The organism is Aeromonas aquatilis, from assembly GCF_054052405.1.
Genome location: NZ_JBSTYP010000033.1, coordinates 1 through 52,594 on the forward strand (window position 1 = coordinate 1; position 52,594 = coordinate 52,594).

Genomic DNA, 52,594 nt, shown 5'->3' on the forward strand with positions numbered 1-52,594 from the left:
TGCCGCTGATGATCTCGCGGCCAGTGATGCGACCACCGCCGTCATCGGTATCAACCAGGCGCTGGCTGGCCAACAGCACGATATCGCCAGATAGAATGGTCATGGGGTTACCTCGATAAGGCGAAGGGTGATTTCATAAGGGGTGTACTCGTCAGGATCAGCAATCCGATACAGCTGCTTAGCCTCAAAGCCACCGCCACTTTCACGGCGCCACAACACCGTGAAGTGGCGCCCATTTAGCTCAAGTGGCATCCGTGCCGATGGGGCTGACGCTAAGGCATAAAGCGCGACCACTGCCGAGCGCTGCACCCAAGCCTCGCCATCGGATCGCAGCGTGATCGGCCGCCCCTCAGACTGGGCCGCCTCTTCAACAATGATTGCGCCCGATAACGTTGGCGTGATCACCTGTCCGATAGGCTCCCACTCAAACTCATCACCCCAATCCAGATCATCAGGCAATTCAATACCGGCCAATTTAATCATCAGCTTCTCAATCCTTGCTGTTGCAACAGGCGCAGCAGCGCATCCAGATTCTCTTCATCGGACTGGACTTGTGCATCACCGCTGGGGGTTTTAAGGTGAATAGTGACCGTCTTGCCGCTCACAGGGCGACGTTGGTCATGTTGTATTTGGGCTTTAAGGGGAGAAGCGTTGGTCTGTTGGGAGGTGGTCTGAGATTTATCCACTTCCTTCTGCTGCGCTTTACTCAGCTCTTTCTGGAGCTGTATCCGCAAAGCTTTCATCTCCTTTTGGAACTTCTCGCCGTAATACTTGCTCCACTCGCTGTAGGCCGGAATATCTTTGACCTTCTGGCTGTAACGGGCGAGTTCATCCTCGACACCAGCCAAGGTATTAGCCAGAGCATCGGCATTGCCGCGCAGCTGGTTGATATCTACTGTCTTGTAGAAGAAGGAGCCGGCATTGACGGTGCGGGTTACCTCCCCACGGCCAGATGAAGAGTTCATGGCGTTGACACTCGCCATGGTATCTTCAACGTCACTCTTGGTCTTCTGTGCCTCCTGCTGCACCCCCTTTAGGCTTTCCTTCATGGTGTCAGCAGCTACTTTGGACTTGTCGGCGGCGGTGTTGAAACCATCGCCTATCTCGGCTGCTTTGCGCTTGGTATCCTTGATCTTGTCATCAAGGAAACCCAACCCCCGCGCCTGCTCCTGTGCCGATAGTTTCCCTGCCTGGCCCAACTGCACCCAGATTTTCCGCAGCTCCTCGAGCTCCTGCGCAGTATCAGCCTTGTTCACTGCAGCCTTCATCGCGGCCGCAATCTCTAACGACGTAGCGGAAACATCGGTGGCGATGGCGCGGAAGGTGTCGATAGTGGCACGGCCAACTGCATCGATGCCGGTTTGCAACGCCTGATAATCAAGACCCAGGCGCCGCAGCTTCTCCGCCAATACTGACTCGGTCACTTGAGCGGTACTGACAGCCCCATTTTTCATGGTGTCGAAAGCCGCCATAGCCTGCACCTTCAGCACCTCAAGATCCTGCAGGCTCATATCCTGCAAGCTTTTGCGCAGGCCGGCATCAAGCTCGGTCTGGGTAAGCTTGCCCTGCTCCTTCAGTGAGTCGAATGCCAGTCCGAGATTTTGCAGTGAGGTCGGGTCGCCGATCTTCAACGTACTGAACAGCGTGGTGATACTAGTGGCCGTCTCCGAGCCCTTGGCTTTGAGCTGGTCAAAACTGCTGATCAGGTTAAGTACGGCAGGGCGGCTCTTGGCATCCATCACCTGCGCGGTCAGATCCGCCGCTGCCGCCAGATTGGTAAAGCCCTGCCGCATACTGGCCAACGCTGCATCGGCCTGATATTGCATCGCTTCAGCTTTGAGGCCAGATGCTTCCAGCGCCTTTTGCACCTGCAGTTGCCCTGTCAGGTATTCGCGGTGCCCCTGCAGGCGCTGTTCATAGGCTGTCCGCTCGATGGCTGAGAGATTGACCACCTCCTGGGCACTGAGGATCTGGATGTTCTTGAACTCCTCAAACTGCGCCATGGTAGTCATCCCCTGGCGCTGCAGCTGGTTGAAGAAAGCTCGAGACTGCTCGGCCACCCGCTGCTCTACCTCGCCCGCCTCACCCATCTTGGCGGCCCAGATCCCGGCATCTTGAGCCAGTTGGGCCAGCCCCTTGCCACCTTCATAGGCCAATAGGGCCAGTGCGGCATAGGCAGCACTGCTACCGAGGCTAATATCCCCCAGCACCCCGCCCACTTTGTTGCCCTTTTTCGCCATATCTTCCATGGCGTCGCCGGCTTGGCGAGCATCGGGGGCCACCCGGGTTTTGAGCACATCAGCAAACTTGAGCAGGTCAGTGCTCCACTGCACCACCTTCATGGTGGCCCACGCCTTGACGGCTAGTGCAATGGCCCCGCGCCACTCCACCAGTCCCTCAACGAACTCCCGCAGTCCAACCACTGCAACCTTGAGGCTATCTGACATCTCCCGCGCCCACGCAGCCAGTGAGCCATCGGCGGCGGCAGCCTTGATCTGCGCCGTGACACTTCTCAACTCATCCTTGATGTAGTTGAAGATCCCCGCATCAGCAACGGCCAGCTCAACCCGGTTCAACTCTTCAACAAAGTTGGACCAGATCCCGCTGAAGGTGTTGGACATGGCCTCAGAAGCCCCTGCCGCATCCTCCCCCATCGCCTTGATCAGCAGCTCGATTTCGGCGCGGCCCAGCTTGCCTGCCGTGGCCATCGCAATAATTTCGTCGGTGGTCTTGCCCATGGCCTTTGCCAGTAACTGGGCAGCAGGAACAGAGCGCTCGTTGAGCTGGTTCATCTCTTCGGCTTGCAGCTTACCCTTGGTATACGCCTGGCCGAGTGCGGTGATGACCCCTTCCAAATCCTGATAAGTGCCTGCCGTTTTAGCGGTGTAGTCAGCGGTGGCTTGCAACACTCCGTTATAGGGGTCCAGACCGAAATTCTTGGCCTTGATAAAGGCGGTGGTGATTTCATTAAGCTGGAACGGTGTCTTTTCATTGAACTCACGCAGCCAGGCCAACGCCTTTTCGCCACCGGCAGCGCTGCCCTCGACACTCTTGAGTGATACGCCAAGGCGTTCGATCTCATCCGCGGTGCGCACCATGCCAGTGGTGCGGGCAATCAGCTGATCAAAACTGAGGTAGGCCGCAGCCGCGCCGGTGATCCGCCCGATGAAATCACGCCAGCTTCCACCGCCATTTTGTACGCTCTGGCGCAGGCTTTCGGTGCTCTGTTCAGCCTGTTTGGCCTTCTGGCTGTATTCGCTCAAGCCGCTGGCATTGGCTCGCAAGGCGCCAGCCTGTCCGCTCAGCTGGTTTTTCAGATAGGCGATCTGGCTGGCCGCCTGCTGGCTGGCGGCCTCAACCCGTTTCTGCTCACTGGCCAGCTTGCGAGTGTCGATCCCGGCATCGGTCAGCGAACGGCGCAGCCCGTTGAGGGTCACGTTCTGACGCTGATACTGAGTATCCAGGGATTGCACTTCACGGCGGGCCGAACTGAACTCACGAGTCTGCTGGCGCAGCGCCTTCTCACTGGATTCCAACCCACGCTTGAGCTCATTGGTTTGACCTGAGCTCTCTTTGTACTGATCGCCAAGCAAGCGCACCTGCTCACGGGCATCCTTAAGTGCCTGGCGCTGCTCCTTGGTGACAGTGGTGGCTTCGCTGTTTGCTTGGCGCAGCAGATCAACCTTTGCCTTGGCTTCAGCATGTGCAGCGGCCAGCCGTTCGGTCTCCTGCCGGCTGGCGCTATAAGCCGTATTGGATGATGTCAGCTCTTGCTTGGCATCAGCCAACGCCTTACCCATGCCAGTGGCGCGGGTACGGGCTTGTTCCAGCCCATCACCCAAATCAGCGGTACTGCGCTTGAGGTTGGCAAACTGGGTAAGGGTTGCACCCTGTTCACCAAGTCGCTGCAGCTCATCGCCAAGGCCACTTACCTGCTCGCTGCTGGATTCGGTCTCACCGCCAAGGGTATCGACCTCTGCAATGAGTTTGCTGATCTCGGCCAGCCCTTCCACGGCGGCGCGGATCCGCAGCTGGATATCGGTATCGTTGCTGGCCATGGGGATCCCTCAGAAATGAAAAAACCCGCCGAAGCGGGTTTTCATGTAGAACTCAAAAATAAGTTAAATATGTCATTTTGATCTTGAGAATGAAATCACATCACCTGTTTTAAATGAATCAGGACTGTGTTCCTGCGGCTCTTGCTGCTCTCTCATATCTTTAAGTCGAGACATTTGGACCACATCGGCAGATTGTCCAGATAAATACCCAGTAGGCAAACCAGATAACATTTCAATATCTACAGTAGACAAACCTATAAACCCCGAAACACCATCCATAGTCATCACACCATGTGATATAAGCAACTCTAAAGTTCTTTTCAACAATCTCGGTTGCTCTGGTTTTCTGGTGTCATCACCAGGCTCTGCTTTAACTCCCCATCTAGCTGAGCGGCGTTTATACAAAAGTTGCTTCTCATCATCACCAATAATGCCTAATGCATAAAGCCGCATGATTATGGCAGCAACCGAAACACCGTACCTTTGTTTCACTAGTAACAGGCTATCAAGAGTGACGGGAGTTCTAATCTCTTCAGCAAAAAACTCTGCCGGCATTAAAAATGCTCCAGCAAACAAGTGTGCCTGATCTTCTTTTTGCTTATATTTAACAGCATCCAGAGACGGTTCCATACCTTTATGCAAAATGAGATGTCCAATCTCATGTGCAAGATCAAATCGACTCCTAAAGCCATTTCCTTTATCAGCAGACAAAAGAATAAATGGTCTATCTGGTAAGACAGAGCTCCATCCGGACAACCCTTCGATTTCAGCGGTTCCGGTTTCTTCTCTCACCAGAACGATACCATTCCCTTCTGCAGCAAGGGCTAAATCGGGTATTGCTCTATTACCTAACCCCCAAAGTTTTCTACACTCATTTGCCGCGCTTTCAATATCCTCACGGCTAATCTCATCTAGAGATTTAAAGTTACGCACTGGTAACTTTAGTTCAGGAAAATCGACAAACTCTGACAGCCTAGTAACAATTTCATCAACCCATTCCATACGCGCAGCAAGCATAGCTCTTGCTGCAACATGAGCAGAAGCATTACTACGAAATAATGGCTTAGACATCTTTGGTAATAATGGTCTTGTAAACCACTCAGCAGAAACATTAACCACTGATGCTAATCTATCTAATGCTTCAGCACTTGGAGCTTGTAGACCAGAATTCCATTTACTAATCGTGGGAGGAGAAACTCCAACCATCATAGCCAGTTGAGCTTGTGATAATCTACGAGCTGCTAAAATTTGAGCTAATCGCCCAGTTTGGAAATTATTTATACCGCGGCTCATGAGCCATCCCTATCGTTTTCTTCAATTTTTTTGATAACACCGGCTTTCAGTGTAACAACTGCTTTATCCTCTTGCTGAGGAGCCACTTCATATCTTGATAAAAATAAACCTATAGGTTCGTGAAACAGGAATGATTTTCCATCAGCACTAGGTACTGTCACATATATTGCTACAGGACTTTCAGGTTGCTGCTGTAAAGAACCTGAATAGCAGCACAGTATAAATACTGTTGCATTTGTAACACTGCCATCTTCATCAAAAAGATCTGGTTGAACTAACTGCTGGATTCGTTTGTTTTCAGAAATTCTAATTTTCTTTTGTTGGCTTTTAAAAAATTTATTCCATTTGTTAGAGCAATAATTTTCTCGAAGAATGGTGAAAATTCCACTACGTCCTTCGACAATTTTATTGCCTCTTAACTTTTGAGGATTACATCCATTGGCTTCAAAAACCTCGTGAAAAAGCTCATTGGAATGCCAATGCCGTTGCGTTCCCAACACTGTCGCTCGATGACCAGGATCACTTGCCATTGCCGCTTTAGATGCTCTTTCTGCAGCAATATAGACTGCATCTTGAAGACCAAGCACAAGATCTCTAGGTAAGCTCTTCAGCAACAGATCCGCAATTTCTGACTTTTGCATTGATGGCACATCCCTTTGAGCAGGTTTCGTTAAGCGAGATTTTACATCAAAAAAGTTTCGCGTGTCTATGTTTCTTGATGCAGTTTACGGATGAGGGCTCTACGATCTTGATGTTTGACTGAGCCTACGGCATGCCAAACACCTAAACGATTCAGTTGAGGATTTCCATGCGATACGGCTCGGTTTTACCAGGTTGCGTCACGAGAGAGCCTTCCAGTTCCCCTTCCATAAACTCGCCACTCATCAGCGCCAGTGTGCCCTGGGCAGCCAGCATAGCCTGGTCGATGGTAACGCGCACCCGTTGGCCGGGACTTGCCAGGTTCTCACCGTCGATCAGGAAGTAACGAGGCTTCAGTGTCTCAGTGGTACCGGTGTAGGTAGTGCCAGACACCGCGGCCTTGGTATAGCTCACCTTGCAAGCAACTGCAGCCTGGTCGCTGATGGCCATCACCATGTTGCCGTTGACCTTGTAATCGGTATCCAGCACTAGCACTGTATTGCCGGCACTAAGTTTGACCGTGATGCTGCCTGGCTTGATGAATGAGGTAACCAGCTCAACCCACCCGTCCTTGCTGAGCGTCGCCAACTCATCCACAACTGGCGCTTCCGCCTGGTTGAAGGCGACCTGTTTGCCTGCAATAGCATCAGCCAGCAATTGCTTGCTCATTGAGTCCCACTTGATGGAGAGCTTGGCCGGGTCTTTTGGCAACTGAACAGAATCCAGTGCCTGGCCGAAGGTGCTGCGCTTCTTGGAGATGCGCGACTTCTCTTCCGTGGTAGGCGGGGTGACGGTGATTTCGTTGACGTTGATGGGACCAATCAGCGGCCCTTTCACTCCGTTATTAATCTCGGCGATGTAGACATCACCAGCCAACAGCAGGCCTTTGTCGATAAATGACATGCTTGGATGCTCCTATGGTATCCAGATGGTGGTGCCAACCTAGAGGCTGGCGGTATAGGTGAGGCTGAATTGGATCGAGGTCAACAATGTGTCACTACCGACCTCTTCGGGTTCGAGGTTAATGTTGCCCACGGAAATGGTAAGCAACGAGGTACCGGGTAACGGGATCCCTGCCGTCGATGGCACCAATGCCGCCAGCACCTCCGATAACAGTTGGTCACGACCCGCACGGCCTGCGCTCGCGGGTTGATAGAGGTCCACCTGAATATTTCGGGTGCGCTTCCACTCCCGTCCACGCCGTTCCGGCTTTCCTTCGCTCAACTCGCGAAAATGTGCCAGCGGTAACGGGGTATGCTGGTCAATCTGCGGATCGCTGTCGCATATCTGCGCTTCCCCAGATAACGAGGTCACGCTGGCCAGCTTTTCCAACAATGCATCACTGATGAGGGTCGCTTCTTTCATGTCATCGCCCTGGTAAAGGTACTGGCCAGCTTGGCTTGTAGCGCGGCCAGGTATTGCTCGGTGATGATGTCATTCCACCAGCCCCGCAGCCCCACCCCGCCAGCCATCACCAACCGCTGTTTGCCCGCCTTCTGATAGCGGATCATCGGGCGGCGCTTCTTGCCATAGGGGTTGATAAAGCCGTAGACCTGCACGCGCTTGCCACCGCGTAGCACCCAGACGCTGGCTCGCGTTCCTGTGCCATCTGTGCGCTGACTGGCGAATTTAACCCGACTGAACGGCACCTTTTTCAAGTCCAGGCTGAGGGTGGCCACGTCATGGGTCACCGTGGCCTTGTCGAACTTGATCCGGGCCCTGACCGATGCAGTATTGAAACCGTCGGCCGCGATCCGGCTCACCATGTCATTGCGAGTATCGCGGGCTACCTCATTGACCACCGCCACCAACTGCTTGCGGATCTTGGCAGGTAGCTCCTCAAAAGCCTCTTTGCTCTCGCTCAGGCCAGTGACGTTGATCGCCTTGGCCCTGCGCTTACGGCTCAGTCCCCCCGGCATCAGACCACCATCACTCGCAGCGTGGTGCCGTTGTCACTGCCCTCAACTACCCCGTCGATGCGGTATTGCCTGCCACGCTGGGCAATCTGGTCCCCTTGCCGGGCAAAGGGATAGACCAGCTCCGGCAGGATAAGGTCAATCTGACGACGAGGCTCACTGCGCGCCCCCACCATCAGGTTCTCTGCCGCCATAAAGGCGGTGACCGGATAGGCCCCCCCATGTTTCGGGATGTAGGTGGCCGGTTCGCCGGAGAGTTTTCGGACTGAGATCTGCACTGCCCCTGGCTCACGGGCCATATCTTCAATCAGATACCAACAGTGACTTCCTTTGAGCAGCTGTCCCGGCAACAGGTCAGGGCACGATCGCACCGTGATCAAGGTGGTACCGGTGGCATAGATACTGGCTTGCGCCTCGCGCCCTGCCGCTTTGGGGTCAATGACCTTTGCCCATAGTTTCCCCAGTGATGGCCATACGGGGGGCGATCCAGTAGCTGCTCCAAAGCGCATCAGCCGGGTATTTAGTTCGCCACTTTTAACCATGCTTCCCCCTAGCCAATCACGATTTCACGATAGGGATGGATCAATGACTCATACGCCAGCGGTAAGGTCGTGGCGATGGTGCCAGTGACGACCGCCTCCCGATTGGTGTACCAGTGACCGATAAGCAGCAAGGCGGCTAAACGCAGCGCTGGTGTGAGGACTTGCCCCTCCTCCCCAGCTGCTACCAACGGTTTGTTGATATCGGACTGAATGTGACTGATCGCCGCTTCAATCAAACCGGTCAGCAACGCATCTTCCTCGACCAACTCCGGCTCGATACGGCATTGCGCCTTGGCCTCTGCCACGGTGATCAGCAACATGGTTACTCCTCACCCAACTCGGCCAACCCTTTATCAATGACCCGCAATACCTCATCTACCGCAAGGCGGGTCACATCACCCCGGCTGTAGTTTTTCCACGGGCCAGTGAAACGCACCAATACCTTGTCGTCGGCAACTGACGCGGCAGGCTCTTCACTGGCGTCAGGACCGATACCATCAGTCATCTCGGCAGCTGGATTGATCTCCGTCAGCGGCGGTGGTTCATCACCGGCTGCTGCGGTATCACCCGACTTATCGGCAGGATCTTGGTTTGCGTCTGGGTCGGGTTCAGAGGTTGCCCTTGTATCGGGAGCTGCAGTGGATGGGGGGGCGTCAGTTGCATGAGTGGTGTTCTCGCTCGGTTGTTCGTTGGTTTGTGGCAGCATGGTATCCGCATCGGCAGCCGGTCCGCCGTGGCCTGCCTGACTGGCAGCCCCCTCTTTGTTCAGTTTGGCCATGATGGCTCCTCGTCACTCTGGGTGGATGAAACAGGGCGACCCATGGGTCGCCCTGTACTACTCGGCTCTTGTTACCAGGTCACCTTGGTCCCCAGTGCCAAGCCCTCGGGGTGGCGGAAGCCCACATCATGGTTGCCGACCAGGCGGATCAGGGACTGGTTGCGAGAAAACGCGCTGACCATGTCACCGTTGCTATCCACGTAAGCCGCCTCGGTGGAGAAGTCCACGGTCATGTTGTCCTGCTCACCGATCACCACGTCATTGAAATCGGCAAAGTAGATCTCCGACTCGTTGGTGGCGGTACCGAGATTGACCGGAATGGTGTTGGTATGAGCAATCGGGTAACCCTTGAGCAGCCCGCTGGCCATCTCCGGATACACCTTGTTGCCGTTACCGTCGCGCAAACCGAACAGCTTCATCCAGGTGCGAGGGCTAAGCGCCCAACCCGGCTTGATCATCAAGGAATCAGACCCCATCAACATCAGGATCAGCGCATCGAGGTAGCCATCAATGGTGGTGAGGTTCTCCTCACCAGACCACTCTTTGAAACGAGCCGCTGCCGTAGCGACAGACTTGAAGCCGGTCGGGGTATTGTTGGTGCCATCGTCACGCAAGAAGGCTTTATCCTCCCGCACAGACATGGCCGCGATGCAATCACTCAGCACCAGTTGCTCGACGTTGAAGCCAGCGCGACCGATCAACTGGTTGCTGATGGGCACCAGGGTGATCATGGTCTTGGCAGAGAGTTTCACATCGCCGAATTGGCTGGCTGTGGCGCGGGCATCGATCCCCTCCCCCACATAGCTGGACTGAGCGCCGCCAGACATGCGCGGCATGCTGAGGTTACCGTTAGGCAATGGCACAACCCGGGCACCGAGCTTGCGCACCACAGTGCGGGGGCGCAGCAACTCGATCACTTCGGAGTGGAGGTTCTCGGGGATCAGGGCACCACCGGATCCGCTGGCAGTACTGATGGCCATGGCCACTTGGCTATCACCAATCTCTTTGGCTGCAAACTGTTCGGCCAGTTGCAGGTCTCCTTTGCCAGCCGCGACTGCCATTGCCAAACGGGCGAAACCCGCACCAGGGTACTGCTGGAGCTCCGCTTTGACGTGAATGGCCGGGGGGGCTTGGGAACCATGGGCATTGATCGGTACCGCTTGCGCGGCCATCAGGCGCTCGGTGCTCTCCTGGCGGGCGATGGCGGCACTGATCTGATTGGCCTGTAGCTCTAGGTCGGTGAACTGCTTGAGCTGTTCATCACTTAGCGGGGTGCCACTGGCTTCCAGATCAGCCAATGCTTTGATCTGGGCGATGATGTCGCCACGCTCGCGGCGGAGGGTTTCGATAGTTTTCATCGAGTGGTTTCCTTTGGACATAAAAAAAGCCCCTTATGGGGCTTATTGGGATGGGCTCCGCCGCAGGGCTAGAGCTGGTTCTGTAATTCGATGGTGCGGGCCCGTAGGCCGATGCTTGGCGCCGGTTTGTTCGTCTTGGCCACACTGGCTGCCAAGCCATTGAGATAATCTTGTGGCGTGGCCAACTCGTCAGCCAGCCCATTAGCAATTGCCTCTGCCCCGCTATAAAGGGCCGCTTGCGTAGCGGTTACCTGCTCAACGCTCAGACCGCGATAGCGGGCCACCGAGCTGACAAACAGGTCATAGGCTTGATCCATTCGGTGGTCGATGGCGGCCATCGCCCCCTCCGAAAGCGCTTCGTGCGGGGTACCGTCTTTTTTGCGATCGCCGCGGTAGAAGGTGGTGAAGTGGAGGCCGACCTGCTCCTCCCACTTGCTGACCTCCATGTGCTCCATGATGACCCCGACCGAACCACAGCCGCCGCTTTCGCTCACCACCACCTTGCTGCAGGCCGCGGCGATGAAGTAGGCCGCCGAGTAGGCGGAGAAGTTGACCAGCGCAGTAATGGGCTTGACGCTGCGCTTGGCATAAATGAACTCAGCCAGCTCTTTGCAGCCCACTGCCATGCCGCCACCGGAGTTGATATCGAGCACTACCTCCTTGACCCGTTCGTCAGCCAAGGCGGTAGCAATCTGCGCCCGCGCCCACTCGTAGCTGGTGAGCTCGGTGCAGGTGTTGTCAATTTGGCCTCGCCGGGCCACCAGGATGCCATGCAGCGGGATCACCGCCAGCCCCTCGATGCGGTAGCGCGATTCCCCCCGCACCTCCAGCGGCTTGGGCTCAAACCCATCTGGCAGGTCATCGCCCGCCATAACCTCTTGTTGGCTGCCCAGCATGCGGGGCATTAGCAGGCTCTTAACGCCAGCCAGCACCTCCTGGGTGACATAGAGCGGCACCCCGAAGGCCTGGCTTGCCAGGTGCGGGTAGTTGATCAGCTTTGGCATAGAATGGCCTCGATGTCGTTGAGTTGTTCGACGCTTGCTTTGGTGAGGCCATCCGACAATTTGCCAGCACCTATCATGTTGAGCGGGGTCAGGTAGATATCGCCGTTGGGGATCGGCGGAAGGTTCTCTAACCGGCGAATGTCATTGACGCTGAGCCAACCCCATTGCCGGCCAAGGGCGTATGACCCGTAGCGGCTCTTCTGGTCAGCCCGCATCAGGCCACTTAGATTGAACTCGATGTAGAGATCTTTGCGCTCCGCCGGCAGCAACAAATCGCGCATCATGGCGGACTCGATACGCTTGACCCACGGCAGCAGGGTATAGATGACAAACTGCAGCCCCTGGTGCTCGATGTTGTTATTGGTCGCCCGATCCAGCTCGCCGATCATGTGTGGCGGGATCTTATAAAGGCGGCAGATCTCGATAGCCCCTTGCTTGCGAGACTCCAGCAGCTGAGCCTGTTCGTTGTTCATCCCCATCTGCTTGTACTGCATGCCTTCCTGCAGCAGCGCAACCGAGAAGGCATTACGGATCCCGGAATGACGCTCAACAAACTTGTTCAAAAACGCATCGAGTTTGACCTGCGTATCAAACTTGGCGCCCTCTTTCGGGCTTTCAATCACCCCAGATAAGGTGGTGCCATTGGCAAACACGCGTCCTGCATGTTCATCAACGGCAATTGCCAATCCGACCGTATCCGGATTGGTCTGGATAGGTGAGAGGCCCAGATAACCATCCAAGCTAAACGCCTTGACGTGATGGACCATCCGCATCGGTAAGATCCGCTGACTACCATCCAGCAGTTGATAGTAGGGCAGTCCGTCGGGCCCTTTCAGTACCGCTATTTTGTCCGGATTGACTGGGATAAGTTCAGTGATATACCCCTTGCCATCCCGATCAATCAGGCTGTAGCTGTTGCCCCGCAGACCCAGGTGCCCCATGCGCAACTCGTTGTACTCGAACGCCGTGTCTTTTTGGTTTGGACTGGCATGGACAATATCGTAAAGCGGGTGTTCGGTAGCCCGCTTGCGTGACTCATCTTCGCGACGGTAGAGCTCGCAGGGGAGCTGTGCCACCGACTCGGCCAGCAAGGTGACACAGGCTCTGACCACCCCTTGCGCCAGGGCGGTGTCCGGTGTGACCAATACCCCTGACTTGGTGGCCTTGCCTGTCATGCTGCTGATCCACTGACTGAAGTTGCCCCCCTTGCGCGCACTGCCGAACATGATTGGCAGGAACATTAGCTATCCCCTTTGTTGCGCTTGGCAAAATCGGCTGCAGCCACTGCCCGGCTCATCAGCAATGACCAGACGAGGCAGAGCACGCCGCCCACCACCCAACCGAGCGGCGGGGAGTAGAGGCTGGCGCCATAGGCCAAGGCCGCAGCACCCAGCAGGCCCACGGTGAAAATTGAAAGTTGTGTCAGCATAAAACGTCCGAGGTTTCGTAGATGGAGCGGCCATCATCCCGTTCTGGCACCATGGCCCGGCCGATTGCCATCATCAGCGCGACCGCGCCGTCTATCTTTTGATCCGCGCTCTCTTTGACCGGGCGCACCATGTCATCGTTGCCGGGCAGATTCTTTCCAACCACGTTGCCAATACACCAGGTCATCAAGCTATTGCCATCATGGTGAAAGCGCCCTGCTTGAATGGCGGCCTCCAGCTCCTTCATGGCGCCAGACATGTTCTGATAGTTCTGGGTGATGGTGATGGGCGTCATTCCCTCGTCGGCAAGCGAGTGAGACAAAGCAATCGCGCCCGCCGGATCGAGTGGCGTCTCAATGACGTGATGCCGCTGCGCTGCAGCCTTTGCCTCCTCGAAGATCTCCCGATAGTCGATCTCGGCCCCATCGGTGGTACTGAGCTCACCAATGTTAAGCCACTTTTGATACCGCTCGGCCAAGCGTCGATTGTCGGTGTTGTAGACCGTATCTTCTGGGACCCAGAACTGAGGGGAAACCGAGTAGTAGTGCCGACGCCCGTCGATGTCACGCCAGAACAGGCGGGCCATTGAGTTCATGTCGAGCTTGCGAGCCAGATCGAAGCCAAGGATGCACTCATCACCCACGAACTGATCGAGGGTGAGGGTTTTATCCTCGCAAGCATTCCAGCGCTCCAGGTTGAAAAAGGCCGTCTTGGCGGCAACCCAGACGTTGAGATGCTTGGTCTTGAATTTGTTGGCCTGCCTGGCCTGCTGGGTGGCTTTGATCTGCGCCGATTGCAATTGCTCGGCATAGATTGAGACGCCCAAGTTGGGGTTGGCCTTGACCAGCATTGCCGGATCAGTCCAATCATCCCCCTCATCAATGGTGTAAATGATCCCGAATAACTCATCATCCGGCACCGTGCCGGCTAACATCTCAATCACTTCCCGCCGCTTGTCGTAGCAGGGACCATCGATGTTGTAGCCCGCTGTAGTGATGATCCAGATAAGCGGCTGACGGCGTGCGCCCATCCCCGTCCGCATTGTCATATAGAGATCATCCGTGGCGTGCTCATGGTACTCATCCACGACTGCGCAGGATGGCGACTGGCCATCACCAGGATTACCGATCAACGGCTCGAAGCGCCCTCCGTCTGCTGGGGTGCAAAGGTTGGATGCATTCACCTCGATACCGAAGCGCTCAAGCAAAGCGGGTGTCCGCTTGGCCATCAACCGGGCCGGGGTGAATACAGCCTTGGCCTGATTCTCGGTCGTGGCACCCGAGTACACCTCTGCGCCGAACTCGTTATCCGCGGCAAAGCAATACAATCCCACGCCAGCAGAGATCGCCGACTTCCCATTTTTACGCGGGATCTCGGTGTACACCTCACGAAAGCGTCGTAGGCCACTGCCCTTTCGTACCCACCCAAACGCCGCACAGATAACGAATAGCTGCCAAGGTTCCAGCGAGAGTTTCAATCGCTTAGAGGCCCACTCTCCTTTGGTATGGGGCAGCAGTTGAATGAATTTAGCAGCCCGCTCGGCTTTGTCCTTATCAAAGCGGTAGCGAAACCCAGCACTCTTCTCTTTTGCCAGATCATCTAGATGGCGCTGACAGGACTGGATCACATAACGGCAGGCGATGATCTTGCCCCGCACCACATCGCGGGCGTAGCCATTGGCCACGTTGACGTAGGGATAGCTTTTGCGTGCTGCCATCGGTCATCCCTAAAAATCGTTGAACGGGTTGCTCTCTCCTTTTTTCTGGTTGCCGCCAATCAGGCGTGAGCGACTGGACGGGTCCAGCCCGAGCAGGGCCCCATAAGTTGTCATTTGCTTGAGTGATTCGTTGGCCACGGTACAGGCTGGATTTTTAACCGGGCCACCGGTGGCACCTTCGACCACCAGGCCGTGCCGGGTGATCTCAATTTCAGCTCTGCGCCAACGAGAGTAAGCAGCGCAGAAGGCCTCCAGGTTATGCAGGTCGGTAATGCACAGTACTTCGGCCGCGCACAGCTCTTTGATGATCATGCCCCATAGCGTTGGAGCCCATTGATCTGCTGCCAACCACACTGGGCAGACCACCCCGAGCAGTGGGGTGAATTGGGGCTCATTCTGGTTGAGAGCTCGCTTACCTGGGTTGCCGGCCAAGCGCTTGGCGGATGTTGGTTTTGGCTTGCGACCCCGGCCCGGCACCCCCGCTTTTCCGGTCATGAGCCCTCCGGTTTTAATTTTTAATTTCGCGGGTATAAAAATTTCACGAGGCGGAGCAGTGGGGGAAGCGAAAAGCTGGAAGGATTTGATCCCCCCTACCCCCTCTGGTGCTTAGCCTGGCGGGCTGCCAGCGCCTCTGCACGAGTCTTGGTGTCGTGGCAGTGGTCACATATGCCCTGCAGATTGGACTGCGCATCGGTACCGCCGGCAGCCTTGTTGACGATGTGATCCACTTGGGTTGCGGGTGTCACGATGCCAAGGGCAAGGCACACCTGGCAGAGGTAGTTATCCCTCACCAAGATCCGCTTGCGCAACTTACGCCACGCCCAGTCATAGCCGCGATCCTCCGCGCTGACCTTGGCTACCTTCTTCCAGCCATCGAGCAGATGAACATGGGCAGGACAGTAACCATGGCGCTCGGTGGTCAGCTGGTGACAGGTCCGCTCGCGGCACACCTTGGGTACCCGTGCAGGCACATTCACCCCCTGAAATAGCTTTAACAACTGGACCTTGGCGTTACACTTACCCTTCACGTCAACGAAGGTAAGAGCACAACCTTATGAGCATCGAACAGCCGAAACCTGCCGAGACAACATTGGCAATCCGGTTACCAGAGAGCGAACTGCTGTCGTTCGAGCGGGCGGCTGAACTGCGCGGCATCTCTGTCACCAGCTTTGTCCTTGAGGCATGCCACCAACTCGCAGAAGCAACCATCATCGACAGATCGATCCTGGTAGCCGAGAAGCCAGCTTACACCTCGTTCTTGGATGCGCTGGGTAGTCCTCCCTCCACCAGTGAGCCGTTGAACCGTACTCTCACTTCAAAATCCCCTTGGGACCTGTAATGAACCTCACGACTCCCTGCTCACTTATCGATAATAAGTGAGCTGGTTAATGGGATTGGGTCAGGGAGAAGTAAGCTCTTTCGCAGGCAAGACCTGCTGTTCGAGCGCGGTCATACGCTCTTGCCAGCTCTCCCGCTCGCGCATCAGCCCGGCCGAGCACGTCGGCGAGCACCACGGCGGGCTGTCTGGCTGCATCGCCTGACTGGGCAACGCTGGAATGGCTGGCGCATTGACTGGCTCTGGCTGCCACGCGGCGGGCTTGCTCGAGCACCCCAGCAGCAACAGCACTGGCAGCAGCGGCATCAGTCTCAACCCGGGCGATTTGTTGTTCCGCATCTTGCCTCACCTTATCGACAGCACGCTGGCGGCGCTGCTCTTCCTCACGCGCCAGTTGAACGTTCTGGGCCCTGGCCTCTGCCAGTTCAGCAGATTGCCTATCCCATTTTGCCTGCCATGTCTTGCGCTCACCCTCTTCACCGGCTGAATGACCAGACTGGTAAAGGGCCACGCCACCACCGGCCAATGCAGCAATCACCAGTGCGCCGACCAAGAAGGAGAGCGCGTTGCTTTGCGGGAACAGTGCCATCACATCCCCTTACACTTGGCATTGAGGCGCAACCGGTCTTTCCAAAGCCCAGGGCACACTCGATTCCCTGGCACCGAGCAGTCCTGCTTGCCGGCACGCTTAAACAGTAAGATGGCTTCACAGGCTCCAGGGTAATCGCCAACGTTCAGGCGTCTCACGATGGTGGATCGGCAAAAGGCCCCGGGGCCGATGTTATGGGCAAGCTCGACATAGGCGTCGTACTCGAACTGATAGAGCGGTACCGAGATGCAATCCTTCAAGGCGAGCTCAAACGACCGCACCTCCCGCAGGCTTCGGTTGATAGCTTGCAGCGGGGTGATGGTATCGCCCATCTTGACCCCCTCGGTGCTACCAAACCCCAGCGTCGGCAGCGCAGTCCCGTGAACCGGGTCAGGATAAGCCACCGGCTCATAGCCCTCTCGATTCAAGATCCCCACAAACCCGGCCGCACTGAGCGTCAATGCAGCAATGGCAATGCGAACCTTGCTCATCACTCACTGCCCTGCCCAGAACGGGGACGAATGATGTTTTGCCACAAGAACCAGCCCATCTGGACCGCAATCCACAGGAGCGTAGCCACCAGCACCCAGTCATTGAGCGAGTAGCCGGCAAGCGTCATGCTGGATACTAAAACCGGAGGCCCAGACTTCACTGCGGTGCCACCAAGGGCTGCTGCGGTGGCCATGCTTTCCTCTTTGCTCATCCGAACCCCCAGAAACGAAAAAACCCCTGCAAAGCAGAGGTCTAGACGTAGAATGCAAAAAGGACCGCACCCGTTCAGGTGCAATCCTCCATCATTAGAAGCCACGTTAGCAAAAACTGCAGGCGATTGTCCAAGACAATCTTTCTATGCCCTGCAGCGACCTATCTCAACACCACCAGCCAATGGTTTATAAAACGTGAAATATTAACACCCAGGGTGCTACAATCTCTCAAATGTCAAACCGGAGGTTTATGGTTTTATGAAAAGTGACACCTCAGGAGTGAAAATATCATCAAAGATAAACTGGCTAGCCAACCACGCCCCCCCCGGTTCGTTGGTGCTGCAACCATGGCTCATAGAGAACGGTATCAGCTACTCCCTGGCCTCTAAGTATGCGAACAGCGGTTGGCTGAAAAAAGTGTCCAACGGTGTCTACTATCGCCCTAATCCTTATCAGAATTTGCTGCCTGATTGGACTGATGCTCTCGCAGCCATCACCAATCAACTGAATCGCCATCCCCACATAGCAGGTCTCACAAGCCTGAAATACCAAGGACTAAGTCACTATCTGCAACTCGGAAAAGAGCAGGTCTGGCTCGGTGGTGAGAGTAAGAGCTCTCTCCCAGCATGGTTTCGTGAGTTTGACTGCTCACCCTGGTTGTTTATCGGCACATCGAAACTGGCAGCGCAAAGCGAAAAAGATTTCACACTGATCACTGTACAGGGCAAAGAACTCCGAGCCAGCTGCCCCGAACTCGCCGCTTATGAGGTAGTCAACACGATAGGTAAACATATCAGCTTTGAACACGCAGCGGAGCTGTTTCAAGGCTTGACCAATTTGAGTCCTCGTAAAGTGCAATCCATATTGACACGAAGCAAGGCAGTCCAAACCAATCGGGTATTTCTTTTTTTCTCCCATTATTATCGCCATCAGTGGGCAAAGAGACTCGATGAAACCCAGATCACATTAGGAACCGGCAAACGCCAAGTCGTCGCACAAGGGCGTTTGGAACCTCGCTATCAAATCACCGTGCCAGAACCTTTTTCGTAGCATCAGAGATCGATCATGAATAAAGACTCCGTCTATTACCGACAGGTAGCATTACTGCTCAAGATGCTGCCAATCATCGCCAATGAGAAGATGTTTGCCCTAAAAGGGGGAACTGCTATCAATCTTTTTGTACGTGACTTCCCCCGACTGTCTGTTGATATCGACTTATCCTATCTGCCACTCGAGCCTCGAGAAGAAACGATAGCCAATGTCAGGGCCGCATTGCAGCGCATTGTCGAACAAGCGAATAGCCAGCAAGGCCTACAAGCACGTCTTCAAGACAATAACGGGGATGAACTCAGGATTATCGTCACAGGCGCAGCGACGATCAAAATCGAACTCTCGCCAGTTGCCCGAGGCACACTGCATGACCCCGAAGTGCTTCCTGTGGTTGAAGATGTCGAAACTGAGTTTGGCTACGCCGAAATAGCAGTTGTCAGCATGCCTGACCTTTACGGGGGCAAACTCTGCGCGGCAATGGACAGACAACACCCACGGGATCTGTTTGACGTCCGAATGCTATTGGCTGCAGAGGGGATAACCCGGGAGATATTCGTGGGCTTCCTCGCTTACACACTGGGCCATCCCAGACCTATCAGCGAAGTGATGGACCCAAGATGGAAAGATATCTCTGGCGCGTTTCAACAGGAGTTTGAAGGGATGACTAACAAGCCCGTCACCTTGGAGGAACTGCTTGAAGTCCCCGAAGCAATGTTTGCCGCTTTAAAAGCCCAGTTTACCCCACGTGATAAAGACTTTCTCCTCTCCTTCAAACGAGGAGAACCCGACTGGACACTGTTTGATATACCTACCGCAGAACAATTACCCGCGATTCGTTGGAAACTACAGAATTTGCAAAAATTGCGAGACAAGAACCCTGAAAAACATCAAGAGGCATTGGTAAAACTCGACAAGGTTTTAACGACATGGCTTGTTGAATAGTCCCTTTAGAGGAAAGCCGCACCATCAGTGCGGCTCCAGAACATTACACCTTCACCGGCTAGAATGCTTGCATCTCGACATTGAGCGCGGTCTCAACGGTGAGCTTGAACAGCTGTTTGGATGAGTGTGTCAAGATCTTTTTCAGACTTAATCTCTTTAGCCAGCAGAGCTGGCCAAAGCTTTGAGTTTGTATTGATCCAATTTTACTAACGAATGTATTTTTTGAAAAATCACTTATTCACGGATGGTTGCACATGTATATTTATAGGTTCTTGTATTTATCACGCTCAATATATTTGGAGTCACTACTTTCAATCCCAATATCTTTTTTTAACCATGGCGATAATTCGTCGACCTTTAACTTATGGTTTTTTCTACGCGCTAGCAATCTCATTATTGATTCAACCAGATTACTTCCTACAATTTCCATGATAACCTCGTTTTAACCTCTATTATTAACATGAAATTGAGTATCATTAATCGATACTAGGAAGACCAACGATGAAATCTAACCAAACACATAAGCGTAAGTTATACATATCCCAGATCAGTGCACTACACACTTTCGAAGCCGCTGCACGTCACAGCAGCTATTCCCGCGCGGCTGCTGAACTCTTTATCACCCAAGCAGCTGTTAGCCAACAAATTCGAGGACTGGAACAAACCCTCGGGATCAAGCTGTTCATCCGTGAAGGGCGCAGTATGAAGCTGACAGAATGGGGCCATCGCTTACTCCCATGGGTAAGCCAAGGAATGGCTGCATTCGAACAAGGGATAGCGTCTCTTGAAAGAGAACCACTCGAGGGGGTGCTGAACGTTACCGTCCATCCCTCCTTCGCCAGCCGCTGGTTGATGCCAAGACTATGGCGCTTTGTAGAAAAACATCCGGAAGTTGAGATACGCCTCAATACACAGACCCAATTATTGCCCATTGGCCGTGGCGGTATGGACCTAGCGATCCGCTACTGCAAAGAGGTCGAACCAACACTTCATTCATGTCTGCTACTCAAAGAATGTGTATTTCCAGTCTGTGCTACGGCCCTTGCAGATAAATTCCAAGCCATTGAATCTCTCTACAATACCGTCATCATCTCCGGGCCCGATTATGCCGGGAGCTCATGGGAAAAATGGTTACAAGAAGCAGGCTATCAACTGGATTTAAAAAAAATAAAACGTCTGGAGATCAACAGTAATAGCCTAGCTTTGGACATGGTTCTCTCTGGCAAAGGGGTTGCCCTGAGCAGAAGCGTGCTGGCAGGTGATCTAATTTCAAATGGTCTGCTCACCAAACTATTTGACTACTGTTATAAATCTGACAATGGCTATCACCTGGTTTGGGATGCTGACTCTCCAAGATTAAAGAGGATCGTCTGTTTCAGCAATTGGATCAAAGAAGAGATAAGACAAAGCGTGAATAACTATGAAGATGAGTGAATATACTCTCATAGTAAACAATGACCTTTGAAGGTTGTTGTTGAATAGTACCTTCAGATGAAAGCCGCACCATAGGTGCGGATTCAAGAGCCTAACCCCCCGCTATCAGCGCCTGCACTTCTGCGCACGTCTGCAGGTACCGCGGCCTCTCAAGCTCCCCCCCGATAAACCGCCGCCCCAACCTGATCGCCGCTCTGCCGGAACTGCCATTTTCTTCTTTGCATCACCAGCATCGTCTCATTTATCAGGCGCTCTTTTTCAATCCCCCCGCAATGCTTGTGAAGCGAGACCGCGCCTTACGACTTTTTCCATACAAGGTATAACACGAAGGTACCTCCGAGCGCGGCGGTGATGATGCCCACCGGGAGCTCTTGCGGCGAGAGAATGGTCCGGCTGATGACATCACCGGTGGTCAGCATGACGGCGCCCCAGAGCGCGACCAGCGGCAATACGTATTTGTGGGTCATGCCTGTAAACGGACGCACAAGATGCGGGACCATCAAGCCAATGAACCCGACGACGCCAGTGAGTGCCACTATCGACGCGGTACAAAAGGCACAGCAAATGAAGATCTCGCTGCGCAGGCGATGCACATTTATCCCCAGTGAGTGGATGGTCTGATCCCCTACCAAGAGGGTATCCAGCGCACGGTAGCGTTTAAACGCCAAACCAACGACACATAGCAGGCCTGCCAGCGCGAACAATAGATTGTCCCAGCGGGCAAGCCCCAGGCCACCCATGGTCCAAAACAGGATCGAGCTGGCCGCACGCTGATCACCTGAGTAGATCAAAAAGCTGGTCGCCGCGCCGAACAAAAACGAGATGGCCAAACCACAGAGCACGAGATTATCGTTGCCGCGCTTTTTCTGCATCGAGAACAGCACGATCACCGCCGATGCCGACACTATGCCACCAATAAAGGCGGCCACTGGCAGCGTCCAGGCGCCGAGCGCATCGCCAAGGCGGGTGATCACCAGCACGGCCCCTGCCGATGCCCCGGCCGATAACCCAAACAAAAACGGATCAGCCAGGTCATTGCGGGTCGCCGTTTGCAACAGCGCCCCGACCATGGCCAACCCCGCCCCGCCGATGATGGCCAGCAAGGCTCGTGGCAACCGCAAGTCCACCAGAATACGGCTGGTCATCTCCATCGGTTCATCGCCAAACGACAGCAAGCCGGCCAAGACTTCACTTAGCGAAAAGGTGATCGAACCAAACCTCAGGCTCAGCAAAAACACCACGATCAGGGCTACCAGCCCAACCAGCCACATCAACTGATGTGCATTGAGTTTTAATGGCATGGGTTACTTGGGATAAAACGCATGCGAGAGCTGTTCAATTGCATCCACATTCGCCGGGCCGGGGGTTAATTGCTCGTAGCGCAGTTTCACGTAACGCCGGTTTTTCACCGCATTGGTGTGTTGCATCAGCGGGTGATTTTCGAGGAAGTGTTGCAGCGAATCGGCACCGCTGGCACTTTGATAATCCAGCAGGATGATCACGTCCGGATTGGCTTTCGCCACGCTTTCCCAGGAGGTTGTCGCCCAGCTGGTTTCCATATCATGGGTCACGTTGTGACCGCCTGCAGCACGGATCATGGCATCCGGCATGGCGTATTTACCCGCGGTAAATGGCTTGTCTTCCCCCGAGTCGTACAAGAAGACGTTTTGCACCTTGGCTCCCGCCGCCGGTGTTGGCAACGCCGCCAAGCGGGCTTTCCAAGCAGTCACCAATGCAGCGGCCTGATCCTGGCGATCAAAGATCACCCCCAGTTTTTCAATGTCGCCGTATAGCAACGCCATGCTCGCGGGCTGATCCACTTTGTGCGTGAGCACGCAGCTTTCAGTCAGCACCAGGGTATCGATGCCATAGGGTGCAAGGGTCTGCGGCGTCACTTCCCCTCCCACCTTCATGCCGTAACTCCAACCGGCGAAGAAGAAGTCCGGTTTCGCCGCGAGCAGCGTTTCCAGAGTGGGATACTTGGGTGCCAGCTCAGGGATGACCCCCAGTTGCTGCTTGAAGCTTGCTGACATTTTGTACCAGCCGCTGATGCCGGTGACGCCGACCACGCGCTCTTGCAGACCCAATGCAAACGCCATCTCCGACATATTGATATCGTGAAACACCGCGCGTTCAGGGCGTTTTTCAATCGTCAGCGGGCTACCACAGCTCTCCACTGTCACAGGGTATTGAGTGCTGGCAGCATGCACAGCAGCCATCGGCAGCGTTAACGCCAAAGCGGCAAACCATTTCATCAGGCAACTTCCTTAGAGGGACAAACAGAGTGTGACGCAGCTTCAAAATGATGAATCGAGCGGCTTCCTTGAGGGTGATTGAAGGTCAAGACCTGCAATCCAAAAATCGGAGTTATGTATTCGTTGCGCATAATCACGTTGGCCGTATCGCACCTCACCACGGCTTGTTGCGACATCAGCACCACCTTATCCGCAAACGGCGCCACCAACGGCAGATCATGCAACACGGCAATCGCGGCAATGCCTTTACGGCGCACCAATGCCAACAGCTCCAGCCGCGCCAGAGGATCAAGGTGGTTGGTCGGTTCATCGAGCAACAGCAACTGCGGCTCCTGCGCAAACGCTCGAGCAATATGTGCTCGTTGCTGCTCGCCGCCTGATAGCGAGCCCATCTTGCGCGCACTTTTGCTGGCCAGATTAAGCTCGCATAGTGCTTTGGATACCACCTGCTCATGGCGGTCCTTACAACAACAGAACGTATGCGGCACACGACCAAGACTCACGTATTCACGCACACTCAAGCGCGGGTCTACGTGATCATTCTGTGCTACCACCGCGATCACCTTCGCTTTCTGCTGGGGCGACATCTTGCTCACTGGTACACCGGCAATGGTCAAAGTTCCTTGAGTTGCGAGGTATTCACCGGTGATCGCTTTGAGCAAGCTCGATTTACCGCTGCCATTGGGGCCAATCACAGCCACGCATTCCCCCTCCGTCATACTGAAGGTCGCGGACGCCACAGCTTGCCAACCGGCAGGACTGACAGCCGAGAGCCGCTCAAGGTGTAACAGGGAGTTAGGTGCTGTCATGGGGGACATCTCAGTGTAAAACGAAGTAATTGTTACGATATAACATAACACCTAATTTTCAATAGAAGAACTCCTACATTTTAAGGGGGGTGTCGTCAACAGCCGTCAGAACTAGTACAGCTTGCAGATTCGGCGCTCTATAACGCCAAATCATCCGGACGTAACTGCATCAAAATGGCGTAACCAGCAAGCATCTACACCCAGATGTTTTTCCTTATGTAATTCCCCCCATTGGTAGAAGGCGGCGATTAGCCGCCTCCTGCACCAACGTTATTTCCCTTCAGCCACCGCTATCAATGCCTCCACCTCCGCACAGGTCTGCAGGTACCGCGGCTTCTCAAGCTCCACCCCGATAAACCGCCTCCCCAACGTGATCGCCGCTTTGCCGGTAGTGCCTGACCCCATAAAGAAGTCCGCCACCACATCACCAGGGCGACTGCTGGTCCGAATGATATGCTCCATCATGGCCAGCGGCTTCTCGCAGGGATGTTTACCCGGGTAGGCTTGCACTGATGGGTACAACCACACATCGGTAAACGGCACATCCTGGGTGACAGAGAACGGCCGGCGCAACTGCTCATACTCCGCCCGCAACTCGTCATAGGATGCCACCAGATGGCTGTAGGTCTGGTGCAACCCCTGATAAGTCTCGCTCAGCCCGGCATAATCCTGCCCAAGTGCCCTGCCCCGTTCGGCAAACAGCCCCTGTAACTGGACATACTGATCTCGGCTCGGCAACTGCCACTGACTGGCACCGAACCAGTGACCAGCCATCTTGGTGCCGGTTACCCGGTTAATATCGGCAGCACTGACCCCCGCAGCCTCCCGGGCATGGCGGAAATACTCAATCAGCGGGGCAAACACCTGACGGCGCAGATCGTGGCATGCCTTCGCATAACCCGATCCTGCCTTGGCACTCCCCTCTGCCCCAACCTGCTCAGCAAAGATGATCCGTTCGCTCGCCGGCCAGTACGCTCTCATATCGGCCTTGCGCATCCGGTTCCAGACTCCTGATGGCTTAGCCCACACGATATGGTTCAACACCCGGAAGCGATCCCGGATCAGCATCTCCACATCCGCATTCATCCGCGGTGAGCAGAACAGGTACACAGAGCCATTGGGCTTTAGCACCCGCTGGAACTCCAACAGGAAGGCATCGAGCCAAGCCAAAAAAGCAGTCCCACTCTCCCACTGATTGTCCCACGCCTCCTGCTTCACCCCGAAATAGGGCGGGTCAGTTGCAATCAGATCAACGCTTGCCGCCGGCAGCGTCTTGATAAACTCCAGCGAGTCCACGTTCACCAACCGCACCCACCCGTCCTGTAATTGTTTTTCCATGACTACCTCCAAGCAGGGGCTCAGAGGCACTCGCATTGTTGATGACCTTACAACGGGGACACTTAATGTCGATCTGCCCCACAAAATTTGCCAATTTCTTGCCGCAATGGCCGCATCGTAATTCATACATATGATCAGGGGTCCTTAAGCGTGATAAGCTCACCCCGCTCTGCAGAGCAATGGTGGCCTTGGCTTAGCCCGTGACCTTGAACATGTGGCTAGGTGGCCTGGTGGCGTTACAAGCACCGCCTGGTCGCCACTATCTCTCAGGCAACAAAAAGCCCGCCACATTGCTGTGCGGGCTTTGTTTTTCGTCCAATGAAAAAAGGACCGAACCTATTAGGGTACAGTCCTCTATCATTGATTTCTATGTTAGCAAATATTGCAAGGGGATACCAATATAAAAATATCACACAAGAATCAATCTTGGTACTTGTTGTGTGATGCCAGAGTGCCCCGTCTGATGATAAGACTACCGTACGAACTGATGCGACGTACGGTAGCCGGGATCAACCAAATGTCTTGCTTAGCTCCTTTAGATCACTAGCTCGTCTGAGCAAGTGTTCGCTGGTGTTACTGACATGGTCTATTTTTTTACTATTCTCATTAGAGAATGATGAAATGGAATTTATATTCCTGCTTATTTCCTCTATAACCACATGTTGCTGTGTTGCAGCTGAAGATATTTGATGTGAAAAATCTGACACCTTATCTATTTCGATTACTACTTTATTTAAATTGTCTGAACTTTGACGGGTGCTTACAAGACACTCATTCGTTTTATTGACATTCAGGTTCATCATGTCCTTCCACTGCCCAAGCGTACTTTGAATATGTCCAATACTGCTCTGAATTTGCTCAGTAGCTTTGTGTGTTCGAGTTGATAAATTGCGAACTTCATCAGCAACAACAGCAAAACCACGACCTTGTTCACCGGCTCTGGCTGCTTCAATAGCTGCGTTTAGCGCTAACAGATTGGTTTGATCTGCGATGCCTTGTATCTCAGACATGATAGAGCCAATCCGTTCTGATTCACTTGATAGGGATAAAGCTGATTCAAAAGCACTTTTCGCTTGAACAGCCAAAGCAGAAATATCAGCTCCCACAGCTTGTAGTTGTTGATTTGTAGTAATACAGTGACTTCGAGCATCTTCAATCTGACTGTTACTATCCTGAATGTTTCGACTTATTTCTTCTGCCGCCGAAGCCATTTGTGTTACAGCAGTAGCTACTTGTTGGATTTGTAAATCTTGAGAAGATATATCATTGCTTGCAGATGAAGCAGAGCCACGAAGTTCATTTGCCATGGTTTTCAATGAAAATGTTGCATCGTCCACGCGCCCCAGCACTGTGCGGATCCTGGCTTGCCAAAGCTTTATGTGGAAGTCAGCAATGCTGTGAGGGGAATTACCAGAAAAGATAAGGCGACTAATACTGTCATAATCTTCCCTCAAGTCTTTTAAAAAAATTGGGGTTAACAATAGTTGATGGCGATTTAATAATATGGCGGCTATCAATGGTGTTAGTATAAAAAAAGCTTGTACTGGGGGAAGAAACCAAACGGTGCTAGCGATGCTCAACAGCAATAGAAGGGGGCTGAGAAAGGTTAAGCTACCCCAATGAAAATTCATGATTGATTTCGAAGAGCTCTCATTGAAAATTAACTTGCTGTACATTATACTTGCACGCTTTTTATGTTCAGGATCTGGCCGGCAACGAACAGATTGATAGCCAGACACCTTACCATCGTTATAAATTGGCGTAACATATGCATCTACCCAATAGTAACCACCATCTTTACAGCGATTTTTGACTATACCTCGCCATGGTTTGCCAGCCTTTAGATTAGTCCATAAGTCAGCAAAAGCAGCTTTAGGCATGTCAGGGTGGCGCACCATATTATGATGTTGGCCAATCATTTCATCTAAGCTGTAGCCGGCAATTCTGCAAAAATCTGGATTAGCATAAGTAATGTCACCTTGTAGATCAGTGGTAGATACTAGCTGTAAATTCTCAGCCACTTCTACTTCGTGGTCTGTAATAGAATCCTTTTTGTGTTTCATTTGAGCATCCCGTTCAAATCTAGAGGTTGTCGTGAAGCGATTTAATTCTTATCTAAGAAGCAGTTATTGATAGTGAATGGCATTATCAATAACTTATGGCTTCATAAAAAATTATCACTTTCAACTTTATGATTTTTACTTGCATTGGTATTCTCAGCGACTAGCTATATCGGCAGCATCTTTAGTTATTTCATGACCCCTTTGTCCTCATACAAAGATCTGTTTACTGCTTTCTCAAACCTAAGTAGTTGGCCTATCTTGATACTGCAGATAGATGGCGTGAAATGCAGCCTTACTCTGCAGGGCCGCTGCAACACAGTCAGGATCAAGATGACTACCTGCATTCTCCACCAGATAAGCAAATGCCTCATCAAATGACCAGGCTAGTTTGTAAGGGCGCTCGCTACTCAAGGCATCAAATACATCAGCTACGGCAACGATACGCGCTTCGATCGGAATAGCATCTCCCGCCAATCCTTCTGGATATCCTTTACCATCAAAACGCTCATGATGGTAGCCAATGATGTTCTTGAGCATGTCAGTATGATGGATCCCATCGAGTTCAAACTCGCAGATCATCCGTGAGATAATATCCTTCCCTTTGATGGAATGGGTTTTCATGACCTCGAACTCGTCAGTAGTCAATTTGCCGGGTTTCCTCAAGATGGCATCTGGTATCGCAATCTTGCCGATGTCATGCAAGCCGGAGAAGCGGTAGATAAATTCAACATCTTCATCAGTCAGAGCATGAGTTGATACTAGAGCTTTAGCAATATTACGGGAATAAGCGGACATTCGGAGTAGATGGTTGGCAGTCTCTTCATCCCGATAACGGCTGAATTCCAATGCCGTGGCCAATGCGCTACCCAGAATCTTGATGGTCATAAACTCCATGGCGATGACACTTGACAGTATCTGGGCATAAGACGACAGCTCGCCCTGAATATTTTCATCAAAATAGTTCGGTTCAACAGCATCGCAGAATAGAAAGCCGAAGAGTTTGTTGTTGAACCACAGTGGTTCGGTGTAACTGGAAGCATAGCCAGCAGCGACCAGCTTACGATTGTAGTCAGAGTGGGAGTGTTGCCCATTATTCAGATCATCAATCACTCGGGGTTGCTTGTGCTCCGCGAGGTACCGTAAGGAGGGAACATCACTTAATTTAACCTCATATTGCAAGAAAGGAGAATGGCCCTCTGTACTGCTGGTAGCGAATGTCTTGAGCAGATCTGTGCGCTGGTCATAAATCGCAACAGATACCTGCCCCAACTTGCTAAAGTGCCTCTTTAGATGGATATGCATACTTTGTAATCTTTCGTCAAATGAGCCATCCATAGCTGTTTGATCTCCGTACTAAAACCTTCCAGTGTAACTATCACGATTTCTTTTTGAGGCTAACAGGTAATTTATGAAAATGTTAATAGTAGTGCATTAATTTTTACCTGTGTATTTTTGATGGTAATGCACCCTTATTAACCCCTTGTAATGTAAGGCATTTCTTAATCGCTGGCCGTTTTACTTTTTTATGTAAACATATATCGACAAGATGGAAATACTTTATGAAACCATGGAAAAAAGGTTGTATGTTGCGAATACAGCAGCTTGAACCGAGCCGATAGTTATTGAACAGCACCACAAAAATACAGTTAAGGTGTCTATCATGAGAAGTTTCGGACGGCAGAGCGACTCAGGGATCCAAGCCTCGGTTCGATGGCACTGCAAACCTAAGTGACCAGGATCGGGCGCAGGCCGGTACAGCCACAGCGCGGGCAGATCTTGTCGATGGGCTTGCCGTGCAATCGGGATGCGTTCATATCCCGCACATTCCCCCTCCCCTTGCACTGACAAGCAGCATCCGGGATATCGGTGGTACTGCATTAGTGCTGTACTTACCAGTGTGGTGCGGACCGCAGAAAAGCTCAGAGCCGAGGGAATGTGTAGCCGTCATGTCACCCTGTTCATCCGCACCAGCCCATTCAATGACAAAGAGCCCTACTACGGCAACCAAATCAGCACCAATGTAGCCATCCCCACCAACGATACCAGAGCACTGCTTGCCCTGATCGGACCCCTCCTATCAAGCATCTGGCTAGACGGGCACCGCTACCAGAAAGGTGGCGTCATCCTTGCCGACTTCACCCCAGACAGTATCCAGCAGGGTGACCTGTTCGCCAGCGAGCAGCAGGGGCCACAAAGTAAAGCTCTGATGCAGGTAATCGACAAGATAAACCAAGAAGGACTGGGGAAGGTCTACTTTGGCATAAGGGGACGGGATACCAGCGAATGGATGATGAAGCGGGAGCAGCTCAGCCCAAGATATACAACGTCATTAGCAGAGCTATTGGTCGTGAAATGATAACGGGAACAGCAAAATGATCTTCCCTTGTAAGAGAAGTCCACGTTTTGCACACATCTGAACGGATGTTCCTTTGTCTCCTATAAGAGACAAGAGCAAACCAGATCATGAGAGCCAAGGCAACACACACAATAAGAGTCACGCATGTATCCTGCCAATTAAATACACACAATAGAATGATAAGGTATCCCTAACCAGCTCGATCAGCTCTGAACCGACTCACATTTTGGTTCTGGTAACTCGTTCTCCGGCATCAGCAATGGACTGGGGTGTATGCAGATCACCTTGATAAAGATCCGGCGACAAGCCATTCGTCCAGGCTCCGGCTTGCACCGCCTGGTTTCTGCCTCCTTTTCCACATAGCGCAATGACCGCAGATAAAGCACCACTTTACCTGCATCGCGGGCCGGGATACCAAGAAGGTAGGACACATCGTATAGGTCAAAGAACTCACCATGCTTGAACGCCCACCTTGCAACCTTCAACGCCGGCCACTTCCATTTGCTGTCCATTGAGTCCCTCCATAGCCAATAGTTTTCAATTTAGCTGGTGTGTAGCCACTTTTCACACACGGAGAACCTCGATTTAAAAGTATGTCCGCAGCAGTCATGTTGGTGACTGGTTAGCACAGAATTTGTCCATTATTGGGAAAGATCTATTCAACTTGAGTTTGCTATTAAAAAAGAATGATTTTCGCAAGCAAAAAAAGTTATTTAAATTTTTCATCTTCGATCAGAAGACTTGCATTTGGCGCAGCGGAAGAATGAAAAACCACTCATTGTAAGTGATCACCAACACAGAGCGTAAGGCTCACAATTTACCCACAGCCTAAAGGTTATCCACAGATTGCAATAGAAACACAAGCACCTTATCTTGTGTCTATTAACAAAAATACCACTACATGCGGTGTGACAAGCATAAGCACTAAGAGGCTGCATGATGATTTCAATCTAACTCGGCCTTGCAGGGACGCACTGGACGAAAAATGTGCAAAAAAGATTCAGGTATGGGCAAGAGTGTGCTGATGGGCTTGGCGTAGCCAGCTGTTTACTGGTAGCGTCTGGCAATGGATTCAGCAGGGTCACAAATCGAAACAGAGCGATTGATAATCATGCCTTGTCCCTGATGACAAATGATCGGAAAATTCAGGAATTGGCCACAAGGCCCCCAACAACACCAAACAGCGAGAGAGGTGAAAATGCTTTCACTTAGACGACTTTATCAACCGCCGAATAGGGAAACACTATATGGCAAAACTGAAGCGCCGCAATCCCGCGGCAAAGCGCAGCTGCGGCTGCAAACAAAAGGCCCATCAACGCATAGCTGACAGGCCCAAGAGTAAAGCAAGGAAGTTGTTGTTAGTAGCAACCACGACCCTGTTACCGATACTGCCTCACATCAAGAACGGTTCCGACGCCATCTTAGCAGTGAGAGACTTGTATCTCGCATTTTTTAACTAACTTTGTGGGGGCTATGCCCCCATTTCTTATTAACTAATGTGGGTAAAATTATATACTGTTGACGCCATAGTCAAACCATTTCGTTCGGATATCAGAACGCTATAAATGCGATATCCGGCGACTGATTCTCTACTTCTACTTGTAAATCATATTCATGCGAAGAGCCTGTTACTAGTAACGCCACCCCATAGTTTTCTCGGTACCATCTCAAATTTCATACATCACGCCGCCGTTACTCGCATGTAGAAGGCCTCCACCTCGCTCTCCTGCACATGGCACCAGGCAAGCACGGCTTGATAGAGCGGATACCACTGCCGCACCCACTCACCGCGACTCAGGGTGCCCAGCAACGGTTCAATAGCGCGCCGGATCTGCGTACCTAGAATGGGTCGCAGCCCGGTTCCTCCACAACGTGGACAAATCTTGTCTATGGGCTTGCCGTGCAATCGGGATGCCTCCATATCCCGCACATTCCCCCTCCCCTTGCATTGGCAAGCCGCATCCGGTGTATCTGCGGTACGGCAATAGTGCTCCACAGCCAGTGCCGCAATGGTTTTCAGGGCCATGGCATGACCTCGAGACTTGATGGCGCCCACATACTTGGGAGCCTGCTTGCTGCAGTGTGCCATCACCCCGATCACCGCCTTGCGATAACTGGCCTTATCTTTTGTGTAGCGGGCCATCATCAGTGCCAACCCCACTCCCTCATATTTCTGCACCAGCCCAAGCGCCCCCAGCACATCGGCCTGGGTTAGGTGAGAAGGGCCGGTAGAGCGCGACTGGATAGCCTGCAGCATGACCGAACGGGGTTCACCGATTGAAAGTGCATATTCAAGCCGCATCAGAATGCCTCCAGTGACCAGTTGGCGCCTTTGCGCATCACACCGACAAAGGTGAACATCCAGTGCTGCTTGGCGGCCACCTTGATCTTGACACGGGCGTCATCTTCCCAGAACCCCTTCACCTCGTGCAGTTCGATCAAGCCATCCTTGCGCACCACCATAAAGTCAGGGGTGTAGAAGGTCTTGTCCGCCAGGCGCAGCTTGAGCGGCTCGAACTCATAAGAGATCACCTCGCCCGCCAGCATCAGCCGCCGAAGATGATCTGCATAAGCCTGCTCGGTCTTGTTCATGGAACCCGGTATCGGCTGCGGACGGGCCCGCACCTTCACCCGTTGCCCCGCGCCACTCTTTCCACTGTATGGCGTCATCCAAACACTCCCAGGCCGGCGGCCTTGTTTAACGTCATCACGACGTGAACCAGCTGACTGCCATGGGCTTGTTCCCACTGCTGCCAACCCTTGTTGTGCAATTCCATGTGTGCGTCATGACAGAGTGGAAAAGTCAGGTGATCATGGGCCTTGCTCCCCATCACACTTAACCCGTGGCCCACAATGTGGTGCGCCTCGATGCCCCCAGTCTGGCCGGTCACCACACACGGTAGCTGGCGCACGAACGCCAGATAGGCGGCCGACTCCCAGCGCTTCATCTTCGGTCTGGGGATATGCAGCATCGGCGGCTCTGGGTCGATGGCCTTCACTGCTGGCTTGACACGGATCCGGCTGCGCAGCTCGGCGAGTGGGTCTTGCTCCATCAGCTCGGGTCGGCTCACCCGATAGCGGGCATCGGTCTCTCGATAACCACGCCCGGGGCGCAACACCCGCTCTTTCTCCAGTGGTGACAAGCGACAGGCATGGCGCACTACCTCGATCGGCAGCCGCCCCTGCACCTTGAATACGCTGGCCCACCAACAGAGATCCCGCGCCTGTAACTGAGGGAGCGATACCCCGCACCAACCCGCCACCCGCGTTAACACCGCTCGCGCAATGGCAGGGGCATACTTGGCAAGGTTAATTGGCAACTGGCCGTCACGGAACTCGTTATCGTGATGCCAACACAGGGGCAGTGGCAGGCCACCTATCTGGGCGGTGACCGACTCACCAATGCAGCCCTCGCCGATCAAGCACTGACCCACACCACGCAAGGCCAGTTCGCCACCGGCAGCGTTGACGATGGCAGGATCCAGCAGAGCGCTGGCCAGCTCAGGGAACTGCATCAGCAGATCGCCCTTTTCGCAGGCAGGGACCAACACCGCCGGACGATTACCAAGAGAGGAGCGCAACGCAACCAGCCCCTCTCCCACCTCCAGCAGCACCAGCCCCATGGCTGGCACAAACACCGGATGGGTTGGCATCATCCCAGCTTCTCCACCATCTCCAGCTTATCGAGCAGCGGGCCCAGGCGAGCCAGCAACTGGTAACTTGCGCTACGGCGTACTGCGAGTGATTCAGAGGCAATGACCCGGCGGGCCGCTTCTGCTGCTGTCAGGCCCGGGCAAGACGTGTCGATGGAATGGAACAGCGCAGCACTCTCGTTAAGTGCTGCACCAGCCGGGTTGCTGGCTTGCTGCTGTAAATGGTGTGCTCTGGCAGCACTACGGCTAGTAAACTTGCTCATGTGACCCCTTTACCTCACGGTAATAGTTCAGCCGTTCGAGGAAATACGTCCGGTATTCCTCTGGCTGACGGGTGATGGCCTTGGCAACATCATCTCGGGTTGCCAAATGTCGGCGGCACAGCCAAACCAGCCAAGCCGCCTGCTTATCCAATTCTACTTTCTGGCGTTCCTGCTCAGGAAGCCGCGCCAGATCCAATGCCATAGCCTGCTAATTCGCCCCCGGCCAGCCCCTGCTTGAAGGCGGTCAGAATGTGGATCAGGTATGCCGCTTCATGGCGGGCATCGTGCAGGGCGTGGTGGCGGTACCCCTCGAAGGGCAATTGATACTTGGGATCGATACCAAGTAATTGCCGCCCCATCCACACCACGGTGCGCAGGCTCTGGTTGCCACGAAACCACCAAGGCTGGTCAACGCCCCACTGCAGGTAAGCATCAGCCAGCAGCACGTTGTCGAACTCGCTGCCATTGCCCATCAGCTCAACCGCGGCCACCTTGTCAAAATGGCGGCCCAAGAAGTTAGAAAGAGCCTTGAGCGCATCCACCAGGAACAGCCGGCCAGCATTACCGAACATCTCCTCCCATGCCGCTGGGCTCTCTATCTTCTGCCGTTCCCAAAATGCCATGGTGTCGTCATCACGCTGGCGGCCCTGCGCCAGATCTACCCGGCAGTAGAACTCATCCATGGCACGCAGCTGCGCCACATCCACAATCACTACCCCGATGGTGCCGATCACCGCATCATGACCCTGTGCGAGGGTCTCGATATCCACCACTGCGACCAAACTTGGATTACTCATACGTCCAGATCCTCAATTAAATGGCCAGTTTCAGGCCGCCACTTCTCCCAGCCCAACCTTGGCCAACAGATCGGCAAAGCGGCTCTGGAACCAGTGCGGCTGGGTCTCACGCTGACAGCGTGGATCCACAATGTTCTTGCCGAACAGCAGCCCCTTTGGCGTGATTGCCCAGAACTCCTTCTGCTTGTCCGGGGTCTTGCTGGATGGCCGGCTCATTTTGGCAAGCAGGCCATTGGATTCGAGCAAGGCGTTAAAGCAGCGCACTCCCATCGCAACCCGGTGCAACCTCAGCCCTTCGGTGGCAGAGAAAGTCGGCCGCGAACTGCCATCAGTCGCATCACTCGGTGCGTCGATGGCATAGCTGGGCAGCAGGTTCGGCAGTCCATGTTGGCGCTGGATATTCTGCAACATCCCCAGCTTGCCGGCGTTGCTGACATTCAGCATGCGGGCCGCCGTCTCGGCAAATAGCAGCTCAACCTGCACTGCGTCCACATTGACCGGCGAATGGATCGCCACCTGGTATTGACCGCTCTTGCGCAGCGAGGGCAACACCTCGCCGGTTACCCATTGCTTGAATGCCCGAGCGGCAGGCAACTTGCTGCCGAAGATCAAGGCATACACGCCGCCCTCATCAAGGAAAGAAACCTCCTGAACACCGCTGGTTGTAGGGGTGTCGCGTTTCACGACATCCCCCTCATCCACATGGCGACGCACTGCATCCCGCGCATTGCTGTAGCCCAGGGCCTTGCACACATCCACCGCGCAAAATAGCACTCGGCCGTCCTCCTGGATCAGCCGTACCTTGCCAAACTCCTCACTGTCAAAACTCAACACCTGCATGTCACTCTCCCGATTGTCATGGGTAAGGTTTAGCCACCAAATAATACTGTTTATTTATACAGCCAACAATCACCCTACGTGATGGAAACAAGATGGCAGATTACCTACACAACCAGGGGCAAATGCCGCCTCACCCATGCCTCGTCAGCCACCATTTCCATATCAAGCTGCAGCAGATCCAGCCCAAAGGCATGAGCCCGGGTGAACATCTGTCGTGCCCCCTTGCTCTGCTGCCAACCCGGCAAAAAGGCTACCGCTTCGCATTCCATCAACATTGGAATGGCGATCCGCATGTAGGCATCATGATCCCAGCCATCCGGCAGCACAGCAGGGTTCATCACCCAGGCTCCCTGGCCATGCAGATAGGCTTCGGCAGCAAAAAACGCTGGCCGGTTAAACATGGGCAAGCCGCTCATCGGCCCAGCGATATACACCTTCACGCCGGCCAGGTCGATCAGGCCCTGCTCAGTCAGCTCTTTCGATTTAACAGTCATGATGGGCCTCCCCGGCCAGATCGTGATTCATACGGTTAAGCATCACCAAGACTGCCTTGGTCAACACCAGTAAGAGGGTGCCGCACCACACCAACACCAGCAGAACGGCTCGCAGTGGCGCCAGCAGCAGACGAACAATCTGACGGGGAAACATCACCAGCACCCAACCCACCGCGATCACCCATACCACAGGTGCCTGCAGCATCTGCCAACCCAGACCTCCCTCATAAGGCACATGGGCCAGCACAAACAGCGCCACAAACACATACATCAACAGGAAGAAGGCCTTAACCATGACTGGCCTCCTTGGTCTTTGCTGCCAGCTCGCTGAGTTCACGGCAGGTAGACACCAGCCGCGGCTCGTCCTCGAACTCGTCCCAATCCAGCTCCGGCCCCACATCTTCTGCCAACCACTGGCGCAATGTGATCACTAACATCACCAGAAACGCCAGCCAGGCCAATGCCAACCCCAAAAACATCCATCCAATACTCATCAGTTCCTCCCCCTCCCGGTGGTGGTGCGATGGGCAGCGCGTTCAAGCGCATCCCCTACGATTTGGGCCGCATGCTCAGCGACCGAACCAAAGCCAGATTCACCGATCAGGTAGAGCGCGATAAAAATCGGGATCCCCGCCTCTCTCGCCCTCTCCACCTCATCGATGGTCAAGACCGGCGCAAACCAGTTTCTGGTCGCTGTATGCTGGGCGTAGTAGTGCATCATGCCCCTACCCTCACCAGTTCTACCGCCTTGCCCCGGATCCGCGCCGCCTCCTCCCGCGCTTCCTCAGCCCCATCTATCACCAGGTAATACCCTGCACCGGTCGCCGCATCAGTCTTACCAAGCGTTTCCTGCGAGTTCGACACTTCCAGATGAACCCGCTCCCCCACCCAACCACGTACAGGTGGGTAGATAGCGACCCTGCAGAACCTCGCCTCACGCACATCGCGCTCGGCATTTGCGTTGAATTGGCTGGCCATCACACACCTCCCCCACGCTTGAACAGTGCCTTCAGACGAGCAACACCTCGCTGCCCTGCCTGCTGGTAGAACTCAGGGTTGTGCTGGATCTGCTCACGGGTTGGTAGCCCCTTAAGTACCTCGGCCTCGATATCTTCGCCAGCCATCACCCGCCGCACGACCTGGTCATAGGCTTGTGCGAACACCTTCCGGTATTCATCTGCAGTAAGGGTCTGGCGCTCGAAGCGGGTCGCTCGGGCAGCGAGCACCACAGCGGGATGACTCTTACGGTGACGAGAAACATCGGCCAATGCCTGATCAACCGTCGGCAAACCAAGGGCCTCGGGTGTGATTTGGCACCACTTGATGAACATGCCCGTGCTGGGGAAGAACGGGATCTCCTGTTCACGAGCGACCCGCATGCCAAGCTGCAGTTGCTCACGACTGGTGCAGTCCGCATCAACCAACGCACGCGTCCACTCAGCCAAAGCTCTCCGCTGGGAGTCATCGCTAGGGAAAACATGCCTCCAGGCGGGGAACACGATTTTCAACTGCTCGAACAGCATCGATACCATCTGCGAATCGTGGTCAGTCAGAGCCCGCTGCGGGGGATCCGAAATCTGGTCAACAAAGTCGCCAACAGTCATCGCATTCAGAACTGCGCTCAATGGTTTCATGCTCATCAGAACCCCTCCTGCATCAGGCGATTCAGCTCACCGGCAGTCATGGACTTGGTCAGGTCGGTATGTTGGCCGCCACTGGGCCGATGAGCAGGAGCATTGCGCTTCACAGTCAGCTGAGTCCACTGTTGACGCAGCTTCTGCGGTGAGAGCACGTTGGTACACCAGAAGGCATCCCGGCTCACCCAGTCATACAGATCGCAGATATCCCGGTGGCTACGCTGGTCAAGCTCGCGCATCAGCCGGATCACGTTGGCCCACTGTGTCCAATTCGGCTCCAAGGCCGTGGGGGCAATGACTTGCACCCGCTTGAACATCCACTGCGCGGTCTTCAGGTCTTCAGCGGTTCCCCATGATTTTCCGTTAGGGGTTTGAATGGCGGCGCCTGGTATGACCCGAGCCTTGGGCTCGGCAGATACCGCGTCCACGATGGGAAGCTGTTCCCCCTCCTGGTCGAAAGTCGCGATAGCGAGTTGCGACGAAAGATCATTAAGATCTTGGTTTGTTTTATTGTTTATATTGTTTAGATCTTCGGCGTGAAACTCCGCGGCTAACTCCGCGCCGCGGAGTAAGCTATCCCCCTCTAACCCCTTATCTGATGCGGGTTCAAACTCCGCGCCTAACTCCGCGCTAATGTGTTCTGAAACTCCGCGCTGGTACGGGTCATAATTGAGGACAGTTATCAGGGTGTAGCCGCGGGTACCCTGTTTGCTGGTGCGAGTGATCATCCCCTCCAGCTCGAATACATCCAGCGAGCGGCGAGCACTGTCTTCTGAGACACCGCACGCTTCACCCAATGAACGGGCAGAGCCCACCACCTGTCCTCGACTCAGCACCAACCGGTTGCCATTAAAAGCAGCATCGGTGCGCTCATGAGCAGCCTCAATCAGCAGGTGCAACCACAGCGCCTTGCGCGATGGATCACGATAGAACGGCGTATCCTTGATGCTCTTGTAAAGCAGCACGAACCCGCTACGGCGATTGTCCGTCACGTTGCAACCTCGTTGAATTGGCGGGGCCACAGGGGCCACCAGTCTGATCACCTCACCCATGACTCACCTCCAATTGCTGCAGTTGAGCAAACACCAGCCGCGCCTGGGCGCTGGTGATGGGCAACTCCACCCCCATCACCACCAACTGAAAGCCACCGTTAATCCATTTCAGATAGGGCAAGACGTTAGGCTTTTTCATGCTGGCCCCCTTGCACAACCTGCGCGGTTTGGTGGGATTCAACCTGATGAGCAATTGCGATCAGCAAGTACGACATCCACTCAAACCGGTCATACAGCTCATAGGCCAAGGGGGATTTGACGGCTTTCAAACTGGGGTAAATCTCGCTCTCCCAATGCATCCGGATCATCTGATAGAAGTCACGTGCTTCACTCACCGAATGAGCCAAGGCGTTTGCATCAGGTGCCGCCAGATAGCGGGCGTGGCCCTGCCTCTCCATGGCATTGAAGGCGGCGATATAGCGTTCTTTGAACTCGGCGGCGCGTCGGCCGGTAAAGCCCATCGCCACGAAGAAGAAACCATCGCGGGTCAGTTGGTAAGCGATCCGTTTTTCACCTTTGGTATCGGTATATTCAACCGCCGCAAAATTGCGGGCGTTAAATTCGAGGGAACAATCGAGAGTGCGGATCTTTCGGATAACGTCGTCATGACGCTTGTTGAAGTAGTTGGCGAGCGCCAATGAAGTGGTAACGGCTTGGCCGTTCACCAGCCGGATTTCGGGTGTAACTGGGGTGGGGACAGTAGCCATGATGGCAGCCTCCAAGGTTGATAGATTGTCACTACCAACCTGAGGTCTCAATCTCATGGTGGTAGCCCGAGCGGGGTTGAGACTATCGGCAACCTTGGAAACCGACCAGCCCGAAGGCTGCCCCGCCCGAGCCACCATAACGCAGAGGATGCCGATCGCCGGGTAGGCGAACAGTACCCAAGTAAATGGGGGTCGGGTGCCGACAAAAAACCACGCGATGGGAGCGTGGGTCGGCTCCAAAGTTGTTCTCGGGGTCTCAATCCCGGCTGCGGATTTTGCCGCAGCACCCACACTATAACTCTCATTTGCCAATACGGTCAATTTTGACCAGCAAATGAAACTTTGACGAAGTGTGATTATTGCCTGATACCACTGTGGTACTGTGTTAATTACCAATTTAAAAACATGTGTATACACAATATATGGCCAACTCAAAACCAGAACCTTTACCATCCAAATCAAAGAGCGAAGTCGTTTCTTTTCAGGATGGTCGAATCTCCAGGAGTCCACCGCCCCCCCCACCAGCGCCAAAGAAATAATCTGATATTCCCAATCCAGAGGAATCACATAACATGAGTAAACAGCCACAATCACCACCGCGACCAACCCCTCGGCCAGCCACGGGACCAGTAGAGAAAGGTAGAGTGCCAAGAAGTCCAGCTCCGCCCCCACCACCGCCCAAAAAATAGTGGAGTTACCTGCCTTAATAATGAGTGCCCTTAACGCCGGGCCGCGACCTGTTTGAGGCAGGCTCTCCCCCCATGCTACAGTGACAGCGCTTAAACAATCACCACGAAGCAGGAGGCTGTATGACCAACCCATTTGAACCAAATGACCCGTCCTGGAAGCGGAATGATGATGGCTTTGGCCGGATACCAAGATCACCGGCCCCACCACCACCGACTCCGCCGGCGGAGAAGCCAAAAGGCTAAGGAAATTGCGATGTCCCGACATAACCTGAACTATCAACTGCGCTACAGCCACGCAATAGAGGATATGCATGCTCGCTTCTGGGCACGTAGCGATCGGCTGCTGACCTTCTTTCAGATCGTACTTGGTTCGGCGGTATTCGCTGATGTCGGGAATAACATGTTGTTCGGCGGACTGCTGGTCGTGCTGTCTACATTGAGCTTTGTTTGGCAACCGGCCATGACAGCTTTGCGTTTTGCCAAACGCGGTGAGAACTATGCCCGCCTGATCATCAATGAGCCCACCATGTCGGATGACGACCTGCGAGCCGCGTTGAGTAGTGCTACTGAAGATATGCCCTCCGAGATCGGTTTGCTTACCAAAGCAGCTGAGTTGCGTGCCACCTATGCCTTGGGTTGCACGACAACCCAAAAACTCACCTTTTGGGAGACGGTGTTTGCCTTCATAGCAGGGGATGTACCCAAGCCATGAGCCTATGGCTTGCCCTTTAACCACTGATTCCGTATGCTTTTCCATGTTCAGTGCCCTCGATGGTGTCTGAACCATGGCCCCGACTGTTGACGCAGTGCGGGGCCGCCTTTTACCTACTTAATGGCGATTGTCGGCAGCGGGCGCACATTGGCACCGGTGCTGCTGATCAGCCCCATCACCTGCTCGGCAACCAGAGTGCCTACCCGTTCAATCTGGCCCTGCTCCATCCAGTCGATAACTCCGTCAACCCGGGCATCGTGAATGGCCTGCATCAGCTTGCCGAACACCGACTGAGCCAACAGCACCTGCTCCACCAGCTCATCATCACTGACAGAGCCATGAGGCCTCGCGACCAGCATCAGACCACGGCCTGCAGCCCATGCCTCCAAGATGCGGTTGTCTTCTGCCAGCTCGGTAACGGCCACGGCCTCCCCCAGGTTGAGGTGGTGACTGTCGCAATCCGGATTCATCTTGTTGGCCAATACCACCGGGCTCTTGCCTAACTTGCGAGCAAGATCACTGATGTTCGTGGCTTGCCCCAGCAGATAGGCAGCAGCCAATACGTCGGTGCGCAAAACAGAACCGGGGTTTAACGTGGTTTTATCTGTGGTGTCTGCCATGATGACCTCATGCGTTTACAGGTTTAGGCCTGCCACATAGCAATATTTCTGCTGTCGAAAATGAACCAGACGATGCCTTGGAGAGATAAGCGGCATGCTGAGTCACACCGCTATAATCCGTATGAGGCAATGCGTTGGTTTTTCGCCATTTATAGACGGCTCGAACACTAACTTGGCAGGCATCGGCCGCCGTTTTGACTCCTATGGAGTCGATGACTTCTCGCAAAGAGGCCATATGTATGTACCCCAACAAACATGAACCTTTGGTACATCATAGATCGGAACTGAAAGTACACGCAAGCACATATACAATTGAACGTATGGTTCACAAAGAGAAAGACCGCGATTCTTACGCGGCTCGGCTACATCTCGCAGCTGACAAGAAAGGCTTACCCATTCGGGGCAGAGGCAAAATTTTGTCTGATGCCATCAAAGTCACGCCTAAAGCAATCAGCAAGTATCTGAATAATGAGGCCATCCCCACCCCTGATAACGGGCGTAAATTGGCAGATTTCCTTGGAGTCTCGTTCGTATGGCTTCAATTAGGAGAAGCTGAGGCGGATAAAGATCAAGAACTGGTACCTGTCCCTCTTAACGCCATAAAGATGGTACCGCTCATTTCCTGGGTGCAGGCTGGCGAATTTTGTTTGTCTGAAAGCTCTGATTTTATTGATGAAGATACCCCATACTATGCTTGCCCAAATTCCAAAGCAGGGCCACGCACTTTCGCTTTGATGGTACGTGGAGACTCGATGACCAATCCAAACGGTCAACGCAGTTATCCCGAAGGAACGATAATTTTCGTCGATCCTGACCACCCCCCTAAAGCTGGACTCCGTGTTATTGCCGGCCTGGAAGATGGTAGTTGTACCTTTAAAGAGTTGGCAGAAAACGAGACCGGTAAGCCGTATTTGAAGGCTCTAAATCCTCGCTACACGATCAATGATCATGTGCAACCGGCTAAAATCTGCGGAGTGGTTATCGGCTCGTATACTCCTGAGTAGACCTTACCCTCACCCGCCGACCTGGCGGGTTTTTTACATCCAAGAGAATAAAATGAACCATTGGTACTTTACAAAAGAATACCTATGGTTCATTGTTGTTTCATGATTTGGAGCAACCCCAGCCAGAGGACCAGCACAACACTGGCAGCGGTGACAACGAACCGCTTGGGGATAAACCGGGCTAACAACTGGAAAAGCCACATCGAGCAGAGCGAGTGGCGGGAATGACTCCCCAGCCACCCACCAGGTGAAAGGCCTGGAACATATCGGTGATTAGGCAAGCAGTACGCCATCTGCCCCAGGAGCAGAAATTCAGAGGTCATAGCCCTCTATCACCGACCAACTTTGGCGTCGTAACTGGATAACCAGGCCGTCAATGGGAGCGTAACTACGACGCAAGCTCCCCAGCCATGGCAGTAGCAGCGGTGAGGAAACCGACCGCGGTAGGCCCCATGGGGTACGAAAACCCATCCGCCCTGGCGATGTAAAAGGCCAGGACACAACTCAGTTGGTTTTGCAGGGGACGGCCGCGAACAACGGGGCTGGCGAGTGAACCGGTGACCAGGGCCAACTGAGGTGTGGTGACCCACGGCAAGCAGCCGATGGGAAGTACCATCACAATACCCCACCGCTGGGTTAAGCGGATGCCTTGGTCACGCTGTGAATCGCCACCAAGGCCCTCGCCGAGAGGCGACCGTTTCGATAGGTAGCGCTGCCCGTGAGGGCATACCAGTGCCAACGACCAGAACGGCTGACTCACTGCGAAGTGCTCAGCCATCACCACAAGTGCAATACATGTGGTTACAGCTCTCTCCTGGCCCCGGCAACGGGGCCCTTATCCCACAAACGATAGCGGCCCATCAGCGGGTCACGGACTCCCTTTGCCTGTCGCTTGTGTGATGAGACCAGTTTAAGAAATGGCGGAGGCATCAATGCACCCAAACGAGTTCATTGCCAAGAACATCAAGGCAACGCTGGAGAAAGAGCAATTCCCTGACCATGCGATCTCGCTCGGTGTTGCAGAAGCGAAACGCCATTTCGACCGGACACCCAGCTTTGCCAAGGGGCAGGTGTTCGATGAGTACCTCAAGGCGGCCCGTGCAGTAGCCAAGATTGCGAAGAAGGCGGTATCTGCCAAGAAGACCAAGCCCTGATCCGGGGGACGGATTGCAACTGATTGATGAGGGATACATGAATCATTACGCCGAGGCTCTGGCCCTCCTGCAAGCCCAGCCAGACCACGAACTCAAACAGATCGGCGACCAGTGGCAAACACCCAAGGCGCTGGCCTGGGGCCTGTTCCACCAGTTCGCCCCCACCCTGGGGCCGGTCGTACTCGATATGTTCGCCGACGATTGCAACACCCTGTTGCCGAACTACTACGACGCCGAGGACAACGCTCTCACCCAGGATCTAGCCGCCGACCTGCGCCGTCTTGGGGGGGCGGCCTTCGCCAACCCACCCTACTCCCGCCCCTGCGTGGATGGCGACTGCAATGCCATCACTGGGATGGAGGCCATCCTCAACTACTGCCGCGAGCAGCGAGATTTTGGCGCCAAGATCATGCTGCTCATCAAGGCCGCGACCAGCGAAACCTGGTGGCCGGAGGATGCAGACTTTATCCAGTTCATCAGCGGCCGCATCGGCTTTGAGGTACCGCGCTGGTATGTCCCCCGCGATCCGAAGAAGGACAAACCTAGCTCAAGCGGCTTTGCCTCTGCCGTGGTGATCTTCGATACCAGCTGGCAAGGCGAGCGCCGCCCAGAGGCCCGCCTGCGCCGGGATGACTTGATCACCACCGGCCAGCTCATCCTCGACATGATCCACTGTCAAGCGGTAGCGCTCAACATAGCCGCTAGCCAAACCATCGAGGCCACCAGCCAAGTCATCACATTGCCAGCAGCATCGGAGACGCTCGCTACCATCACGACAGGCGTCGAACCACTCCAGGATTGGCAGCAGTTTCCGGCAATCAAGACGGTCATCTATCAGATTGATGAGGCCGATCTGCTCACCCCAGCCAACACCCGACTACTCGCCGGCTACATCCGCGATCTGCTGGATGGTGATACCAATGAAGAGCACACGCTCAGCCACGCCACCCGGATGGCAAAGCATCTGCTGAATCCGGATGAAGAGCAGCTGATGCTGGCACTGAACGACGGGGAGGCAGCATGAGCCTCATCCAACAAGTTGCAGAATGGGTGCATGCCAGATCAGAGGGCGCTATCAGCGCTGAAGTGGCTGCCGAATTCGCCCTCACCGTCAGTAAGGCCAGCATTGCGATAGGCCAGATCCACAGAGAGACCCGCTTTATCACCCGCATAGACCACTTCCGCATGATTGGAGATAACGGTAAGGGTCGTCATACCCGACGCCTCTACGTTGACAAGGTGCAGCCGCCGCAGTGGCACAAGACTCCGGTGATCGGCACCGCTGGGGATCAGGTCGTCAGGTTCCGCAGCATCACCGAGGCTGAGACCCAAGGAGGCTTTGTCCGGGTCAGTATCACCCGCTGCCTCGCAGGCCAACAGAAGAAACATGGCGGGTACAGCTGGCAAATAGACACGACCAAAGGATTAACATCATGCACCGCTATCACTACACCCTGAATGCCGCCATCGAGCTGGGGGCTGCGCCAGATCGCCTAACCGGTACCATCGAGGCACACCACCCGATGACCTCACAACAGATCAGGTTGGCCGCCATCGACCAAGCACCAGCCCAGTATCTCAACTTCAACGAGCTGGAGTATCAGGAACGTGAAGAGGGACTTGATTGAAGGGCTGGCCATCTTGGTTAGCACAACATTGTTTCTGGCCACATTGGCTGTGATGTAACAACGACTGTCCGGGAGGACACGATGGATATCAGACTCTACCAGCGCAATTACCGGGATGACCTCAAACAAGCCATCCAACAGGAGCAGGCCGCGAGCTACATCGATGCCGCCCTCTCCTACAAGAAGGCCCAACATCACGCCGCCAGCGCCAACATGTTGGGCAAAGCCCGGTTCGCCATGGCTCGCCGCATTCATTGCCTCAAGATGGCCAATGAACCGCAATGGAAGCAGGTGAATTCCGAGTTCCAGCAACGCTATCAAGCCATGGAGGTCTATTGATGAGACGCGGAATTAACAAGGTCATCCTGATCGGCAACCTTGGCCAGGATCCAGAAGTGCGCTACATGCCAAGCGGCGGTGCTGTCACCAACATCACCTTGGCCACTTCCGAGACTTGGCGCGACAAACAAACCAATGAGCAGAGAGAACGCACCGAATGGCACCGGATTGTCTTCATGGGCAAATTGGCCGAAGTGGCCGGCGAGTACCTGAAGAAAGGGGCGCAAGTCTACGTTGAAGGGAAACTACAGACCCGCAAATGGCAAGACCAGAGTGGCCAAGAACGCTACACCACCGAGGTGCTTGTCGATAGCTTCAGCGGCGTGATGCAGATGCTCGGCGGCCGTCCGCAGCAGGGCAACCAGCAACATCAGGCTCCGGCTTCCCAGCAAAGTGGTTATGCTCGCCAATCTCAACCATCACAGCCCGCCCCACCGGTCTATAACGAGCCGCCGATGGACTTTGATGACGATATCCCGTTCTTTAGATTTGCTGGTCACCCGGCGCTGATGAACTGCATTTAAGGCAGAGATCCGGCAACCGCCCATCTCGCCGTGAGGCGTACTGATTTAGGAGATAGCTATGGCATTTCATATCCTGACTGAAGATGAACTGGAAGAGCTGACGGGCTACTCAACCGCATCAAAACAGAAAGAGGTGCTAAGACGAAATGGGATTTACTTCATTGAGGGAAAAGGCGGAAAAATCCGTACAACCAGTGAAAATTTGAGGTGGCCAGTAGCAACGTTGGCCGGTTCAGGAATGTCAGCCCGTGATGGTGACGGGTTCAACATAGAGGCGATCTGATGGGCAGGCCCCGCAAGTCTGACACATGGTTACCCCCGAGGGTTTATCGGGGAAAGTCAGCATTTGAGCTTCACCCTCGAAGTGGTGGTGCCCTTCGGCTCGCCTCGCTAACTGCAACACAGTCTGCTGTTTGGGCAGCCTACGAACATTTGATGGCCGAACAGAACGGGGACACTATCAAGCGCCTGGTTTATGAGTTCTTCGAATCAGCTGACTTCCAGGACCTCAGCAGCACGACCCAGAAGGACTACAGGAAATACTCAATACCGGTTCTCAAGGTGTTCGGTGGTATGGACCCGGCCAAAGTTGAACCACAACACATTAGAAAGTACATGGATAAACGGGGCAAAAACTCCAAGGTCCAGGCCAACCGCGAGAAAGCATTCTTCTCCCGGGTTTTTCGCTGGGCATTCGAGCGCGGCAAGGTGAAAAGCAACCCGTGCCAGGGCGTGCGTCAGTTCAAAGAGAAGGCGAGAACCCGCTACATCACTGACCTCGAGTTTCAAGCCGTGATGGATGCAGCCAGACCGGCCGTCAAGGTTACGATGGAGTTGAGCTATCTGTGCGCCGCCCGAAAGGGGGATGTGCTTACCATGCGATGGTCACAGGTTGGTGATGAAGGGATCACGATCCAGCAGAGTAAAACCGCCAAGATCCAGATCAAGGCCTGGTCACCCCGACTACGCGCAGCGATAGAGCAAGCGAAAGAGTTGGCAGGGTCTGTCGTCAGATCGTCCTATGTCATCTGCAAGCCCAACGGAGCCCCCTATACAGATAACGGCTTCAATGCTGCATGGCGTGAGGCGGTGTTAACCGCACGGGAGCAAACAGGCTGGCCGATGGACTTCACCTTCCACGACATCAAGGCCAAAGCCATCTCTGATGTGGCCGGCAGCAGCCGAGATAAACAGCGTATCAGCGGCCATAAAACTGAGGCCCAAGTGGCAGCATATGATCGATCTATTGAAATCGTCCCTGCTGTTGATAGCGTGAAAAAGCAGTGAAGTATTAGGAAATAGTATTAGGAAATTTTAGGAAGCGGTAAAAACAAAAAGGCCGCTATCGCTAGCGGCCTTTGTAAATCATTGAAATATATCTAAATTAATGGTGCCCGAGGCCGGAATCGAACCGGCACGCCTCGAAAAGCGAGGGATTTTAAATCCCGGATTATTTCGTTTAAAATCATATAGTTACTAGTTTTTCGGGGAATATGCAAGATCCGTAACTATATGTTTTATAAAGCCAGCATACAGGCGTAATCCCTCAACATTCCCTCTATTACCACCCACCAAGAAGCATAGAAAAGCCCACACAGTGGCGGGCTAATCAGGATCCTTCAGCTTCATGAGATCGTGGATGCCTTATCGCGAAGTCGTTCCATAATGCGCGCGATTGCGTCCCGATCCTGACCTGTCAGATCTACTTCCGCAAGATACGCTTCAAGTTCCGCCAGTATTAATTCCATCCTGTAGTCCCCCCGGGTTTCCTCTCAATCTCTCGACTGTGAGGCACTGTATGCATATACAGCACAAAGGGGACGCTATCACCTTTCACTCCGGCATTGTATTAAATTCAACCACCCTTCCTCATTCACCCCCCCCTCTCTTTGTCGAAACTGTGATCGAAATATCACCAGAAACTAATGACTATCAGCACAGCAAAACCTATCAGGATTAGCATGAATCCAAAGGCCATAAAGTTATCCAGGCTCTCCCGATCGGACTTGCTGAAGCACCAACAGCCCAAGGCGAACGGGATCAATGCCAGCGTGAAGCTGAAGCTGAATGTCTTGAGCGCCAACACCATACATACGAGCGCAAGCAGTATCCACATGGTCGAGTCCTCACAGGTTAAAGCCTCCACCCTATCCTCGTGAGTGCAGCTCAAACCAGGGCCGCACAACTCGATTGGACATCCCATAGGATGTCGATTTACCATTTATGGTAAAGTCTCACCATGCGACATCAAGAGGTAGCAAAAGCATGAAAGACAACACTGTCAGCAACAAGTATGGGCTGCCACAAGTGCTGAATCGGCCGCAAATCAAGGCTGAAAAGAATCTTTGCCTGACTGGTGAAGAGGGTCGCCAGATCATCAAATCTGAGACCAAGCTGACACTGAAAACTCACGAAAAGACCTTCACCCGTTTGGCTGATATGTAATGGACATCATCCAGTTTCCTCCCGCTCGGGTGCTGGAGATTAACTACTACATTCTGGGTGCGACCCCTGGCCATCAGGGACCTGCTAGCATCGCGTTATTGGAGGGTGCGCTTGGCCGTATCGACAATGCCATTGCCTACAGCGGGTTAAACGATGTGTTTCTCATCGCCGCAAAGTACGCCATGGCAATCGGTACCGCTCACGCCTTTTCCGATGCCAACAAGCGCACCGGGCTCGCGGTATGCCTTGAGTATCTCTCCCTCAACGACTTCGAGATTGAAAGAGATAACGAGAAGCTGGCTGATGCAATGGTTGACCTTGTGCTTGGCGAACTACCAGAGAATCAGTTTGCTAACATCCTCTACGCACTCTGGCTGGAAGAGCAAAAAACCTCTTGATCAGACGGCCGTGTTCACGGCCGCCATTCCCCCTTACTCCCAGTTCTGCCGGTTATGGTTTACCGCTTGGAACACCAGGTCATTCCTGCGGGCTAGTAACTCATCGATGCGCCGGCGCTTCTCCTCGGCACTCAGGATCTTGTCACGCTGGATCAGCTCTATCTTGTTGCGGGCCACCCGTACTTGCTGCTGGGTTCGGCTCAGGCTACGGCGCGCCTTCAAGATCCCTCCCTGCTCTTCCAACAATTCATTGGCTTTATCGGTCAGCCCTTCGCTGCGGTACTGGTCCACTGTGCGCTTGAGCTGGTTCACCTCATTGAGCATCCGGTAGAACTCTTCCATGTGCTGGGTGGACTTGGCCGGACCGGTGCCCCGGTATACCGCCTTGACCAGTGGGATCTCATCCGCGCGCCAACTGGCTGATTCACCTGGGCGAACAGCCCGGATCAACCCGTCTGCCGCCGCCATTACATAACTGCCCATGGTGCCGGTGTAACCGATCAGCAGGTGCTCTAACTGCTTGGGAGAAAAACCTGACAGCTCACCTAGTTCGCGCATCAGCAAGCTGGTCTGCTCGTTGTAGCGAGCCTCGGCACGCACCGCCAAATCCTGCGGGCCATCGATGGGACCACCGCGGAAGAAGTCATAGTTGACTGCAGCCTCCACCATAGGCTTGACCAGTTGAGGGGTAGGGTTGAGGGCAAAGGTATCGCCAATCGCCCGGGCCACCGCCTTGCCAAACTGGGCACCGGTGTCCTTGTCACCCAGGGCTCTCACCATACGCTCGGGAATGGTGCCGAACATCACCCCAATCTCGAACGGCTTGGGGATCCGCCAGTGCTGATCGCCAAGGAAGAAGTGCCAGTTGGCATCCTTGTCCCAGTCTGGCAACTCCTCGTATCGCTCATCATCCCAGTTGGTAGCCAGCAAGCCGAGCGACATGGCGGTGATCATGCCGGCCCGCTTGGCAATCTCACGCGGATTGTCGCGAAGTTCCCGGCTCAGCTTGCCCAGACCCTGCAGGCGAGCATTGAAGAATGGCAGCACCATGGACGCCCCCTGAATAAAGCGGGCCGCCCCCAGCATGGAGAAGTCCATCAAGTCCTTCGACTCAAAGGCGGCCTGCGCATGGCTCTTGCCTGCCTTGATGGCTGCGTCATAGACCGCCTCACGGTTGGCGTTCTCCAACGCCTCGCCATAGCGGTTGTACTTCTCCCATGCATCGGCCACTACCCCTTTGGCGTGGGCCGCATTGCGGATGATGGACTTCTCATATCTGGCGATCTGCTCCGGCGTCATCCCCTTGCGGCGCAGTGACTTGCGCACGGTATCGGCCATGGCGGTGGGGTCATTGCCGTTGACGTAGCCGCCAAGGAAGCTGGCACCGCTGAACATCACATCGATGGTGCTGCCATCCATGGCCAGGGTTTTCCTCACCCCCTTGATGGAGTCGATCACCGGCTTAAAGCCATCCTTGCTGATCACCCAGCTGGAGAGTGAATCGCGCAAGAAGTTGCGCAGCATGAACTCTGGTGATGCAGTGATGCCCGCCGTCAATATACGCTTGGCTTTTGATGCCATATTGACCATTGTGCCAAATGGCTTGCGGTCGAAGAAGGTCATGGCGCGGTAAAGGTCAGGATCCTCCACCCGGATCATGTAGTCCTCACCATCCAGCTTGACGGTGATCAGGTCCTTGCCGTTCTTGAGGGCCCGCCAGTCCATCATGTTGGGCTTAGCGACCACCTCGATGAGACCGGTATCTGCCAGGTTCCAGACTGTCTTTTGCGCCGCCATGTTCTTCATGGATGCGTCGATCAGCTTGGAGGTAGAGGTGAAGATGTTCTCGAGCAGGTCATTGGTGTTGGCCTCGCCGCCCTTGAGCTTCTTGATACCTGCGTTCTGGTTGGCGATCCCCTTCGCCTTGAAGGGAGCGATAACGTCGCCATCTTCCGACTCGCGGAAGAAGGGGATATACCACTCGCTCTCGAACTCGGCCCGCGCCTCAGCGGTAAAGAGCCCAGCCTCTTGCGCCAGATCCAGTGTGGCGACATTGAGCCGGTTCCAGCGTGTCTTGGCCACCATGAATTTGGCTTCTTTACCCTTACCCAGCCCCTTGAGGGCGGCGATGTCATTGGCATCGAGCAGGTTCTCACGCCCCTGCCCCAGCAGGATTTCAGCCCGGTGACCGGCCATCCAGCCAAGCCAGTTGTGCAGGTCGGCCCCCAGATCAGAGAAGATCCCCAGCAACGCATCTTTCTCACCGGTTCCGGCTTTGCGCTGGATCACCCCATCCTTCCATTCCGGCAGGCCATAGAGCATGGTCGCCTGCATGGTGGAGGCCGCACCGGTGGCCATCCGTGCGGCAATATAGCCAGAGTCGGCAGCGTCCGTAATGCCTGCGGCTTGCTCTGCATACTTGATGGGAGCCAAGGCATCGAGCACTTCGGTGTTGGCTTTTTTGATGACGCGGTCAACCCATGACTGGACCACTCCGCGATCTACTGATCGCAGCTTGGCAAGGTTGGCTTTGGTGTTATCAATGATGTCAGGCTTGGGGCCTAGATTGAGTTTTTCCATCGCCTTGTCAGCGACGGTATTGGTTTGGCTGAATTTCAGACCATCAGGTGGGAGAGATCCATCGTCTCGAGGGCTTTCATGTTCGCCTCGTGCCGGCGCTTGCGGTCCTGCCGCAGCGACTCGATCTCGGACTTTGTCAGCATCCTTGGCACGAAGGATATATCTACCTTCGGACTCGGTGAGGGAGTCAAAGCCGTAGCCGAATCGGTTTTGCCACCACGCTTCAAGGCCTGTGCCGTCATACTGTTCTCGTAACTGCTCAAGGGTTGAGCTATCTATGGCGATTTTGGCGGAATACTGCTTGCCGGTCAATGCCGTTGCAGCCAACACCTCCCCGCCTCGATTCTCAATGTACCCCTTGAGGTTAGCCAGGGTGCCGCCCTGGGTCAGGGTGTCATCCATAATGAGATAGGGTTTGTCTTTGCGGACTGGGCCATTAAAGCCGGGTTGATTTGCCAACCGACCAAACCCGTCCTGTGCCGTACGTCCAACCTTGGCAGACTGCATGATCTCCAGATCTACTTCGATGCTCAGTACCTTGCCCAAGATATCTGCCATTGCACTGGGGATCGCATTGCGGCTAACGGCCTCCTCAGCGTGTACCCCGAGGGCAATGGCTGAGCGATTGCCAATCACCTCCTTGAGCTGCCTAATTGCATCCGGTGATAGCACATCGCGAACCAGTCTCCTCGCAGCAGCATCATCGCCACCTTTGGCGGCCTCATAATCTGGATGGCTGGTCGCATCCCCCAAGCGGCCGTGCAAAATGACCTCAGGGAACCCCTCCTGCCAGGGCGAACGTTCAGCACTGAACCACAACCCATCACCATCAGCGCCAATGCGACTGGCATAGGGACGCTTCATTTTTTTGCCCAGCCCCTCGATCAGGGTCCGGGTCTCGGCGGCGGTGATACCGTCAGGCACGAAACCAACTGAGCGCAGGGCTTTGGTGACCCAAGCTACCACCCGATCCCAGCCGCGGCGCCAGGCGCTTTGCTCCAGCTCCGCCAGATGGGCAACCACCTCCTCAGCCTGAACCCCGATATCCTCATCGGCATAGTGAGTATCAACCCAGTCCCATACAGCCTTCATACTTGGGTTTTTCTTGGACTGGATCAGGCGGCTCATCAGCTTGGTGTATTCACCATCGCCCAACACATTGGCAAGGCCGTAGTGGGCTAACACTTCATGGCGCAAGATCTCACGCATCCGGGTGGGGCTGGCAATCGTGTCGGCGGCCACATGCAGAGTGCTGGCATCGTCATCGAACGCCGCTCGCCGGATCAACCCCTCTTTGGCATCGAGCCCTAGCGCCCGCTCAAGCTCTGCCTGGGTAGCGTGGATCTGCACATCAATGCCACTTGCCCCCTGGTACTGCCTGAACCATATCTTGGTGACCAGCTCCGCCTCTTTCTGGGTCAGGTGCTTGGCTGGCTTGTCGCCTTGCGCC

66 protein-coding genes are annotated in these 52,594 nt (G+C 54.3%); 17 read left to right on the plus strand and 49 right to left on the minus strand.

All coding sequences use genetic code 11. The features are described 5' to 3' along the window. Positions 1–99 precede the first annotated feature (99 nt). From ACW5W8_RS14100 to ACW5W8_RS14180, 17 genes are all read right to left on the minus strand, one after another. Entirely contained in the window at positions 100–483 is a 384-nt protein-coding gene (locus ACW5W8_RS14100; protein WP_148612089.1) for a hypothetical protein, read from the minus strand. After that, a complete protein-coding gene (locus ACW5W8_RS14105) occupies positions 483–4,058 on the minus strand; it encodes a tape measure protein (protein WP_498628379.1) in 3,576 nt (1,191 codons plus the stop codon). The genes ACW5W8_RS14100 and ACW5W8_RS14105 overlap by 1 nt, the downstream gene beginning before the upstream one ends. A 72-nt stretch (positions 4,059–4,130) precedes the next feature. Next, positions 4,131–5,351: an XRE family transcriptional regulator gene (locus ACW5W8_RS14110; RefSeq protein ID WP_075114666.1), complete on the minus strand. Its 1,221-nt coding sequence runs from the start codon at positions 5,349–5,351 to the stop codon at positions 4,131–4,133. Further along, the gene (locus tag ACW5W8_RS14115; protein ID WP_075114667.1) at positions 5,348–5,992 is read right to left on the minus strand and encodes a hypothetical protein; all 645 of its coding nucleotides are present in this window, start codon (positions 5,990–5,992) and stop codon (positions 5,348–5,350) included. The genes ACW5W8_RS14110 and ACW5W8_RS14115 overlap by 4 nt, the downstream gene beginning before the upstream one ends. Before the next feature lie 151 nt (positions 5,993–6,143). Next, positions 6,144–6,893, minus strand: coding sequence for a phage tail tube protein (locus ACW5W8_RS14120; protein ID WP_498628380.1), 750 nt, complete (start codon positions 6,891–6,893; stop codon positions 6,144–6,146). A gap of 39 nt (positions 6,894–6,932) precedes the next feature. After that, positions 6,933–7,355, minus strand: a complete 423-nt coding sequence (locus ACW5W8_RS14125) for a hypothetical protein (protein WP_498628381.1) — start codon at positions 7,353–7,355, stop codon at positions 6,933–6,935. Further along, positions 7,352–7,909, minus strand: coding sequence for a hypothetical protein (locus ACW5W8_RS14130; RefSeq protein WP_498628382.1), 558 nt, complete (start codon positions 7,907–7,909; stop codon positions 7,352–7,354). The genes ACW5W8_RS14125 and ACW5W8_RS14130 overlap by 4 nt, the downstream gene beginning before the upstream one ends. Then, positions 7,909–8,184, minus strand: a complete 276-nt coding sequence (locus tag ACW5W8_RS14135) for a hypothetical protein (RefSeq protein WP_498628383.1) — start codon at positions 8,182–8,184, stop codon at positions 7,909–7,911. Before ACW5W8_RS14135 ends, ACW5W8_RS14130 begins: the two co-directional genes overlap by 1 nt. Positions 8,185–8,456: 272 nt before the next feature. Further along, positions 8,457–8,768: a head-tail connector protein gene (locus tag ACW5W8_RS14140; RefSeq protein WP_498628384.1), complete on the minus strand. Its 312-nt coding sequence runs from the start codon at positions 8,766–8,768 to the stop codon at positions 8,457–8,459. 2 nt (positions 8,769–8,770) lie between these two features. Beyond that, positions 8,771–9,226: a hypothetical protein gene (locus tag ACW5W8_RS14145; protein WP_498628385.1), complete on the minus strand. Its 456-nt coding sequence runs from the start codon at positions 9,224–9,226 to the stop codon at positions 8,771–8,773. Positions 9,227–9,297: 71 nt separating this feature from the next. Continuing rightward, on the minus strand, positions 9,298–10,584 hold the full coding sequence (locus tag ACW5W8_RS14150) for a phage major capsid protein (RefSeq protein ID WP_016349669.1): 1,287 nt from the start codon (positions 10,582–10,584) through the stop codon (positions 9,298–9,300). Between the two features lie 68 nt (positions 10,585–10,652). Continuing rightward, positions 10,653–11,588 (minus strand): S49 family peptidase, encoded by a 936-nt coding sequence (locus tag ACW5W8_RS14155; RefSeq protein WP_498628386.1) that lies wholly within the window; start codon positions 11,586–11,588, stop codon positions 10,653–10,655. Continuing rightward, positions 11,576–12,829 carry a phage portal protein gene (locus ACW5W8_RS14160; protein ID WP_498628387.1) on the minus strand — a complete coding sequence of 418 codons (1,254 nt, stop codon included), beginning with the start codon at positions 12,827–12,829 and terminating at the stop codon, positions 11,576–11,578. Before ACW5W8_RS14160 ends, ACW5W8_RS14155 begins: the two co-directional genes overlap by 13 nt. Further along, positions 12,829–13,017 carry a hypothetical protein gene (locus ACW5W8_RS14165; RefSeq protein WP_148612110.1) on the minus strand — a complete coding sequence of 63 codons (189 nt, stop codon included), beginning with the start codon at positions 13,015–13,017 and terminating at the stop codon, positions 12,829–12,831. The genes ACW5W8_RS14160 and ACW5W8_RS14165 overlap by 1 nt, the downstream gene beginning before the upstream one ends. Continuing rightward, positions 13,011–14,732: a terminase large subunit gene (locus ACW5W8_RS14170; RefSeq protein WP_148612112.1), complete on the minus strand. Its 1,722-nt coding sequence runs from the start codon at positions 14,730–14,732 to the stop codon at positions 13,011–13,013. The genes ACW5W8_RS14165 and ACW5W8_RS14170 overlap by 7 nt, the downstream gene beginning before the upstream one ends. A 9-nt stretch (positions 14,733–14,741) precedes the next feature. Then, positions 14,742–15,227, minus strand: a complete 486-nt coding sequence (locus ACW5W8_RS14175; protein WP_498628388.1) for a phage terminase small subunit P27 family — start codon at positions 15,225–15,227, stop codon at positions 14,742–14,744. A gap of 95 nt (positions 15,228–15,322) precedes the next feature. Further along, positions 15,323–15,703 carry an HNH endonuclease gene (locus tag ACW5W8_RS14180; RefSeq protein ID WP_408133614.1) on the minus strand — a complete coding sequence of 127 codons (381 nt, stop codon included), beginning with the start codon at positions 15,701–15,703 and terminating at the stop codon, positions 15,323–15,325. 83 nt (positions 15,704–15,786) lie between these two features. On the opposite strand from ACW5W8_RS14180, the gene ACW5W8_RS14185 reads away from it, so the two are divergent. Continuing rightward, entirely contained in the window at positions 15,787–16,071 is a 285-nt protein-coding gene (locus tag ACW5W8_RS14185; RefSeq protein WP_323891589.1) for a type II toxin-antitoxin system TacA family antitoxin, read from the plus strand. Between the two features lie 46 nt (positions 16,072–16,117). Here ACW5W8_RS14185 and ACW5W8_RS14190 read toward each other — a convergent pair whose 3' ends face one another. From ACW5W8_RS14190 to ACW5W8_RS14200, 3 genes are read right to left on the minus strand one after another with little or no spacing between them, the layout of a single operon-like run. Continuing rightward, positions 16,118–16,657: a DUF2514 family protein gene (locus ACW5W8_RS14190; protein WP_498628389.1), complete on the minus strand. Its 540-nt coding sequence runs from the start codon at positions 16,655–16,657 to the stop codon at positions 16,118–16,120. Continuing rightward, a complete protein-coding gene (locus tag ACW5W8_RS14195; protein ID WP_498628390.1) occupies positions 16,657–17,148 on the minus strand; it encodes a lysozyme in 492 nt (163 codons plus the stop codon). Before ACW5W8_RS14195 ends, ACW5W8_RS14190 begins: the two co-directional genes overlap by 1 nt. Continuing rightward, positions 17,148–17,360 carry a hypothetical protein gene (locus ACW5W8_RS14200; protein WP_498628391.1) on the minus strand — a complete coding sequence of 71 codons (213 nt, stop codon included), beginning with the start codon at positions 17,358–17,360 and terminating at the stop codon, positions 17,148–17,150. The genes ACW5W8_RS14195 and ACW5W8_RS14200 overlap by 1 nt, the downstream gene beginning before the upstream one ends. A 259-nt stretch (positions 17,361–17,619) precedes the next feature. Between ACW5W8_RS14200 and ACW5W8_RS14205 the strand changes: the two genes are divergently transcribed. Both ACW5W8_RS14205 and ACW5W8_RS14210 read left to right on the plus strand, forming a co-directional pair. After that, entirely contained in the window at positions 17,620–18,411 is a 792-nt protein-coding gene (locus ACW5W8_RS14205) for a type IV toxin-antitoxin system AbiEi family antitoxin domain-containing protein (protein WP_498628392.1), read from the plus strand. A 15-nt stretch (positions 18,412–18,426) separates the two neighbouring features. After that, positions 18,427–19,353: a nucleotidyl transferase AbiEii/AbiGii toxin family protein gene (locus ACW5W8_RS14210; protein ID WP_498628393.1), complete on the plus strand. Its 927-nt coding sequence runs from the start codon at positions 18,427–18,429 to the stop codon at positions 19,351–19,353. A 262-nt stretch (positions 19,354–19,615) separates the two neighbouring features. Here ACW5W8_RS14210 and ACW5W8_RS14215 read toward each other — a convergent pair whose 3' ends face one another. Then, positions 19,616–19,783 (minus strand): hypothetical protein, encoded by a 168-nt coding sequence (locus ACW5W8_RS14215; RefSeq protein ID WP_498628394.1) that lies wholly within the window; start codon positions 19,781–19,783, stop codon positions 19,616–19,618. Positions 19,784–19,854: 71 nt separating this feature from the next. On the opposite strand from ACW5W8_RS14215, the gene ACW5W8_RS14220 reads away from it, so the two are divergent. Further along, the gene (locus ACW5W8_RS14220; protein ID WP_498628395.1) at positions 19,855–20,787 is read left to right on the plus strand and encodes a LysR substrate-binding domain-containing protein; all 933 of its coding nucleotides are present in this window, start codon (positions 19,855–19,857) and stop codon (positions 20,785–20,787) included. A gap of 296 nt (positions 20,788–21,083) precedes the next feature. Here ACW5W8_RS14220 and ACW5W8_RS14225 read toward each other — a convergent pair whose 3' ends face one another. From ACW5W8_RS14225 to ACW5W8_RS14260, 8 genes are all read right to left on the minus strand, one after another. Continuing rightward, positions 21,084–22,088 (minus strand): FecCD family ABC transporter permease, encoded by a 1,005-nt coding sequence (locus ACW5W8_RS14225; protein ID WP_498628396.1) that lies wholly within the window; start codon positions 22,086–22,088, stop codon positions 21,084–21,086. Between the two features lie 3 nt (positions 22,089–22,091). Continuing rightward, positions 22,092–23,042, minus strand: a complete 951-nt coding sequence (locus ACW5W8_RS14230; RefSeq protein WP_498628397.1) for an ABC transporter substrate-binding protein — start codon at positions 23,040–23,042, stop codon at positions 22,092–22,094. Beyond that, positions 23,042–23,851 (minus strand): ABC transporter ATP-binding protein, encoded by an 810-nt coding sequence (locus tag ACW5W8_RS14235; RefSeq protein WP_498628398.1) that lies wholly within the window; start codon positions 23,849–23,851, stop codon positions 23,042–23,044. The genes ACW5W8_RS14230 and ACW5W8_RS14235 overlap by 1 nt, the downstream gene beginning before the upstream one ends. A 270-nt stretch (positions 23,852–24,121) precedes the next feature. After that, positions 24,122–25,189 (minus strand): DNA-methyltransferase, encoded by a 1,068-nt coding sequence (locus tag ACW5W8_RS14240; protein ID WP_498628399.1) that lies wholly within the window; start codon positions 25,187–25,189, stop codon positions 24,122–24,124. Next, on the minus strand, positions 25,101–25,319 hold the full coding sequence (locus ACW5W8_RS14245; RefSeq protein ID WP_386912016.1) for a Com family DNA-binding transcriptional regulator: 219 nt from the start codon (positions 25,317–25,319) through the stop codon (positions 25,101–25,103). Before ACW5W8_RS14245 ends, ACW5W8_RS14240 begins: the two co-directional genes overlap by 89 nt. Positions 25,320–25,698: 379 nt before the next feature. Next, the gene (locus ACW5W8_RS14250) at positions 25,699–27,252 is read right to left on the minus strand and encodes a methyl-accepting chemotaxis protein (RefSeq protein ID WP_498628400.1); all 1,554 of its coding nucleotides are present in this window, start codon (positions 27,250–27,252) and stop codon (positions 25,699–25,701) included. Positions 27,253–27,492: 240 nt separating this feature from the next. Then, positions 27,493–28,587, minus strand: coding sequence for an HD-GYP domain-containing protein (locus tag ACW5W8_RS14255; RefSeq protein WP_498628401.1), 1,095 nt, complete (start codon positions 28,585–28,587; stop codon positions 27,493–27,495). A 389-nt stretch (positions 28,588–28,976) separates the two neighbouring features. Then, positions 28,977–29,114 carry an antitermination protein Q gene (locus ACW5W8_RS14260; protein WP_498628422.1) on the minus strand — a complete coding sequence of 46 codons (138 nt, stop codon included), beginning with the start codon at positions 29,112–29,114 and terminating at the stop codon, positions 28,977–28,979. Between ACW5W8_RS14260 and ACW5W8_RS14265 the strand changes: the two genes are divergently transcribed. After that, positions 29,057–29,608 (plus strand): DUF4113 domain-containing protein, encoded by a 552-nt coding sequence (locus ACW5W8_RS14265; protein WP_498628402.1) that lies wholly within the window; start codon positions 29,057–29,059, stop codon positions 29,606–29,608. The two genes, ACW5W8_RS14260 and ACW5W8_RS14265, sit on opposite strands and share 58 nt — an antisense overlap. Before the next feature lie 203 nt (positions 29,609–29,811). On the opposite strand, the gene ACW5W8_RS14270 is transcribed toward ACW5W8_RS14265, so the two are convergent. The 17 genes from ACW5W8_RS14270 to ACW5W8_RS14350 all read right to left on the minus strand — a co-directional run bounded on the left by ACW5W8_RS14270 (position 29,812) and on the right by ACW5W8_RS14350 (position 40,005). After that, positions 29,812–30,120, minus strand: coding sequence for a hypothetical protein (locus ACW5W8_RS14270; protein WP_498628403.1), 309 nt, complete (start codon positions 30,118–30,120; stop codon positions 29,812–29,814). A gap of 1,169 nt (positions 30,121–31,289) precedes the next feature. Further along, positions 31,290–31,910 carry an antitermination protein Q gene (locus ACW5W8_RS14275; protein ID WP_498628404.1) on the minus strand — a complete coding sequence of 207 codons (621 nt, stop codon included), beginning with the start codon at positions 31,908–31,910 and terminating at the stop codon, positions 31,290–31,292. Further along, entirely contained in the window at positions 31,910–32,278 is a 369-nt protein-coding gene (locus tag ACW5W8_RS14280; protein WP_429186969.1) for a DUF1064 domain-containing protein, read from the minus strand. The genes ACW5W8_RS14275 and ACW5W8_RS14280 overlap by 1 nt, the downstream gene beginning before the upstream one ends. Then, on the minus strand, positions 32,275–33,264 hold the full coding sequence (locus ACW5W8_RS14285) for a DUF968 domain-containing protein (protein WP_498628405.1): 990 nt from the start codon (positions 33,262–33,264) through the stop codon (positions 32,275–32,277). Before ACW5W8_RS14285 ends, ACW5W8_RS14280 begins: the two co-directional genes overlap by 4 nt. Further along, complete coding sequence (locus ACW5W8_RS14290; RefSeq protein ID WP_439970603.1) at positions 33,261–33,524, minus strand: hypothetical protein; 264 nt, start codon at positions 33,522–33,524, stop codon at positions 33,261–33,263. The genes ACW5W8_RS14285 and ACW5W8_RS14290 overlap by 4 nt, the downstream gene beginning before the upstream one ends. Continuing rightward, positions 33,508–33,726, minus strand: coding sequence for a DUF3283 family protein (locus tag ACW5W8_RS14295; RefSeq protein WP_498628406.1), 219 nt, complete (start codon positions 33,724–33,726; stop codon positions 33,508–33,510). Before ACW5W8_RS14295 ends, ACW5W8_RS14290 begins: the two co-directional genes overlap by 17 nt. After that, positions 33,698–34,321: a 3'-5' exonuclease gene (locus tag ACW5W8_RS14300; RefSeq protein WP_498628407.1), complete on the minus strand. Its 624-nt coding sequence runs from the start codon at positions 34,319–34,321 to the stop codon at positions 33,698–33,700. The genes ACW5W8_RS14295 and ACW5W8_RS14300 overlap by 29 nt, the downstream gene beginning before the upstream one ends. 30 nt (positions 34,322–34,351) lie before the next feature. Beyond that, positions 34,352–35,161, minus strand: a complete 810-nt coding sequence (locus ACW5W8_RS14305) for a BRO-N domain-containing protein (protein WP_498628408.1) — start codon at positions 35,159–35,161, stop codon at positions 34,352–34,354. Between the two features lie 104 nt (positions 35,162–35,265). Continuing rightward, positions 35,266–35,655 (minus strand): DUF4406 domain-containing protein, encoded by a 390-nt coding sequence (locus ACW5W8_RS14310; RefSeq protein WP_498628409.1) that lies wholly within the window; start codon positions 35,653–35,655, stop codon positions 35,266–35,268. Beyond that, positions 35,645–35,950, minus strand: coding sequence for a hypothetical protein (locus tag ACW5W8_RS14315; protein ID WP_498628410.1), 306 nt, complete (start codon positions 35,948–35,950; stop codon positions 35,645–35,647). The genes ACW5W8_RS14310 and ACW5W8_RS14315 overlap by 11 nt, the downstream gene beginning before the upstream one ends. After that, on the minus strand, positions 35,943–36,149 hold the full coding sequence (locus ACW5W8_RS14320) for a hypothetical protein (RefSeq protein ID WP_386911988.1): 207 nt from the start codon (positions 36,147–36,149) through the stop codon (positions 35,943–35,945). The genes ACW5W8_RS14315 and ACW5W8_RS14320 overlap by 8 nt, the downstream gene beginning before the upstream one ends. After that, positions 36,149–36,376, minus strand: a complete 228-nt coding sequence (locus ACW5W8_RS14325) for a hypothetical protein (RefSeq protein WP_201957159.1) — start codon at positions 36,374–36,376, stop codon at positions 36,149–36,151. The genes ACW5W8_RS14320 and ACW5W8_RS14325 overlap by 1 nt, the downstream gene beginning before the upstream one ends. Continuing rightward, the gene (locus tag ACW5W8_RS14330) at positions 36,373–36,633 is read right to left on the minus strand and encodes a hypothetical protein (RefSeq protein WP_498628411.1); all 261 of its coding nucleotides are present in this window, start codon (positions 36,631–36,633) and stop codon (positions 36,373–36,375) included. The genes ACW5W8_RS14325 and ACW5W8_RS14330 overlap by 4 nt, the downstream gene beginning before the upstream one ends. Next, positions 36,633–37,295, minus strand: coding sequence for a replication protein P (locus ACW5W8_RS14335; protein ID WP_498628412.1), 663 nt, complete (start codon positions 37,293–37,295; stop codon positions 36,633–36,635). Before ACW5W8_RS14335 ends, ACW5W8_RS14330 begins: the two co-directional genes overlap by 1 nt. Then, positions 37,295–38,344, minus strand: a complete 1,050-nt coding sequence (locus ACW5W8_RS14340; RefSeq protein WP_498628413.1) for a phage replication protein O — start codon at positions 38,342–38,344, stop codon at positions 37,295–37,297. The genes ACW5W8_RS14335 and ACW5W8_RS14340 overlap by 1 nt, the downstream gene beginning before the upstream one ends. Then, the gene (locus ACW5W8_RS14345) at positions 38,337–38,483 is read right to left on the minus strand and encodes a hypothetical protein (RefSeq protein ID WP_314924078.1); all 147 of its coding nucleotides are present in this window, start codon (positions 38,481–38,483) and stop codon (positions 38,337–38,339) included. The genes ACW5W8_RS14340 and ACW5W8_RS14345 overlap by 8 nt, the downstream gene beginning before the upstream one ends. Continuing rightward, a complete protein-coding gene (locus ACW5W8_RS14350; protein ID WP_498628414.1) occupies positions 38,470–40,005 on the minus strand; it encodes a Rha family phage regulatory protein in 1,536 nt (511 codons plus the stop codon). The genes ACW5W8_RS14345 and ACW5W8_RS14350 overlap by 14 nt, the downstream gene beginning before the upstream one ends. Between ACW5W8_RS14350 and ACW5W8_RS14355 the strand changes: the two genes are divergently transcribed. After that, positions 39,994–40,452, plus strand: coding sequence for a hypothetical protein (locus tag ACW5W8_RS14355; RefSeq protein ID WP_498392026.1), 459 nt, complete (start codon positions 39,994–39,996; stop codon positions 40,450–40,452). The genes ACW5W8_RS14350 and ACW5W8_RS14355 overlap by 12 nt on opposite strands. Positions 40,453–40,565: 113 nt before the next feature. Here the strand turns inward: ACW5W8_RS14355 and ACW5W8_RS14360 are convergent, their stop codons facing one another. Beyond that, on the minus strand, positions 40,566–41,072 hold the full coding sequence (locus ACW5W8_RS14360; protein WP_498628415.1) for a phage regulatory CII family protein: 507 nt from the start codon (positions 41,070–41,072) through the stop codon (positions 40,566–40,568). 239 nt (positions 41,073–41,311) lie between these two features. On the opposite strand from ACW5W8_RS14360, the gene ACW5W8_RS14365 reads away from it, so the two are divergent. From ACW5W8_RS14365 to ACW5W8_RS14405, 9 genes are all read left to right on the plus strand, one after another. After that, positions 41,312–42,076 carry a LexA family protein gene (locus ACW5W8_RS14365; RefSeq protein WP_498628416.1) on the plus strand — a complete coding sequence of 255 codons (765 nt, stop codon included), beginning with the start codon at positions 41,312–41,314 and terminating at the stop codon, positions 42,074–42,076. 932 nt (positions 42,077–43,008) lie between these two features. After that, positions 43,009–43,230 (plus strand): hypothetical protein, encoded by a 222-nt coding sequence (locus tag ACW5W8_RS14370; protein WP_314924072.1) that lies wholly within the window; start codon positions 43,009–43,011, stop codon positions 43,228–43,230. A gap of 37 nt (positions 43,231–43,267) precedes the next feature. Beyond that, a complete protein-coding gene (locus tag ACW5W8_RS14375; RefSeq protein WP_498628417.1) occupies positions 43,268–44,254 on the plus strand; it encodes a phage N-6-adenine-methyltransferase in 987 nt (328 codons plus the stop codon). 287 nt (positions 44,255–44,541) lie between these two features. After that, positions 44,542–44,688, plus strand: a complete 147-nt coding sequence (locus tag ACW5W8_RS14380; RefSeq protein WP_498628423.1) for a hypothetical protein — start codon at positions 44,542–44,544, stop codon at positions 44,686–44,688. Continuing rightward, complete coding sequence (locus ACW5W8_RS14385) at positions 44,664–44,858, plus strand: hypothetical protein (RefSeq protein ID WP_335854109.1); 195 nt, start codon at positions 44,664–44,666, stop codon at positions 44,856–44,858. The genes ACW5W8_RS14380 and ACW5W8_RS14385 overlap by 25 nt, the downstream gene beginning before the upstream one ends. Before the next feature lie 81 nt (positions 44,859–44,939). Beyond that, on the plus strand, positions 44,940–45,197 hold the full coding sequence (locus ACW5W8_RS14390) for a hypothetical protein (protein WP_438545177.1): 258 nt from the start codon (positions 44,940–44,942) through the stop codon (positions 45,195–45,197). Then, positions 45,197–45,721, plus strand: coding sequence for a single-stranded DNA-binding protein (locus ACW5W8_RS14395; protein ID WP_418135079.1), 525 nt, complete (start codon positions 45,197–45,199; stop codon positions 45,719–45,721). The genes ACW5W8_RS14390 and ACW5W8_RS14395 overlap by 1 nt, the downstream gene beginning before the upstream one ends. A 58-nt stretch (positions 45,722–45,779) precedes the next feature. Continuing rightward, complete coding sequence (locus tag ACW5W8_RS14400; RefSeq protein WP_335854106.1) at positions 45,780–46,004, plus strand: DUF4224 domain-containing protein; 225 nt, start codon at positions 45,780–45,782, stop codon at positions 46,002–46,004. 152 nt (positions 46,005–46,156) lie between these two features. Then, entirely contained in the window at positions 46,157–47,008 is an 852-nt protein-coding gene (locus ACW5W8_RS14405) for a tyrosine-type recombinase/integrase (protein ID WP_335854105.1), read from the plus strand. 625 nt (positions 47,009–47,633) lie between these two features. Here the strand turns inward: ACW5W8_RS14405 and ACW5W8_RS14410 are convergent. Next, the gene (locus tag ACW5W8_RS14410) at positions 47,634–47,837 is read right to left on the minus strand and encodes a hypothetical protein (RefSeq protein ID WP_498628418.1); all 204 of its coding nucleotides are present in this window, start codon (positions 47,835–47,837) and stop codon (positions 47,634–47,636) included. Positions 47,838–47,986: 149 nt separating this feature from the next. Between ACW5W8_RS14410 and ACW5W8_RS14415 the strand changes: the two genes are divergently transcribed. Both ACW5W8_RS14415 and ACW5W8_RS14420 read left to right on the plus strand, forming a co-directional pair. Then, on the plus strand, positions 47,987–48,166 hold the full coding sequence (locus ACW5W8_RS14415; protein WP_498628419.1) for a hypothetical protein: 180 nt from the start codon (positions 47,987–47,989) through the stop codon (positions 48,164–48,166). Continuing rightward, entirely contained in the window at positions 48,166–48,564 is a 399-nt protein-coding gene (locus ACW5W8_RS14420; protein WP_498628420.1) for a type II toxin-antitoxin system death-on-curing family toxin, read from the plus strand. Before ACW5W8_RS14415 ends, ACW5W8_RS14420 begins: the two co-directional genes overlap by 1 nt. 33 nt (positions 48,565–48,597) lie before the next feature. Here ACW5W8_RS14420 and ACW5W8_RS14425 read toward each other — a convergent pair. Further along, on the minus strand, positions 48,598–52,594 hold a 3,997-nt coding region (locus ACW5W8_RS14425; protein ID WP_498628421.1), incomplete at its 5' end, for an LPD38 domain-containing protein.

What these genes read in the sequence shown, in the direction of transcription:
- ACW5W8_RS14200 (WP_498628391.1), bottom strand. Translation starts at nt 17,360, where the DNA reads ATGAGCAAAGAGGAAAGCATGGCCACCGCAGCAGCCCTTGGTGGCACC.
- ACW5W8_RS14400 (WP_335854106.1), top strand. Translation starts at nt 45,780, where the DNA reads ATGGCATTTCATATCCTGACTGAAGATGAACTGGAAGAGCTGACGGGC.
- ACW5W8_RS14145 (WP_498628385.1), bottom strand. Translation starts at nt 9,226, where the DNA reads ATGGCCAAACTGAACAAAGAGGGGGCTGCCAGTCAGGCAGGCCACGGC.
- ACW5W8_RS14120 (WP_498628380.1), bottom strand. Translation starts at nt 6,893, where the DNA reads ATGTCATTTATCGACAAAGGCCTGCTGTTGGCTGGTGATGTCTACATC.
- ACW5W8_RS14350 (WP_498628414.1), bottom strand. Translation starts at nt 40,005, where the DNA reads ATGTCGGGACATCGCAATTTCCTTAGCCTTTTGGCTTCTCCGCCGGCG.
- ACW5W8_RS14420 (WP_498628420.1), top strand. Translation starts at nt 48,166, where the DNA reads ATGGACATCATCCAGTTTCCTCCCGCTCGGGTGCTGGAGATTAACTAC.
- ACW5W8_RS14320 (WP_386911988.1), bottom strand. Translation starts at nt 36,149, where the DNA reads ATGAGTATTGGATGGATGTTTTTGGGGTTGGCATTGGCCTGGCTGGCG.
- ACW5W8_RS14255 (WP_498628401.1), bottom strand. Translation starts at nt 28,587, where the DNA reads ATGGATGGCTCATTTGACGAAAGATTACAAAGTATGCATATCCATCTA.
- ACW5W8_RS14375 (WP_498628417.1), top strand. Translation starts at nt 43,268, where the DNA reads ATGAATCATTACGCCGAGGCTCTGGCCCTCCTGCAAGCCCAGCCAGAC.
- ACW5W8_RS14300 (WP_498628407.1), bottom strand. Translation starts at nt 34,321, where the DNA reads ATGAGTAATCCAAGTTTGGTCGCAGTGGTGGATATCGAGACCCTCGCA.
- ACW5W8_RS14415 (WP_498628419.1), top strand. Translation starts at nt 47,987, where the DNA reads ATGAAAGACAACACTGTCAGCAACAAGTATGGGCTGCCACAAGTGCTG.
- ACW5W8_RS14365 (WP_498628416.1), top strand. Translation starts at nt 41,312, where the DNA reads ATGTACCCCAACAAACATGAACCTTTGGTACATCATAGATCGGAACTG.
- ACW5W8_RS14205 (WP_498628392.1), top strand. Translation starts at nt 17,620, where the DNA reads ATGAAAAGTGACACCTCAGGAGTGAAAATATCATCAAAGATAAACTGG.
- ACW5W8_RS14240 (WP_498628399.1), bottom strand. Translation starts at nt 25,189, where the DNA reads ATGGAAAAACAATTACAGGACGGGTGGGTGCGGTTGGTGAACGTGGAC.
- ACW5W8_RS14315 (WP_498628410.1), bottom strand. Translation starts at nt 35,950, where the DNA reads ATGGTTAAGGCCTTCTTCCTGTTGATGTATGTGTTTGTGGCGCTGTTT.
- ACW5W8_RS14405 (WP_335854105.1), top strand. Translation starts at nt 46,157, where the DNA reads ATGGCCGAACAGAACGGGGACACTATCAAGCGCCTGGTTTATGAGTTC.
- ACW5W8_RS14285 (WP_498628405.1), bottom strand. Translation starts at nt 33,264, where the DNA reads ATGATGCCAACCCATCCGGTGTTTGTGCCAGCCATGGGGCTGGTGCTG.
- ACW5W8_RS14390 (WP_438545177.1), top strand. Translation starts at nt 44,940, where the DNA reads ATGGATATCAGACTCTACCAGCGCAATTACCGGGATGACCTCAAACAA.
- ACW5W8_RS14215 (WP_498628394.1), bottom strand. Translation starts at nt 19,783, where the DNA reads ATGGAAATTGTAGGAAGTAATCTGGTTGAATCAATAATGAGATTGCTA.
- ACW5W8_RS14150 (WP_016349669.1), bottom strand. Translation starts at nt 10,584, where the DNA reads ATGAAAACTATCGAAACCCTCCGCCGCGAGCGTGGCGACATCATCGCC.
- ACW5W8_RS14265 (WP_498628402.1), top strand. Translation starts at nt 29,057, where the DNA reads ATGCGTTCATATCCCGCACATTCCCCCTCCCCTTGCACTGACAAGCAG.
- ACW5W8_RS14370 (WP_314924072.1), top strand. Translation starts at nt 43,009, where the DNA reads ATGCACCCAAACGAGTTCATTGCCAAGAACATCAAGGCAACGCTGGAG.
- ACW5W8_RS14270 (WP_498628403.1), bottom strand. Translation starts at nt 30,120, where the DNA reads ATGGACAGCAAATGGAAGTGGCCGGCGTTGAAGGTTGCAAGGTGGGCG.
- ACW5W8_RS14100 (WP_148612089.1), bottom strand. Translation starts at nt 483, where the DNA reads ATGATTAAATTGGCCGGTATTGAATTGCCTGATGATCTGGATTGGGGT.
- ACW5W8_RS14225 (WP_498628396.1), bottom strand. Translation starts at nt 22,088, where the DNA reads ATGCCATTAAAACTCAATGCACATCAGTTGATGTGGCTGGTTGGGCTG.
- ACW5W8_RS14295 (WP_498628406.1), bottom strand. Translation starts at nt 33,726, where the DNA reads ATGGCATTGGATCTGGCGCGGCTTCCTGAGCAGGAACGCCAGAAAGTA.
- ACW5W8_RS14210 (WP_498628393.1), top strand. Translation starts at nt 18,427, where the DNA reads ATGAATAAAGACTCCGTCTATTACCGACAGGTAGCATTACTGCTCAAG.
- ACW5W8_RS14105 (WP_498628379.1), bottom strand. Translation starts at nt 4,058, where the DNA reads ATGGCCAGCAACGATACCGATATCCAGCTGCGGATCCGCGCCGCCGTG.
- ACW5W8_RS14230 (WP_498628397.1), bottom strand. Translation starts at nt 23,042, where the DNA reads ATGAAATGGTTTGCCGCTTTGGCGTTAACGCTGCCGATGGCTGCTGTG.
- ACW5W8_RS14175 (WP_498628388.1), bottom strand. Translation starts at nt 15,227, where the DNA reads ATGACCGGAAAAGCGGGGGTGCCGGGCCGGGGTCGCAAGCCAAAACCA.
- ACW5W8_RS14305 (WP_498628408.1), bottom strand. Translation starts at nt 35,161, where the DNA reads ATGCAGGTGTTGAGTTTTGACAGTGAGGAGTTTGGCAAGGTACGGCTG.
- ACW5W8_RS14250 (WP_498628400.1), bottom strand. Translation starts at nt 27,252, where the DNA reads ATGAAACACAAAAAGGATTCTATTACAGACCACGAAGTAGAAGTGGCT.
- ACW5W8_RS14160 (WP_498628387.1), bottom strand. Translation starts at nt 12,829, where the DNA reads ATGTTCCTGCCAATCATGTTCGGCAGTGCGCGCAAGGGGGGCAACTTC.
- ACW5W8_RS14140 (WP_498628384.1), bottom strand. Translation starts at nt 8,768, where the DNA reads ATGTTGCTGATCACCGTGGCAGAGGCCAAGGCGCAATGCCGTATCGAG.
- ACW5W8_RS14275 (WP_498628404.1), bottom strand. Translation starts at nt 31,910, where the DNA reads ATGCGGCTTGAATATGCACTTTCAATCGGTGAACCCCGTTCGGTCATG.
- ACW5W8_RS14290 (WP_439970603.1), bottom strand. Translation starts at nt 33,524, where the DNA reads ATGAGCAAGTTTACTAGCCGTAGTGCTGCCAGAGCACACCATTTACAG.
- ACW5W8_RS14345 (WP_314924078.1), bottom strand. Translation starts at nt 38,483, where the DNA reads ATGAAAAAGCCTAACGTCTTGCCCTATCTGAAATGGATTAACGGTGGC.
- ACW5W8_RS14185 (WP_323891589.1), top strand. Translation starts at nt 15,787, where the DNA reads ATGAGCATCGAACAGCCGAAACCTGCCGAGACAACATTGGCAATCCGG.
- ACW5W8_RS14155 (WP_498628386.1), bottom strand. Translation starts at nt 11,588, where the DNA reads ATGCCAAAGCTGATCAACTACCCGCACCTGGCAAGCCAGGCCTTCGGG.
- ACW5W8_RS14165 (WP_148612110.1), bottom strand. Translation starts at nt 13,017, where the DNA reads ATGCTGACACAACTTTCAATTTTCACCGTGGGCCTGCTGGGTGCTGCG.
- ACW5W8_RS14190 (WP_498628389.1), bottom strand. Translation starts at nt 16,657, where the DNA reads ATGGCACTGTTCCCGCAAAGCAACGCGCTCTCCTTCTTGGTCGGCGCA.
- ACW5W8_RS14330 (WP_498628411.1), bottom strand. Translation starts at nt 36,633, where the DNA reads ATGGCCAGCCAATTCAACGCAAATGCCGAGCGCGATGTGCGTGAGGCG.
- ACW5W8_RS14110 (WP_075114666.1), bottom strand. Translation starts at nt 5,351, where the DNA reads ATGAGCCGCGGTATAAATAATTTCCAAACTGGGCGATTAGCTCAAATT.
- ACW5W8_RS14235 (WP_498628398.1), bottom strand. Translation starts at nt 23,851, where the DNA reads ATGACAGCACCTAACTCCCTGTTACACCTTGAGCGGCTCTCGGCTGTC.
- ACW5W8_RS14220 (WP_498628395.1), top strand. Translation starts at nt 19,855, where the DNA reads ATGAAATCTAACCAAACACATAAGCGTAAGTTATACATATCCCAGATC.
- ACW5W8_RS14245 (WP_386912016.1), bottom strand. Translation starts at nt 25,319, where the DNA reads ATGTATGAATTACGATGCGGCCATTGCGGCAAGAAATTGGCAAATTTT.
- ACW5W8_RS14395 (WP_418135079.1), top strand. Translation starts at nt 45,197, where the DNA reads ATGAGACGCGGAATTAACAAGGTCATCCTGATCGGCAACCTTGGCCAG.
- ACW5W8_RS14360 (WP_498628415.1), bottom strand. Translation starts at nt 41,072, where the DNA reads ATGGCAGACACCACAGATAAAACCACGTTAAACCCCGGTTCTGTTTTG.
- ACW5W8_RS14115 (WP_075114667.1), bottom strand. Translation starts at nt 5,992, where the DNA reads ATGCAAAAGTCAGAAATTGCGGATCTGTTGCTGAAGAGCTTACCTAGA.
- ACW5W8_RS14195 (WP_498628390.1), bottom strand. Translation starts at nt 17,148, where the DNA reads ATGAGCAAGGTTCGCATTGCCATTGCTGCATTGACGCTCAGTGCGGCC.
- ACW5W8_RS14130 (WP_498628382.1), bottom strand. Translation starts at nt 7,909, where the DNA reads ATGCCGGGGGGACTGAGCCGTAAGCGCAGGGCCAAGGCGATCAACGTC.
- ACW5W8_RS14385 (WP_335854109.1), top strand. Translation starts at nt 44,664, where the DNA reads ATGCACCGCTATCACTACACCCTGAATGCCGCCATCGAGCTGGGGGCT.
- ACW5W8_RS14410 (WP_498628418.1), bottom strand. Translation starts at nt 47,837, where the DNA reads ATGTGGATACTGCTTGCGCTCGTATGTATGGTGTTGGCGCTCAAGACA.
- ACW5W8_RS14170 (WP_148612112.1), bottom strand. Translation starts at nt 14,732, where the DNA reads ATGGCAGCACGCAAAAGCTATCCCTACGTCAACGTGGCCAATGGCTAC.
- ACW5W8_RS14310 (WP_498628409.1), bottom strand. Translation starts at nt 35,655, where the DNA reads ATGACTGTTAAATCGAAAGAGCTGACTGAGCAGGGCCTGATCGACCTG.
- ACW5W8_RS14125 (WP_498628381.1), bottom strand. Translation starts at nt 7,355, where the DNA reads ATGAAAGAAGCGACCCTCATCAGTGATGCATTGTTGGAAAAGCTGGCC.
- ACW5W8_RS14340 (WP_498628413.1), bottom strand. Translation starts at nt 38,344, where the DNA reads ATGGGTGAGGTGATCAGACTGGTGGCCCCTGTGGCCCCGCCAATTCAA.
- ACW5W8_RS14335 (WP_498628412.1), bottom strand. Translation starts at nt 37,295, where the DNA reads ATGAGCATGAAACCATTGAGCGCAGTTCTGAATGCGATGACTGTTGGC.
- ACW5W8_RS14280 (WP_429186969.1), bottom strand. Translation starts at nt 32,278, where the DNA reads ATGACGCCATACAGTGGAAAGAGTGGCGCGGGGCAACGGGTGAAGGTG.
- ACW5W8_RS14325 (WP_201957159.1), bottom strand. Translation starts at nt 36,376, where the DNA reads ATGATGCACTACTACGCCCAGCATACAGCGACCAGAAACTGGTTTGCG.
- ACW5W8_RS14355 (WP_498392026.1), top strand. Translation starts at nt 39,994, where the DNA reads ATGTCCCGACATAACCTGAACTATCAACTGCGCTACAGCCACGCAATA.